We start from the raw sequence: 57,089 nt of genomic DNA, 5'->3' as shown, positions 1-57,089 counted from the left end.
ATCCCGACGTATTCGTTGCGATAGGGCGTGCCATCGCGCGCCGTGGCCGTGCCCTTCCAGCGCACCACGACTTGGTCTTCCCGTGCCCAGATGCCCTGTACCTGGGGCGCGACGGGCGTGGCCAGGCGCTGCGCGAAGGGGCGTACGGCGCGCTCCAGGAAGTCCTCGCGGCCGTGGTAGGTGCCCGCCGCCGGGCCACTGCCCCGGATGGTCCAGACCACGTCTGGCGAGAGCAGGTCGTCGAAGAGACTGCCGCGACCCGCGCTCCAGTTCGCGAAGGCCCGCTCGACCAGGCGTTGGTTGCGTTCAGCGGTGGATTCGGCGGCTGCGACGCCGCTCCAGGGACCACTCAAGAGGGCGAGCGAGAGCAGCGCGCTCTCGGTCAGACGTCTGGCTGGATTCATGGCGGTAGGCTTCTGCAGGACGGAATGAGGTGGGCGGCGGCGCCGGTGAACGACATCCGCCTGGAACCCACCTTAGGCCGCTGGCGGCGTCCGCATGACCGGCCCGTGGCTGGACACTCCGGTTAGCGCGCCTTGACGCCAGGGGTCATCCTTCGATTCCGGCCGCCGGGTGAAGCCTGGCGGCCAGCGTCCTCGCCGTCTCCGCTCAACCCACCAGTGGCGGCGTCCGCGGCGGTATCTGGCGCTTGGAGCCGGTCGCCTCGTAGGCGGCAGCCAGGCGCAGCAGGTTGGCGTCGTCATAGGCGCGACCGGCGAAGGTCAGGCCCACCGGCATGCCGATGTCGGCCATCACGCCCATGGGCACGGTCACGGTCGGCACGCCCAGGTGGCGGATGGCGAGGTTGCCGTTGGCGACCCAGACGCCGTTGCTCCAGGCGATGTCGGCCGAGGCAGGATTGATTTCGGCATCCACCGGGGCCACGTCGGCCACGGTGGGAAAGAGCACGGCATCCAGGCCCTGGGCTTCCAGCCAGTCTTCCAGGTCCAGCTTGCGCGTCCGTTCCAGGCCGTGCAGGCCGTCGGGTAGGGTAGTGATCTGCTCCAGGGTCTTGAGCCCCCGCTCGGCCATGCGCACGTATTCGGCCATGCCGGCGGCCAGGTCGCCCTCGCGATTGGGCAGGGTGCCGGGCTCGTGGGGAAAGATCAGCTGGCCTTCGACGTCTACCAGGCGGTTGAGCCTGGGGTCGTTGTTGTCGCGCAGGAAGGTGTCGAAGCCCCAGGCGGACAGGTCCCAGAGTTCGTCATGGAGAAATTCCGGGGAGACGATCCCGCGGTTGAACACCGTGGGCGCGCCGGGGCGGTCGCCTTCGCAATTGGACACCAGCGGGAAGTCCACCTCGATCACGCTGGCGCCGGCGGCTTCCAGCGCCGCGCGGGCCTGTTCCCAGAGGGCGATCACCGAGTCGCGGGTCTGGATGCGCTGGCCGGTGGGGCCGCCGATGCCGGGATGTTCGCTGGTGCCGGCGTCCGGGTCCCTGTTGATGAACATGCGCGGCACACCCAGGCGCTTGCCGGCCAGGGCATTGGGACCGGTGGCCAGGGCCGGGTAGGACGCCGGGCGCACCGCCGAGGCCAGTGGCAGCGGTACCCAGGGTTGCAGGCGCCAGAGATCGCCGGAGGTATCGGGATCGTCGGCCACCACCACGTCGAGCACTTCCAGCAGATCGGCCATGGTGCGGGCATAGGGCACCACCACGTCCATGGTCGGCGTCAGCGGCCAGTTGCCGCGCACCGAGATGATTCCGCGCGAGGGGGTGTAGGCGCACAGGCCGTTGTTGGACGCCGGGCCGCGCCCGCTGGACCAGGTCTCCTCGGCCAGGCCGAAGGCGGCGAAGCTGGCTGCGGTGGCGGTGCCGGCACCATTGGAGGAGCCGGAGGCGAAGGGCGCGGTCAGGTAGCCGGCGTTGTAGGGGCTTTCGGCGCGGCCATAGACGCCGCGCTGCATGCCGCCGTTGGCCATGGGCGGCATGTTGGTCTTGCCCAGGCAGATGGCGCCGGCGGCGCGCAGCCGCTCGACGGTGAAGGCGTCGCGCTGGGCGACCAGGTCCTTGAAGGCCGGGCTGCCGGAGGCGGCAGTAAGGCCCTTGACCAGGTAGCTGTCCTTGGCGGTGTAGGGGATGCCGTCCAGCGGTCCCAGGGTCTCGCCACGGGCGCGGCGGCGATCGGACGCGGCCGCTTCGGCCAGGGCCTCGGGATTGCGTACCACCACGGCATTGAGCGCCGTGGCGCTGCTGGGCGGGTCGTAGGCATCGATCCGGGCCAGGTAGGCCTCGACCAGCGCTACCGCAGTGGTCTGGCCGGTTTCGAGTGCGCGACGCAACTCGGCGATGGAGCGTTCGGTAACTTCGATCATGGTGGGTCGCCGTTGAGGATTCCGCGGTACGGGAGAGGCTGCTGCCTGAGATCCCAGGAGAAAAAAGCACCGGTGCAGTGTACACCCGAAGCCCATCGGCTTTTGATTGCGTCCACGCATGGAAGCCTTGCCTGACCGCCCATGCAGGTTGGCCTGGCGACCTCTATCCTTGGCCTGAATTGAACCTCTTCGCCATGCCTGGCGGCGATCGGCAACCGGAGTCGAGCATGTTGAAACGCCTGAGCAACGAGCGCACGGTGCTGCGCTTTTCCATTGCCGTCACGGTGCTGCTGGCGGCCGTGGGCATCACTTTTGGGGTGCTGTCCGGTTCCTACGCCATCGTCTTCGACGGCTTCTATTCGCTGACCGATGCCTTCATGAGCGGCGTGGCGCTGCTGGTGGCCATGCTGATCCACCGGCATGCGCAGGAACCGGAGGGCGACCGGCGGCTGGCCGAGCGCTTCAACATGGGCTTCTGGCACCTCGAACCCATGGTCCTGGCCCTCAACGGCAGCGTGCTGTGCATCGTGGCCTGTTATGCGCTGGTCAACTCGATCATCAGTCTGATGAGCGGCGGCAAGGCGTTGGCGTTCGGCATGGCGCTACTCTATGCGCTGGTCGCCGCCCTGAGCTGCTTTGGTTTCGCCGCCCTCGTGCACCGGTTGAACCGCGACATCCAGTCGGACTTCCTCAGGCTCGACATCAAGAGCTGGATCATGTCGGGCAGCATCTCCGCCGCCTTGGTGGTAGCCTTCCTGGTCGGCGCCCTGGCTCAGGGGACGGCCTATGCCTGGATCACGCCCTACATCGATCCCCTGGTGCTGTCGATCATCTGCGTGCTGATCATTCCCATACCGCTGAAACTGGTCTGGCAGGCCTTCGGGGAGATCCTCATGGTGACCCCGCCGCAGCTCAAGCAGCAGGTCGATGAGGTCGCCCGGGGCATGGTGACGCGCTTCGGCTTTATCGACTATCGCGCCTATGTGGCCAAGGTCGGCCGGGCCCGGCAGATCGAGCTGTACTTCATCGTGCCCCTGGGTTGGCCGGCCATGACCCTGGACGAATGGGACGCCATCCGCGACGAGATCGGCGAGGCCATCGGCGGCGAGGGGCCGGATCGCTGGCTGACCATCGCCTTCACCACCGATCCGGCCTGGTCACGCTGACCTCGCCGCAATCAGCGAGCAGCGCAGAGGCGTTCGACGTCCGCGGCGAGTTGCTGGAGGATGGCGCGATCTTCGGCCTGGCCGAGGGTGGCCTCGGCGCGGGACAGCGCCAGACGCGAATGCCGCAGGCACTCGCGCCTGATCCGCGCATCGCCCTGGACCGCCAGGCGCGCCAGGGCTTTCTGCAGCCGCATGCCCACTTCCACCAGCGGCGCCGCGTCGCGACCCACCGGCAGGAAGAAGTCGTCGAACAGGTCATCCAGTGACAGCTCCGGCACCTCGATCCGCGGATAGCGGGGCTCGACCGCTTCCCGCGGCTCGGTGAGCGCCGTCAGCAGCCGTTGCGCGCGGCCGAGGATGGCGATGGCGGTGCCCGAGTCGCTGCGCGAGGGCACCAGCGCCCCGGTAGCGATCTCGCCCAGTACCGTCAGACCGAAGCGCGGATCCTGGTCGTGAACCCGGCGTGCATCCAGGGTGAAGGCGGCGCGCAGGCGCTCGTCCTTGTCCGGCGGCAGGCCCTCGACCCAGAGCAGCGGCTGCGCCGGATCGAGGAAGGCGCCGGGCAGGGCGGCCAGGCGGAGGCGGCCCTGGTCGCCGCAGAGGTCGGCCAGCAGCGGCATGTCCACCCGTTGCAGATAACCGGTGCGGTCGGCCATCACCGGGCGTCCGCTGGCGGGCTCATCGACCGGCGCCGCCACCCCATCCAGGTAGGGGTGGGTCAGCCAGCGCTGCAGACTGTGCCGTGCGGCGTCTTCGATGCTGTCGCTGGTGGCATCCAGCTGGCCCAGTCGCGAGAGATGGTCGATCCAGCGCAGCAGGGTGAAGACGATCAGCAGGATCACCACCAGGGTCACGGCGAAGAGCACCACCCGGCCGTTGTCCCCATAGAGGCCGGTGCTCAGGGCGATGATGCCGACCAGGCTGAACAGGAAGGAGCCGAGAAAGGTGGCCAGGGCGTTCTGGGTGGTGCTGTCTTCCAGGAGCAGCGGATAGGCACGTGGCGTCACGCTGCTGGCAGCGGCGTTGTAGGCCGTCACCATGGTGCTGAGGGAAAAGGTGGTCACCGCCAGCATGCTGCTGGCGATGATGGTGAGGATCTTGTCGACGGCATCGGCGCCGACCTTGGCCGGCAGCGTGGCCGGGATATGGTCACGCAGGAGCAGGGCTAGGAGGGCGGTCGCCACCCCGGCGACCGAGAACAGGGTGGCGCGGAACCACAGACGTCGCTGCAGTCCGCGCAGGACCCAGCCGAGGCGAGCCAGCACCGGGCGTCAGCCCATGGCCGGCGGAACGGGCGTGGCACTCAGCTGGGCGAGACGCTGGTCGGCCTGCTGCTGGAGCTTGTCGCGCATCTGCCGTGCGGCTTCCCGGGCATCGCCGGATTTCAGGCCGTTGCGGTCGGCATCCACGGTGGTGAGCACCGCTGCCAGGGCGCCATGCACCAGGCGACCGCCGGCCAGGGTGTCGCTGCGCAGCGGCTCGACGGTGAGCGGCGTGGCCGTGACGGCAAGGTCCAGGGCTTCCAGGCACAACTGGGCGGTGGCGATGGGGATCTGCACGGCATTGGCCGCGGCCAGGTTGAGCGCCTGCTGGCGACGCTCGCCCTCGGCATTGGCACCGGTGGCCTGGCGATCGGCCTCCAGGTAGTTGGCGAAGGCCTGGACGTCGGCATCGGCACAGGTGCTCAGGGCTTCCTGCAGGCGCTCGCCGACGGTGATCAGGTCGGCGTGACGGGTCACCGGCTGGCGCTGCTGGCTGAGCTTGAGGCCCTTGAGGATCAGGGCGACACCCAGGCAAGCCGCCACGGTAGCCGCCGCGCCACTGCCCGGGGTGGGCAGGGTGGAACCGGTGCCGTCGCGGAACTGGGCGAGGGTCTGCTGCCAGAGAGTAGAGGTTTCGTTCATGCCAACCGCCTGCAAGCAAAGGGTAAGGGATTCGGTCACGACCGAACGCTGTTTGGATCGTGCGAAACGGCCGAGGTTCGCACGCTAAGTGCAATAAGCGACAGGCTTTATTTCGATTTACGTCGTGCCTCGGCCGGCGTTTCGGTCAAGGTGATCCTGCTGCCGGTACTGCTGATGCTGGGCAGCACCCTCGCCAAGGTCGCCCTGGATCCCCACAGCGGCCTGGCCGAAGCGCTGAAGTTTCTCGGTGAACCCCTGATCGCCCTGGGTCTCGCCGTGTTGGCGGCCACCGTGCTGCTCGGCTGGGGCAGCGGCATGCCGCGCGAGCGCGGCGGCGGCGTGCTGCGCAAGAGCCTGGCGCCCATCGCCGCGCTCCTGCTCACCATCGGCGCCGGCGGCGGTCTCAAGCAGACCCTGCTCGACGCCGTCGTCAGCCATACCGTGGCCAAGGTGGCCGAGGGCGCCCATCTGCCCTACATCCTGCTGGCCTGGCTGATCGCCGTGGCGCTGCGCCAGGCGACCGGTTCGGCCACGGTGGCCACCACCACGGCCGGGATCCTGGCGCCGGTGGTGGCCGGGCTGGCCGGTCCCCAGGCCTCGATGATCGCCCTGGCCATCGGCGCCGGCGCGGTGTCTTCTGCCACGTCAACGACGCCGGCTTCTGGATGGTGCGCGAGCACTTCGGCCTGGAGCTCAAGCAGAACCTGTGGGTCTGGTCGGTACTGCAGACGCTGGTTTCCGCCACCGGCCTCGTGGGTACGCTATTGTTGTCCCTCTGGCTCTAGCTGAGAGGTGCCCATGGAGACCGCTCCCACCCTGAACCGCCCGCGGCGCCGCGATCTGTTCCTAGGTTTCTTCGGCCTGGGTATCACGGCCTTCGGCGGGGTGTTGCCGCTGGCGCGGCGCTACCTGGTGGAGAAGCGGCGCTGGCTGTCGGCGGAGGAATTCACCGAATTGCTCGGCCTCTGCCAGTTCCTGCCGGGCGGCAACATCATCAATCTCTCGGTGGCGGTGGGCATGAGATTCGCCGGCTGGAGCGGTGCCCTGGCCGCTGCCGCCGGACTGCTGGTAGGGCCGACCCTGGTGGTGGTTGGGCTGGGCGTGCTCTACGACCGTTACCACGACGATCCGCTAGTGGGGCGCGCCTTCGCCGGGCTCGCCGCTGCGGCGGCGGGGTTGCTGGTGGCCATGGCGGTCAAGCTCGTCCAGCCCCTGCGCGGTCGCTGGCTGGCCCTGGGCATCGCCTGCCTGGCTTTTCTCGCCCTGGCGCTGCTCAAGCTGCCGCTGCTCTGGACCATGCTGGTGCTCACCCCCGTCAGCGTGCTGCTCAGCTATCGGCGGGGCCTATGAGCACGACCCTGCTGGCCCTGGCGCTGATCTTCACCCAGCTGTCGCTGCTGGCCTTCGGTGGTGGCAACTCGGTGCTGCCGGAGATGCAGCGCCAGGTGGTGACGGTGCATGGCTGGATGAGCGCCGCCGACTTCGCCGCCCTGTTCGCCCTGGCCCAGGCGGCGCCCGGTCCCAATCTGATGATCGTGCCACTGATCGGCTGGCACGTGGCCGGCTGGCCCGGGCTGCTGGTGACCTCCCTGGCCAAGTTCGTACCGTCCTCATTGCTGACCCTGGGGGTGCTGCACCTCTGGCAGCGCTTCGCCGATCGCTCCTGGCGTCGGCATCTGCAGGCCGGGCTGGTGCCGGTCACCGTTGGCCTGGTAGCGGCCAGCGCCTGGCTGGTGGGCACGGGCGTGGCCACCGCGCCGCTGTGGGTGCTGATCCTGGCGGCAGGCGCGCTGGGCTCGCTGTTCACCCGCTGGCATCCGCTATGGTTGCTGGCCGGCGGGGCCCTGGTCGGAGTGCTGTTCGGGCCCTGAACCGCCAGAGCTCTCAGGCACTGCCGGACGCGGGCAGCGTCGAAGCCAGAACCTCAATCGAGAGCATCCTTGTGATCACCCGTCCTCAGAATCCCTCGCTGCGCGAACTGCTGTTCACGGTACGCGGCTCCATCGTCCAGGCGATCTGGCCCAAGCTGCTCTATGTGGTGCTGCTGAGCCTGGCGGTGACCCTCAGCCATGGCGTCATCCTGCGCTTCGACTTCGGCCTCACCACCACACCCCTGACGCTCTGGGGGCTGACCCTGGCGATCTTTCTCGGCTTTCGCAACACCACCGCCTACCAGCGCTTCTGGGAGGCGCGCGGTCTGTGGGGCGAATTGCTGATCGCCGGTCGCAATCTGGCGCGTCAGGCCGAGACCCTGCTGCCCGGCCTGACAGCGACCGAGCGCCGCCAGCTGCTGACTCCGCTGCTGGCCTTCGGTTATGCGCTGCGTGATCACCTGCGCCGCGAAGCACCGTCGGTCGATCTGCAGCGCCTGCTGGCAGGGGAGGACGCTTTGCTCGCGGCACCTCACCGACCCAGCGCGCTGATCCGTCGGCTGGGCACCCAACTGGTCGCCCGGGCGCGCGAGGAAGGCCTAGGCGATGCGCTGATCGCCAACCTCGACCACCAGCTGGACCGGCTGACCGCGGTGCTCAGCGGCTGCGAGCGCATCCGCCAGACGCCCATTCCCTATCCCTACATCCTGATGTTGCACCGGGTGGTGCACGTCTATTGCTTCCTGCTGCCGTTCTGCCTGGTGGACAGCCTGGGCTGGTTCACGCCCCTGGCGGTGCTGGTGCTGGCCTACACCTTCTTTGGTCTGGACGCCCTGGGCGACCAGATCGCCGATCCCTTCGGCATCCAGCCCAACCACCTGCCGCTGGACGCCCTCAGCCGCGGCCTGGAGATCGCGGTGCTGGACCTGCTGGGCGAGCCCACCCCGGAGCCGATCCGGGCGCAGGCGGGGTTGCTGAGGTGATGATGCGGGAATTCGAGTTCAGGCAATCGCGGCCATGCCATGAGAGCGGCTATATCGGGACACCGCTCTGGTGGCGATTCAATCCACCGTGTCCTTTCTGGCCCGCCGCGGACGCCTGACCAATTCCCCGCGGCAATTCGGACATTGCTCCTGCAACGGCCCGGCCGCGCACTCCGCGCAAAAGGTGCACTCATAGGAGCAGATCACCGCCTCCTCGCTCTCCATCGGCAGGGCCTTGGCGCAGTGTTCACACGAGGTACGCATTTCCAGCATGGCTGTCTCTCCCGGTTCAGGCGCCGAAGCGCGCCGCGTAGTCCTGGGGGCTGACCGCCAGGTGTTTGTGAAAGGTGCGCCGGAGATTTTCCGGATGGCCGAAGCCACACAGGCGCGAGACCGTGGCGATGGAGGCCTGGCCGTCCTGCAGCAGTACTCGCGCGGTCTCCAGCCGGACCTGCTCGACATAGCGGCCCGGGCCCATGCCCACCTCGCGACTGAACAGCCGCGACAGGGTGCGGGGCGCCATGTGGGCGCGTTCGGCCAGGCGTTCCAGCCCGAGGTCTTCACCCAGGTGCCCAGGAATCCAGTCGAGCAGGGCCGCCAGGCGCGGCGTCCGCCCCGGATCGGGCGCCAGGCAGGCACTGAATTGCGCCTGGCCGCCGGGGCGGCGCAGGAACATCACCAGTCGGCGCGCCACCGCCAGCGCCAGCGGACGTCCGAGGTCGGCTTCCACCAGCGCCAGCGCCAGGTCGATGCCAGCGGTGACACCGGCCGAGGTGAACACATGGGGGTCGCCATCGCGCCCCAGGGGGTCATAGGTATGCAGGCGATCACCCTGCACCGCGATGGCGGGAAAGGTCGCGAGTTCGTCGACGTAGGCCCAGTGGGTGGTCGCGCGACGGCCGTCCAGCAGCCCGGCACTGGCGAGCAGCAGGGCGCCGGAACACACCGAGCCGAGGCGCCGCACCCGGGGTTCCAAGGCACGCAGCCAGGCCAGCAGGTCGGCGTCCTGGCGCAGCGTCTCGATGCCCAGACCGCCGGGGACGAGCAGGGTATCCACCTCGCCCACGTCGAGGTCGTACCAGCCCTGCTCGGCCTGGATGCCGATGCCGGCGGAGGTACGCACCAGCCCTTCGGCAGCGCCCAGCAGGCGCAATCGATAGTGGGCGGGCAGGCCCTGGCGCTCCCGTTCCAGATTGGCCGAGGCGAACACCTGCAGCGGACCGGTGACGTCCAGACTCATGACGTCGGGATAGAGCAGGGCGGCGATCAGCGGCATGGGTGGCTCTCCGTAGCGATCTACCGAGGATGCCCTGGCGTCCAGGCTGGCGACAAGGTCAAAGGCCCCACGGATCTGGCCATCCCTCGGCAGGTTGGATTTGGCGTGACCCACGCCCGGCCTTATCATCGCCGCCCATGAACTACACCGATCCCAAGCAACTGGCGCCCCTGCTGGAAGCCATCCTGCTCGCTGCCGGCCGGCCGCTGACCCTGGAGCGCCTGGCCGAACTCTTCGAAGAGTACGAACGCCCCGAGCCCGCCCACCTGCGTGCCGGCCTCGCCGTGCTCGGTGGCTCCTGCCGCAAGCGCGGCTTCGAACTCAAGGAGGTGGCCTCCGGCTATCGCCTGCAGGTGCGCGAGAAGTATGCGCCCTGGGTCGGGCGACTCTGGGAAGAGCGCCCGCCGCGCTATTCCCGCGCCATGCTGGAGACCCTGGCGCTGATCGCCTATCGCCAGCCCATCACCCGCGGCGAGATCGAGGAAGTCCGCGGCGTGGCGGTCAACAGCCAGATCGTCAAGACCCTGCTCGAACGCGACTGGATCCGCGTGGTCGGCTATCGCGACGTACCCGGGCGCCCGGCCATGTTCGCCACCACCAAGGCCTTTCTCGACTATTTCGACCTGCGCAGCCTCGACCAGCTGCCGCCCCTGGCCGAGGTCCGCCAGCTGGAACCCGAACCGGCCTCGGTCCTGGAAGACCCCGAGCTGAGCCTGGCGGCGCTGGGGGTAGGGGAGCCGGAGGAAGAAGAGGACACCTTGGTGATTCCCGAACGCACCAGCTTCCGCACCCTGCTCACCGAGCTGGACGCCATGGAAACCGGCCTCAAGACCGATTTCGAGGACCTGCGCCAGGCGGTGGACGAGGAAGACGAGGGCTGAGTCGTGCCCGTTGGACTTCGCGCTGCTCAGCCCAGCCTACACGCTGAACCGCCCTTTTTCCGCCGAAAGCAGCCCCCTCGCTCGAACAACCCCCTCTCCCTCGGAGAGAGGGCCGGGGTGAAGGCACGCTTCACGATGAAGGCCCAAGCGGAAAAGGCTGCGCCGTTTTCCACGCTACGATGCTTTCCTGGCCGCGGAAGACCAACCCCTCGCTCGAACAACCCCCTCTCCCTCGGGGAGAGGGCCGGGGTGAGGGCGGGTTCAAGGTGTATGCACGGCCGGAACGGGCTGCGCCGTTTTCCACGCTACGATTTTCTGAGTATCTGATGCGTATCGCGGCTATCCCGATGCGCCGTAGCGACCGCTCTGACTTGGACTATCGCGGCCATGGGCCGCTCCTGCAGGGGGTGATGCTTTTGTAGGAGCGGCCCATGGCCGCGATCAGCGTTCTACGGCCGACACAGGAGCGGCCGCATCTGTGGACCGGCCCTGCCGCGACTGAAAACGAAAAAAGCGCCCGGAGGCGCTTTTCTGTACGACCTACAGACCTCAGGCCGGCGCGTTGACCAGTGCCTTGCAGGTATCGAGCATACGGTTGGAGAAGCCCCACTCGTTGTCGTACCAGGCCATGATCTTCACCAGCTTGCCGCTTACCTTGGTGTGGTTGGCGTCGAAGATCGACGACAGGCGGTTATGGTTGAAGTCGATGGAGACCAGCGGCTTGTCGTTGTAGCCCAGTACCGGCGAGGCTTCGGCCGCAGCCTTCATGAAGGCGTTGATGGTCTTGGCGTCGGTTTCCTTGGCGGTCAGGATGGTCAGATCGACCAGTGACACGTTGATGGTCGGCACCCGTACGGCCATGCCGCTAAACTTGCCTTGCAGCTCCGGCAATACCAGGCCCACGGCCTCGGCGGCACCGGTCTTGGTCGGGATCATCGACTGGGTGGCCGAACGCGCCCGGAAGGGGTCGGAGTGATAGACGTCCGACAGGTTCTGGTCGTTGGTGTAGGCATGGATGGTGGTCATCAGACCGTTCTCGATGCCCAGTTCGCGCTGCAGCACCTGGGCGACGGGCGCCAGGCAGTTGGTGGTGCAGGAGGCGTTGGAGATGATCTGGTGCGACTGGCGCAGGATGTTGTCGTTGACGCCATAGACGATGGTGGCGTCCACGTCCTTGCCCGGGGCCGAGATGATCACCTTGGAGGCGCCGGCTTCCAGGTGGGCAGCGGCCTTGTCGCGGCTGGTGAAGAGGCCGGTGCACTCGAACACCACGTCGACCTTCATGTCCTTCCACGGCAGCTCGGCCGGGTTGCGGATGGCCGTCACGGCGATGCGATCGCCATTGACCACCAGCTTGTCGCCCTCGACGGACACCTCGGCAGGGAAGCGGTCATGAACGCTGTCATACTGTAGGAGATGCGCATTGATGGCGGCGTCGCCCAGGTCGTTGATCGCGACGACCTCCAGGTCCTGGCGATAGCCCTCGGTATACAGCGCCCGCAGCACGTTGCGGCCGATGCGTCCAAAACCATTGATGGCAATACGAATACTCATTGAGAGAAACCTCGCGATAGCTGGGTTTTGTTGTAAAAAACATTACACATGACGCGTGCTAAGCGGAATAATAGCGCCAATTTGGCTGTGAATGTTTTAAATAACAACAAATTTAGCCCGGTGGAGAATCGAAACCATGCATCCTCGCGTCCTCGAAGTCACACAGCGGTTGGTGGAACGCAGTCGTCCGACCCGTGAGCGTTACCTCGCCATGATCCGGGCCGCCGCCAGCGACGGTCCGCAGCGCGGCAAGCTGCAATGCGCCAATTTCGCCCATGGCGTCGCCGGGTGTGGATCCTCGACGGATAAGCAGCGCCTCCGTTTGATGGACCAGGCCAACGTCGCCATCGTTTCCAGCTACAACGACATGTTGTCGGCTCACCAGCCCTACGAGCACTATCCGGAGCTGATCAAGCAGGCCCTGCGCGAGATCGGCTCCGTCGGTCAGTTCGCCGGTGGCGTGCCGGCCATGTGCGACGGCGTGACCCAGGGCGAGCCCGGCATGGAGCTGAGCCTGGCGAGTCGCGAAGTCATCGCCATGTCCACCGCAGTGGCCCTGTCGCACAACATGTTCGACGCGGCGCTGCTGCTCGGCATCTGCGACAAGATCATTCCCGGCCTGATGATCGGCGCGCTGCGCTTCGGCCATCTGCCGATGATCTTCGTCCCGGGCGGCCCCATGCCGTCGGGCATCTCCAACAAGGAGAAGGCGCGCGTGCGCCAGGCCTTCGCCGAGGGCAAGGCGACCCGCGAAGAGCTGCTGGAATCGGAGATGAAGTCCTACCACAGCCCCGGCACCTGCACCTTCTATGGCACCGCCAACACCAACCAGGTGGTGATGGAGGTCATGGGCCTGCACCTGCCGGGTTCTTCCTTCGTCAATCCCTACACCCCGCTGCGCGACGAACTCACCCGCGAGGCGGCGCGTCAGGTGACCCGCATCACCCACCAGGGCGGCAACTTCATGCCGCTGGGCGAGATCGTCGACGAGAAGTCCATCGTCAACTCGGTGGTGGCCCTGAGCGCCACCGGCGGCTCGACCAACCACACCCTGCACATCCCGGCCATCGCCCAGGCCGCCGGCATCCAGCTGACCTGGGACGACATGGCCGAGATCTCGGCGGTGACACCGACCCTGGCGCAGGTCTATCCCAACGGCAAGGCCGACGTGAACCACTTCCACGCCGCCGGTGGCGTCAACTTCATGGTGCACACCCTGCTCGAGGCCGGGCTGCTGCACGAAGACGTCAACACCATCATGGGGCGCGGCCTGTCGCGCTATCTGCAGGAGCCCTTCCTGGTGGACGGCAGGCTGGAATGGCGCGCCGGACGGGCCGAGAGCCTGGACGAAGACATCCTGCGTCCGGCCAGCCGGCCGTTCAACGAGGAGGGCGGTCTGCGCGTCATGCAGGGCAACCTTGGCCGTGGCGTGATGAAGGTGTCCGCCGTGGCGCTCAAGCACCAGCTGGTGGAAGCCCCGGCGCGGGTCTTCCACGACCAGACCGAACTGGCGGCCGCCTTCAAGGCCGGCGAGCTGGAGCGCGACTTCGTCGCGGTGGTACGCTTCCAGGGACCCAAGGCCCTGGGCATGCCCGAGCTGCACAAGCTCACCCCCTACCTCGGCGTGCTCCAGGATCGCGGGTTCAAGGTGGCGTTGGTCACCGACGGCCGCATGTCCGGCGCCTCGGGCAAGGTTCCGGCGGCGATTCACGTCTGTCCGGAAGCCATCGATGGCGGCCCGCTGGCCAAGGTCTGTGATGGCGATCTCATCCGCGTCGATGGCCGTACCGGAGAACTGAAGATTCTGGTCCCGGCGGACGAATGGATGGCCCGCCAGGCGGTCGAAGCGCCCCAGGGCACCGGGGTAGGCTGTGGTCGTGAGTTGTTCGCCTTCATGCGCGGCGCCATGAGCACGGCCGAATCGGGTGCCAGTGCATTTACTTCCAGCCTGGAGGCGCTGAAATGAGTTTGGCTTTGGTTGGCGACATCGGGGGCACCAACGCCCGCTTCGCCCTGTGGCGCGACGGTCGCCTGGAGGCGATCGAGGTCTTCGCCTGTGCGGATTACGCCTGTCCGGAAGACGCCGTGCGCAAGTACCTGGCGCAGACCGGCGTGGCGCTGGACGACATCACTGCCGTGTGTCTCGCCTGTGCTGGCCCGGTGGGCGAGGGTGACTTCCGCTTCACCAACAACCACTGGGTGATCAAGCGCGAGCAGTTCTGCCGCGAGCTGGGCCTGACCCATCTGCTGCTGATCAACGACTTCACCTCCATGGCCTGGGCGATCGCCCGCCTGGATCCGGCGGATTCCGTCCAGGTGCGCGACGGCATCGCCTTGCCGACCCGTCCGCGCCTGGTGATCGGGCCGGGCACCGGCCTGGGTCTCGCCAGCCTGGTGCCGAGCGGCAAGGATCGCTGGATCGTGCTGCCGAGCGAGGGCGGTCACGTCGACCTGCCGATCAATACCCAGCGCGAATTCGATATCTGGAAGATCCTCAAGCGCCAGTTCGGCAACCACGTCTCCGCGGAGCGCGTGGTGTCCGGCAGCGGCCTGGTCAACCTCTATCACGCGAGTTGCGAACTGGACGGCCGGACCGCCGCCCTGCACAGCGCGGCTGACATCTGCGAGCTGGCGCTCAAGGGTGATCCCTATGCCGACGCCGTGCTGGAGCAGTTCTTCATCTGGCTGGCGCGGGTCGCTGGCAACGCGGCCCTGACCCTGGGTGCCCTGGGGGGCGTCTACATCGCCGGCGGCATCCTGCCGCGCTTCGTCGAGCGCTTCCAGAGCGGAGCCTTCGCCCATGCCTTCGCCGACAAGGGCAAGACCAGCAGCGCCTACCTCAAGGACATCCCGGCCTGGCTGGTGACCGCCGAGTATCCGGGGCTGTTCGGTGCCGGCGTAGCCCTGGATCAAACCATCGCCGAGGCGCGACAGGTCTAAGAGCCTGTTCAAAATCTGCTACGCGTCGGCCAAACTGCGTTGAAGATGGCCTGGAGGGCCAGCCCCGTCGGAATGCTCATGTACCACTCGTAAATCCGAGCGCGGGCCCGATCCGCTTCCTCAGCCATTTTTGCCTTGTCTGGCTCCAGCTCGCGAGCCTTTGAACAGGCTCCGATCCACCCCGGGGTCGGGCGACTACTCAAGGTCGCCCGACCCCGGTATGCTGCCGGCACTACCGGTAGCTGGCCCCTGGCCAGAACAACAAGAGCGAACATCGCCATGTCCACCCTGGGCAAATCCCTCCTGGTCGTCGACGACGATGGGGAAATCCGTGAGCTTCTCGACGCCTATCTCACCCGTGCCGGGTATCGGGTGCGCGCCGTCGGTGACGGCCGCGAACTGCGCCGGGCGCTGGGCGACTTCGTCCCCGATCTGCTCATTTTGGACGTCATGCTTCCTGGCGAAGACGGCTTCGCCCTTTGCCGCTGGATGCGTGAGCAGTCGAGCTGCCGCCAGGTGCCCATCATCATGCTCACCGCCAGTTCCGACGAAGCCGATCGGGTGATCGGCCTGGAACTGGGCGCCGACGACTACCTGGGCAAGCCCTTCAGTCCCCGTGAACTGCTGGCCCGCATCAAGGCGTTGCTGCGTCGTGCCGGCTTCGGCGAGACGCGCCCGGCGGCCACCGGTCTGCTGACCTTCGACGACTGGCGCCTGGATCCGGTCAGTCATCGGCTGTTCCACCGTGACGGCGAGGAGGTCATCCTTTCCGGCGCCGATTTCACCCTGCTCAAGCTGTTTCTCGACCATCCCCAGCAGATCCTCGATCGCGACACCATCGCCAATGCCACCCGCGGTCGCGAGGTGTTGCCGCTGGAGCGCATCGTCGACATGGCGGTGAGTCGCCTGCGTCAGCGGCTGAGAGACACCGGCAAGTCGCCGCGGCTGATCCGCACCGTACGGGGTTCCGGCTACCTGCTCGCCGCCGAGGTCAGCGGACTGGTCGCCGATGCGGTGTAGCGGTCTGCTCGCGCGGCTGGTGCCGCGCTCGCTGTTGGCGCGGATGCTGCTCCTGACGCTGCTGGCGGTGCTCCTGGCGCAGGGCGCTTCAGCGCTGTTCTGGTCCGCCTCCCTGCGCAGCGATCGCAACCAGGGCCTGCAGACGGCTGCCCGCAGCCTGGGCTATTCCATCGCCGCCAGCGTGCGCTACTTCAGCCTGCTGCCACCGGCCTATCGGCCGCTGGTACTGGAGCAGTTGCGCAACATGGGCGGCACGCGCTTCTTCGTCTCACTCAACGAAAAGCCGCTGACCATGCAGGCGTTGCCGGATACGCCCGGCCGCCGGGCGGTGCTCCAGGGGGTCGAGGCGGTGCTGCGCGAACGGCTGGGCGCGGCCATGCCCATGTACGTGGAGTTCATCGGCCCGCAGCAGCTGCGGCTGTTCAACGGCGCCGTGGCGCTCGACGAACTGCCGCGCTCCTGGGCGCACTACGCCCTGAGTCTGGAGCCGCTGGAGCCGCCGGTGCTGGTGACCCAGATCCGCATTGGCGAAGGGGAGTGGGTATATCTGGCGACCCTGATGCCCGCGCCCTACTACAGCCTGGACGAATCCTGGTTGCCGCTGCAGCAGTTGCTGTTCATGGTCTTCAGCAGTGCCTTCCTGCTGCTGTTCATCGGTCTGCTGATCCGCTGGCAGAGTCGACCGCTCAAGCGGCTGTCGCGGGCCGCGCGAGAGCTGTCGCTGGAGGTCCATACCCCACCGGTGCGGGAGGAGGGTGCCCAGGAGATCCGCGAGGTCACCCGCGCCTTCAACGCCATGCGTGAACGCATCGCCCGCTATCTGGACGAGCGCGCGCAGCTGTTCAGCGCCATCTCCCACGACCTGCGCACGCCCATCACCCGGCTGCGCCTGCGCGCCGAGCTGGTGGATGACGAGGTGATGCAGGCCAAGCTGGTGCGTGATCTGGACGAACTGGATCTACTGGTCAAGGGGGCCCTGCAGTGCGTCAAGGACACCGACATCCACGAGAATCTGGAACCGGTCGACCTGCAGGCACTGCTGGTGCAACTGGTGGAGCCCTTCACCCAGGAACAGCCACCGCGGGTGCGCCTCACCGGTGAGGCCCGGGGCACCCTGCTGGGCAAGCCGCTGGCGCTCAAGCGCTGCATCGGCAACCTGCTGGACAACGCCCTCAAGTATGGCTATCGCGCCCACCTGCAGGTGGAAGACGACGGCCATGCCTTCGTCCTGCATGTCGACGACGAAGGCCCGGGAGTGCCGGAGCAGGAGCTGGAACAGGTGTTCCAGCCCCATGTCCGCCTGGCTACCGACCGCCAGGGTTACGGTCTGGGCCTGGGCATCGCTCGAAACCTGGCCCACGCCCATGGTGGCGAGGTGGAGTTGCGCAACCGCCGCGAGGGCGGTCTGCGGGTCACCCTTACTCTCCCGCGCACCTGAGTATTGGTGTGACGTTATGTCACCAAGCCGTGACAAAACTCCTTCCCTTCGTTACCCACGGCGGCAGTCGTCTGACTAGACTCGGCCCAGCTCCAATAAAAAAACAACAAGGAACGACCCCCTCATGAATGCGTTGAATCGTCTCGCTCTCGCCGTTTCCCTTTCCTGCGCCGCGCTCGCTGCCCCCCTGACCGCCCATGCCGGTGAGGTCGAGGTGCTGCACTGGTGGACCTCCGGTGGCGAGGCTCGCGCCGTCGATGTGCTCAAGCAACTGATGCAGAAACAGGGCGATACCTGGAAGGACTTCGCCGTGGCCGGTGGCGCCGGTGAGGCCGCCATGACCGTGCTCAAGACCCGCGCCGTCTCCGGCAACCCGCCGTCCGCCGCCCAGCTCAAAGGCCCCGACATCCAGGAATGGGCCAGCATGGGCTTCCTGGCCAACATCAGCGACATCGCCATGCAGGGCAACTGGGACACCATCCTGCCCAAGCGCGTGGCCCAGACCATGCAGCACGACGGCGAGTACGTTGCGGTGCCGGCCGGCATCCATCGCATCAACTGGCTGTGGATCAACCCCGCCGTCTTCAAGAAGGCCGGCGCCAAGGTCCCCACCACCCTCGACGAATTCTTCGAGGCCGCCGACAAGCTCAAGGCCGCCGGCGTCGTGCCCCTGGCCCATGGCGGCCAGAATTGGCAGGACGGCACCATCTTCGAATCCCTGGTCATGGCCATCATGGGCCCGGAAGGCTACGACAAGGTCTTCGTGCAGACCGATGCCGACACCATCCGCAGCGACAAGATGGTCGAGGTGTTCAAGACCTTCAAGCGCATCAAGGGCTATGTCGATCCCAACGCCGCCGGCCGCGACTGGAACCTGGCCACCGCCATGGTCATCGAGGGCAAGGCGGGCATGCAGATCATGGGCGACTGGGCCAAGGCCGAATTCGCCGCCGCCGGCAAGAAACCGGGCGTCGACTACGAATGCGTGGTGATGCCTGGCACCCAGGGCGACTTCATCTACAACATCGACTCCCTGGCCATGTTCAAGATCAAGAACAAGGACAACCAGAAGGCCCAGGACGACCTGGTGCGCACCGTCATCGACAAGCCCTTCCAGGAGGTGTTCAACCTCAACAAGGGCTCCATCCCGGTGCGCAACGACATCGACCTGTCCAAGTTCGACAGCTGCGCCCAGCAGTCTGCCAAGGACTTCCAGGCGGCCAACGCCGATGGCAAGGCCGAACCGAGCATGGCGCACAGCATGGCCAATACCAGCTATGTGCAGGGCGCGATCTTCGACGTGGTGACCAACTTCTTCAACGACGCCAACGCCGATCCGAAGAAGGCCACCGAGCAGCTGGTCGCCGCCATCCAGGCCGCGAAGTAAGGCCGATCGCGGCCATGGCGGTCCGCCGCTGCGGCCGCTCCTACAGCTAGGGTCGACCTGTAGGAGCGGCCCATGGCCGCGATTATCCAGCTAGCTGACATCAAAATAATACCACCCCTGGGGTCGCCTCATGGCTCTTACCGAAACCCTTCCCGTCGTGTCCGTCAGTCGACGCCCCGACCGGTTGCAGCGCCTGCTGCCCAAGCTGGTGCTGGCGCCAACGGCCATCGCCATGGTCGTCTGCCTCTATGGCTACATGCTGTGGACGGCCGTCATCTCCTTCACCAACTCGCGCTTCCTGCCCAGCTACAACTTCGCCGGCTTCGCCCAGTACGCCCGGCTGCTGGAAAACGATCGCTGGCTGGTGGCCTGCAAGAACCTGGCGATCTTCGGTGGCCTGTTCATCCTGCTGAGCCTGGCCATCGGCGTCTTCTTCGCCATCCTGCTGGACCAGCGCATCCGCCGCGAAGGCTTCATCCGCACCATCTATCTCTATCCCATGGCGCTGTCGATGATCGTCACCGGCACCGCCTGGAAGTGGCTGCTCAACCCCGGCATGGGGCTGGACAAGCTGCTGCGCGATTGGGGCTGGGAAGGCTTTCGCTTCGACTGGCTGGTGGATCCCGACCGGGTCATCTACTGCCTGCTGATCGCCGCCCTCTGGCAGGCCTCGGGCTTCGTCATGGCCATGTTTCTCGCCGGGCTGCGGGGCGTGGATTCCTCCATCCTCAGAGCCGCCCAGGTCGACGGGGCAGGGCTGCCGACCATCTACCTGCGCATCGTCCTGCCCAGCCTGCGGCCGGTGTTCTTCAGCGCGGTGATGATCCTGGCCCACATTGCCATCAAGAGCTTCGACCTAGTGATGGCCATGACTGCGGGCGGTCCCGGCTACGCCTCGGACCTGCCGGCGGTGTTCATGTACCAGCACACCTTCACCCGCGGCCAGATGGGCCTGGGTTCGGCCAGTGCGGTGCTGATGCTCGGCGCGGTGCTGGCGGTGCTGGTGCCCTACCTCTACTCGGAATTGCGGAGCAAGCGAAATGGCTAAGGCTCTGAACGTCAATCGCGTGGCCATCCACGCCACCCTGATCATCGCCTGCGCCGTCTATCTGGTGCCGCTGGTGGTGATGCTGCTGACCAGCTTCAAGACCCCGGACGACGTCCGCACCGGCAACCTGCTGAGCCTTCCCCTGGACTGGACGATCATCGGCTGGATCAAGGCCTGGGACGTGGTGCACAGCTACTTCTGGAACTCCTTCATGATCACCGTGCCGGCGGTGCTCATCTCCACCTTCATCGGCGCGCTCAACGGCTACGCCCTGTCGAAGTGGCAGTTCCGCGGCTCCAATCTGCTGTTCAGCCTGCTGCTGTTCGGCTGCTTCATTCCCTTCCAGGTGATCCTGCTGCCGATGTCCTTCACCCTCGGCCAGCTGGGCCTGGCCAACACCACCGCCGGCCTGGTGCTGGTGCACGTGATCTATGGCCTGGCCTTCACCACGTTGTTCTTCCGCAACTACTACGTGGGCATCCCCGATGCCCTGATCAAGGCGGCGCGGCTGGACGGGGCCGGCTTCTTCACCATCTTCTTCAAGATCCTGCTGCCGCTGTCCACGCCCATCGTGATGGTCAGCCTGATCTGGCAATTCACCCAGGTATGGAACGACTTCCTGTTCGGCGTGGTGTTCGCCAGCGGCTCGTCGCAGCCCATCACCGTCGCCCTCAACAACCTGGTCAACACCAGCACCGGCGCCAAGGAATACAACGTCGACATGGCCGCCGCCATGATCGCCGCGCTGCCGACGCTGCTGGTCTACATCTTCGCTGGCAAGTATTTCGTCCGGGGCCTGACCTCGGGCGTGGTCAAAGGATAAGGAAGGCCACCATGGCAGCTCTCGAACTCAAAAGCGTACGCAAGACCTACGGCAACGCCGCCCAGGAAGCCCTCAAGGGCATCGACATCCGCATCGACGCCGGCCAGTTCCTCATCCTGGTGGGGCCCTCCGGCTGCGGCAAATCCACCCTGATGAACGCCATCGCCGGTCTGGAAGACATTAGCAGCGGCGCCATCTGCCTGGACGGCGAGGACGTCACCCAGGTCGAGCCCAAGGACCGGGACATCGCCATGGTGTTCCAGTCCTACGCCCTGTATCCGACCATGACCGTGCGCGAGAACATCGCCTTCGGCCTGAAGATCCGCAAGACGCCCAGGGAGCAGATCGACGCCGAGGTGGCGCGTGTCGCCAAGCTGCTGCAGATCGAGCACCTGCTCGAGCGCAAGCCGGCGCAGCTCTCCGGTGGCCAGCAGCAGCGGGTGGCCATGGGCCGCGCCCTGGCGCGCCGGCCCAAGCTCTATCTGTTCGACGAGCCGCTGTCCAACCTGGACGCCAAGCTGCGGGTGGAGATGCGCACCGAGATCAAGCTGATGCACCAGCGCTTGCAGACCACCACCGTCTACGTCACCCACGACCAGATCGAAGCCATGACCCTGGGCGATCGCGTCGCGGTGATGAAGGACGGCGAGGTGCAGCAATTCGGCACCCCGGAGGAGATCTACAACGATCCCGCCAATCTCTTCGTCGCCAGCTTCATCGGTTCGCCGCCCATGAACTTCGTGCCGGTGCGCCTCGAAGCGCGCGAGGGCAGGGTGGTCGCCCGCGTCACTGGCGATACCGGCGACAGCCAGGTCGACTTGCCCGATCTGGATCCGGCGCTCGCTGGACGAGAGGCTATCCTTGGAGTGCGTCCGGAGCAGATCCAGTCGGCGCACCCGGCGGACAACGCGGTGCCAGGCATCCTGACGCGGATCCAGGTGGTTGAGCCGACCGGTCCCGACACCCTGCTGTACGCCGAGTGGAACGGCACCAAGGTCTGCTGCCGGGTCGCCCCGGGCGAAGCGCCGCGAGCCGGCGATCAGGTGCTGTGGCGGATCGATTCGCGACGGGCGGTGCTGTTCGATCCTGCGAGCGGTCGCCGACTTTCTTGAACGGAGCTCATGGCTGAAACGTTACAGCAATGGTAAGGTCCGCCCGCCGCCGCGCCTGACGTCGGGTCGCGGCCCTACCAGAGGCCTGGGGTCGCACCCCGGGCCGCCGTGACAGACAGGAGAACAACAATGGCACTACCCCGCGTCGTGGTCTTTGGCGAAGCCCTCACCGACATCGTCCAGGGTAATCCTGGCGAATGGCGGGGTTATCCGGGCGGTGCCCCCTGGAACGTGGCGCGTGGCCTGGCCCGGCTGGGCGTGGAAAGCGCCTTCGGCGGCGCCATCAGTCAGGATGGCCTGGGTGACGAGATCGCCTGGCAGTCGGAAACCGCCGGCCTCGATACGCGCTTCCTGCAGCGCGTCGCCGCCGATCCGCTGGTGGCCATCGTGCCGTCGAGCCGTCCGCCGCGCTATTTCTTCGCCGGCGAAGCCGATCTCCAGTTCGACCCGACGCAGCTGCCCGAAGGCTGGCTGGACGCCGCCGAGGTCTGCCATTTCAGCTGCATCAGCCTGGCTCGCTATCCGCTGGCCGACACCCTGCTGGACCTGGCCCGCCAGGCGAAGGCCGCCGGCAAGCGCCTGAGCTACGATCCCAACTGGCGCAACCTGATGGACGATCGCTATCGCCAGCAGACCTTTCCCGAACTGGTACGCCTGGCCGACGACATCAAGCTGTCCGACGAGGACATCCGCCAGATCTATCCGGGCCTGGACGAGCGCGCCGCGCTGGACGAATTGCGCGCCCTCAATCCCCATGCCCGTATCCTCTTCACCCGCGGCGAACACGGCCTGGTGCTCTATACGCCGGAAGGCGAGTGGCAGCAGGCCGCCATCGCCGTGGACGTGGCCGACACCGTGGGTGCCGGCGACGCCTGCATGGCCGGCTGGCTGGCTTCCGGCCTGCTGGGCCTGACCGATCTGCAGCAGCGCCTGAGATTCGCCGCGGTCAGTGCCTCGGTGTCCTGCCGTCATGCCGGCGCCTATGCGCCGACCCGTGCCGACGTCGAAGCCCTGCTGCAGGTGAGCCCCCACTAGAACGCGTTCCCACAACAACAATAGCTGCCAAGGAAACCCGATGGACTTCCCCGATTTTCGTCGCCGCGACACCCTGCTGGAGCACGTCCGCCACACCCTGGCGTTCTACCATCCCCGCTGTGTCGATCCGCAAGGCGGCTTCTATCACTTCTTCAAGGACGACGGCACGGTCTACGACAGCCGGACCCGCCATCTGGTCTCCAGCACCCGCTTCGTCTTCGATTTCGCCATGGCCTACCGGCACTATGGCGATCCCGCCTTTCTGGAAGCGACCCGCCACGGCCTGAGATACCTGCGCGAGCGGCATCGCCAGGCCAATGGCGGCTATGCCTGGCTGCTGGACGGCGACACCGTGGTGGATGGCACCAACCATTGCTACGGCCTGGCCTTCGTGGTGCTGGCCTATGCCCACGGCCTGCAGGCGGGCATCCAGGAAGCCCGTGGCTGGCTGAGCGAAGCCTGGGAATCCCTGGAGACTCATTTCTGGCGCGAGGCCGATGGCCTCTATGTCGACGAGATCAGCGCCGACTGGCAGACCGTGGCGCCGTATCGCGGCCAGAACGCCAACATGCACGCCTGCGAAGCCCTGCTGGCCGCCTTCGAAGCCAGCGGCGAGGTGCGCTACCTGGATCGCGCCGAGACCCTGGCGCGCAACATGACCCAACGCCAGGCCGCGCTGACCCTGGGGCAGGGCGGGGTGGCCGACGAGGTCCCCGGTGGCCTGGTCTGGGAGCACTACCACAGCGACTGGTCCATCGACTGGGACTACAACCGCGACGATCCGGCCAACCTGTTCCGACCCTGGGGTTTCCAGCCGGGACACCAGATCGAATGGGCCAAGCTGCTGCTGATCCTCGAGCGCCATCGCCCCCAGCCCTGGCTGTTGCCGCGCGCCCAGGCGCTGTTTGATGTCTCCTGGCGCCTGAGCTGGGATGGCGAGCACGGCGGTCTGTACTACGGCTTCGCCCCGGACGGCTCGCCCTGTGATCCGGACAAGTACTTCTGGGTCCAGGCAGAGGCCCTGGCCGCCGCGGCGCTGCTCGCGGAGCGCAGTGGCGAGGCCCGCTATTGGGAACACTATGAGGCGCTCTGGCGCTACAGCTGGACGCATTTCATCGATCACGAGCACGGTGCGTGGTGGCGCCTGCTCGACCGTCGGAACCATAAGTACTCCGACGACAAGAGTCCGGCCGGCAAGGTCGACTACCACACCATGGGTGCCTGTTACGAAGTCCTCAACGTCCTGCCGTAAGTATTAGAGACGCGGGTTTCGGGCCCTGGGTGTCATCACTTCAATAAAAAGGGATCTCAGTAATGAACAAGCAAAACCACAAGAATCGTCCTGGGCGCGCACTGCCCCTGGTGTCGCTGCTGGCCCTGGCGGTTGCCGCGGGTGCCCAGGCGGCGCCCCAGGCCAATCCGGGTGGCAACTTCAGTGGCGTCAACAACACCGAGGCCGCCTTCGAGCCGCTGGGCAACACCATGACCGGCGACTGGGGTGGCGTGCGCAAGGACTTGCGCGACAAGGGCTGGGACATCAAGCTCGAATACGTCGGCGAGGGCGCGACCAACCTGCGTGGCGGCTACGACGACGACCGCACCGGGCGCTGGAGCTCCCAGTACATGTTCGGCCTCTGGGGCGACATGAACAAGATCGCCGGCTGGGAGAACTCGGTGTTCAAGCTGGCCATCACCTCCCGTGACGGCCGCAACCTGACCGACGACCGCATCACCGATCCGCGTGTCGGCGGCTACTCCTCGGTGCAGGAAGTCTACGGCCGTGGCCAGACCTGGCGTCTGACCCAGTTGTGGCTGTCCAAGGGTTTCTTCGATGGCCGTCTGGACATCAAGGCCGGTCGCTTCGGTGAGGGCGAGGACTTCAACTCCTTCGAGTGCGACTTCCAGAACCTGGCGTTCTGCGGCTCTCAGGTCGGCAACTGGGAAGGCGTCTGGTACAACTGGCCGGTCAGCCAGTGGGCCCTGCGCGTCAAGTACAGCCTGACCCCCGAGCTGTTCGTCCAGGTCGGTGCCTACGAGCAGAATCCGTCGCTGCTGGAAACCGGCAACGGCTTCAAGCTCAACGGCAGCGGCACCAAGGGTGCGGTCCTGCCGGTGGAAATGGTCTGGTCGCCCAAGGTCAACGGCCTGCCGGGCGAATACCGCGTCGGCTACTACTACAGCACCGCCGATGCCAACGATGTCTACGAAGACGTCAACGGCAACTCCGCCGCCCTCACCGGGCTGGATTACAAGGAGCACTCCAGCAAGCACGGCTACTGGGTCGTGGCGCGTCAGCAGATCACCGCGCACAACGATGACCCGAGTCGCGGCCTGTCGGTCTTCGCCAACTTCACCGCCCATGCCAAGGACGTCAACAAGGTCAGCAACTACGTCCAGGCGGGCCTGGTGTACAAGGGGCCCTTCGACGGTCGTCCCAAGGATGACATCGGCTTCGGCGTCGCGCGCATCAGCACCAACAGCGACTTCCGCGACAACCAGCGCGCCCTCAACCAGGCCGCCGGTGCCACCGACTACGATGATCCGGCCTACACGCCCCTGCAGCACAACGAGTACGACGCCGAGCTCTACTATGGCGTGCACGTGACCAACTGGCTGACCGTGCGCCCCAACATCCAGTACATCAAGAGCCCGGGTGGCGTGCGTGAGGTCGACAATGCCGTGGTCGGTGGCCTGAAGGTTCAAGCGGTTTTCTAAGGCTCGCCCGAAACTGCCTGCGCGGCGGCGATGCGGCGTTGAAAACCGGTTCGGAATGCTCATTTACGCTTTGTAAACTGTGCTTCCTCACCGGTTTTCGCCTGGCCTCACCCTCGCTCGGCGAGTTTCAGTCGGTCTTATCAATCGCCCCCATAGCCCGCCATCCTGCCGGATGGCGCTGGACAGGGCCCTGCAGTGGTTATACTGCAGGGCCTTTTTCATTTCCGAGGTTGCCGTGGGTAAGGTCGAAAGTCCCTGCATCAGCCAGTGCAAGATCAAGGACGAAGTCTGCCAGGGATGTGGCCGCAAGCGCTCAGAGATCAAGGGATGGAAGGAGTTGAAGGACAAGGAGCGCAAGGAAGTCATCGACAAGTCCAGGAAGCGTCTGAAGAAGCTCAAGAAGGGCTGATGCCTTCCTGTCGGCCCCTTAGGTTGGGTTGAGCGCAACGAAGCCCAACGTTGCCGCCCTATGTTGGGCTTCTCTATCGCAGCCATGGGCCGCTCCTACGGCGCAGGCGAAACTCTAGGAGCGGCCCATGGCCGCGATTGCCAATGCCTGAGACGCATGACCAGGCAACAGCCATGCCCCGAACCCGCTAAGCCCGTTCCACCTCGTCCAGCAACCCCATGAACGCCTGCGCCGCGTTCGAATGGGTGCGCTCGGTATGCAGGATGTACCCCAGCCGGCGTGCCAGCTGAATCTCCGGCAACGGCAGGCGGCGCACCTGGTCGTCCAGCAGGGTGCGTGGCAACACGCTCCAGGCCAGTCCGATGGACACCAGCATCTTGATGGTCTCCAGGTAGTTGGTGCTCATGGCGATATTGGGTGTCAGCCCCTGGGCGTCGAACAGCCCATGCACGATCAGCCGGGTAAAGGTATTGCCACCGGGAAACACCGCCGGATGTCGTGCCACGTCGGCCAGGCTGACCTCTGCCTGGTTCGCCAGCGGATGTTCGGGTGCCGCGACGAAATCCAGCGGATCGCTCCATACCGGTACCGCCTTGATCGGCGCCGCGGTCTGGGGTGCCAGGGTGATGATCGCCAGCTCCACCCGCCCATGCAGGATCTCGTCGTAGGCCGCTTCCGAATCGAGAAAGCGGATATCCAGGGCGACGTCGGGATAGTCCCGGGTGAAGCGCCTGAGGATCGGGGGCAGTCGGTGCAGGCCGATGTGGTGACTGGTCGCCAGCGTCAGTCGGCCGCCGATGGCACCATTGAGATTGGTCAGGGCACGCCGGGTGTCATCGATCACGCCTAGAATCTGATAGGCGCGGGGGAGCAGGGCGCGTCCCGCCTCGGTCAGGCTGACCTCGCGCCCGATGCGATCGAACAGCCGCAGCTCCAGCTGCAGCTCCAGGGCGGCGATGCGCTTGCTCACCGCCGGCTGGGTCAGGTGCAGCCGCTCGCCCGCATCGGAAAAGCCGCCGGTTTCGGCCACCGCGACGAAGGCATTCAGATTGGCGAGGTCCAAGACGTCGAATTCCTGCTGGTTATGCGCTTCATGAAAAAGATGAATTTGTTTCATGCGAGCCTAGCGCGGTATCTTTGACCCCACAAGCACCAAGGGCATGCAAAGGCCCGTGCCGTTCCACGCCTGATGAGGAATCCACCCATGGCTGGCAAGACGCTCTACGACAAACTCTGGGATATGCACCTGGTCAAGCAGCGCGACGACGGCTCCGCGCTGCTCTACATCGACCGCCACATCATCCACGAAGTGACCTCGCCCCAGGCTTTCGAAGGTCTGCGTCTGGCCGGCCGCAAGCCCTGGCGCCTGGACGCCAACCTGGCGACCCCCGACCACAACGTGCCAACCACGCCCGATCGCAAGGACGGCCTCGACTCCATCAAGGACGAGATCTCGCGCATCCAGGTCCGCACCCTGGACGAGAACTGCGACGACTTCGGCGTCACCCAATTCAAGATGAACGACGTCCGCCAGGGCATCGTCCACGTGATCGGCCCGGAACAGGGCGCCGTGCTGCCCGGCATGACCGTGGTCTGCGGTGACTCCCACACCTCCACCAACGGCGCCTTCGGTGCCCTGGCCCATGGCATCGGCACCTCCGAGGTCGAGCACGTGCTCGCCACCCAGTGCCTGGTGGCCAAGAAGATGAAGAACATGTTGGTGAAGGTGGAGGGTGAATTGCCCTTCGGCGTCACCGCCAAGGACATCGTCCTCGCGGTCATCGGCAAGATCGGCACCGCCGGCGGTAACGGCCATGCCATCGAGTTCGCCGGCAGCGCCATCCGCGCCCTGTCCATGGAAGGCCGCATGACCATCTGCAACATGTCCATCGAGGCCGGTGCCCGGGTCGGCATGGTCGCGGTGGACCAGACCACCATCGACTACGTCGAGGGCCGTCCCTTCGCGCCGACCGGCGCCGTCTGGGAAGCCGCCGTCGCCCAGTGGCGCGGCCTGGTGTCCGATGCCGATGCCCACTTCGACACCGTGGTCGAACTCGACGCCGCCCAGCTCAAGCCGCAGGTCAGCTGGGGCACCTCGCCGGAGATGGTCCTGGCCGTCGACCAGCAGGTACCGGACCCGGCTCGCGAAGCCGATCCGGTCAAGCGCGGCTCCATCGAGCGCGCCCTGAAGTACATGGGCCTTAAGGCCAACCAGCCGATCACCGACATCGTGCTGGACCGCGTCTTCATCGGCTCCTGCACCAACTCCCGCATCGAGGACCTGCGCGCCGCCGCCGCCGTGGCCAAGGGCCGCAAGGTCGCCGCCACCCTCAAGCAGGCGCTGGTGGTGCCGGGCTCCGGCCTGGTCAAGGCCCAGGCCGAGCGTGAGGGCCTGGACAAGGTGTTCATCGAAGCCGGTTTCGAGTGGCGCGAGCCGGGCTGCTCCATGTGCCTGGCGATGAACGCCGACCGCCTGGAGAGTGGCGAGCATTGCGCCTCAACCTCCAACCGCAACTTCGAAGGCCGCCAGGGCGCCGGTGGCCGTACCCACCTGGTGAGCCCGGCGATGGCCGCCGCTGCCGCCATCGCCGGCCGTTTCGTCGACGTCCGCGACTTCGCCAACGCCTGAGGAGCCTGACCATGCAAGCCTTTACCCAGCACACCGGTTTGGTCGCACCCCTGGATCGCGCCAACGTCGACACCGACCAGATCATTCCCAAGCAATTCCTCAAGTCGATCAAGCGCACCGGCTTCGGCCCCAACCTGTTCGACGAGTGGCGCTACCTGGACGTGGGCCAGCCCGGCCAGGACCACAGCAAGCGTCCGCTGAATCCCGAGTTCGTGCTCAACCAACCGCGCTACCAGGGCGCCAGCATCCTCCTGGCCCGCGAGAACTTCGGCTGCGGTTCCAGCCGCGAGCACGCCCCCTGGGCGCTGGACGGCTACGGCTTCCGCTCGGTGATCGCGCCGAGCTTCGCCGACATCTTCTTCAACAACAGCTTCAAGAACGGCCTCTTGCCGATCATCCTCGGCGATGCCGACGTCGACGAGCTGTTCCGCCAGGTCGAAGCCAGCGAGGGCTACCAGCTGGTGGTCGATCTCGAGAGCCAGACCGTGCGCCGTCCCGATGGCGTGGCGCTGTCCTTCGAGATCGATGCCTTCCGCAAGCACTGCCTGCTCAACGGCCTGGACGACATCGGCCTGACCCTGCAGGATGCGGACGCCATCGCGAGTTTCGAAGACCGCTATCGCCAGAGCAGTCCCTGGATGTTCCCCAGCGCCTGAACCCAGTCGCCGGCCCGCGAGGTCGGCGCTCTTTCCGGAGGCTCCATGAGCGGTGACCACGAGCAACACGTACAGCAGCAATTCGGCGCCACCGCCGAGGCCTATCTGACCAGTGCCGTCCATGCCCAGGGCGCCGAGCTCCTCGAACTGCGCGACGCCGTGGCCCAGCGCGAAGGCGCCAAGGTGCTGGATCTCGGGTGCGGTGGCGGTCACGTCAGCTACAACGTGGCGCCCGTGGCCGGGCAGGTGGTCGCCCTGGACCTGGCCGAGGAAATGCTCTCGGTGGTCAAGCGCAGCGCGGCCGAGCAGGGTCTGGACAACATCGGCGTCCAGCCCGGCATGGCCGAGCACCTGCCGTTTGGCGATGCCAGCTTCGACTTCGTCTTCAGCCGCTATTCGGCGCACCACTGGCGCGATATCGGCGCCGCCCTGCGCGAAGTGCGCCGGGTGCTGCGCCATGGCGGCGAGATGGCCATCATCGACGTGATCTCGCCGGCCAACCCGCGCCTGGATACCTACCTGCAGACGGTGGAGATCCTGCGCGACATCAGCCACGTGCGTAACTATTCCTTCGCCGAATGGCACCGCCTGCTGGACATGGCCCGGCTGGGCGTGACCCGCTGCCGTCGCCAGCGCCTGCGCCTGGACTTCGCCAGCTGGACCGAGCGCATGCGCACCCCCGAGCCGCAGTGCCAGGCCATCCGCAGCCTGCAGAGCAAGATTGGCCAGGAAGTGCGCCAGTATTTCGAAATCGACCGCGACGGCTCCTTTACCGTCGACGTCATGGTTCTCTGGGCTCAGCCCATCTGATTTGAGACAGGAAAAGACAATGAGCAAGCAGATCCTCATCCTGCCGGGCGACGGCATCGGTCCGGAAATCATGGCCGAGGCGGTCAAGGTGCTGGAGGCGGTCAACCGCGACCACGACCTCGGCATCGAACTGGTCCACGACGACCTGGGCGGCGCCGCCATCGACCGTTACGGCGTGCCCCTGGCCGATGAGACCCTGGAGCGTGCCCGCGCCGCCGACGCCGTGCTGCTGGGCGCCGTGGGTGGCCCCAAGTGGGACAAGCTCGAGCGTGACATCCGTCCCGAGCGCGGTCTGCTGAAGATTCGTTCCGCCCTGGGCCTGTTCGGCAACCTGCGTCCGGCCATCCTCTATCCGCAACTGGCCGAGGCCTCGACCCTCAAGCCGGAAGTGGTCTCCGGCCTGGACATCCTCATCGTCCGCGAGCTGACGGGTGGCATCTACTTCGGCTCGCCACGCGAGACCCGGGTACTGGAGAGCGGCGAACGCCAGGCCTTCGATACCCTGCCGTACAGCGAAGGCGAGATCCGTCGCATCGCTCGCGTCGGCTTCGACATGGCGCGCCTGCGTGGCAAGAAGCTGTGCTCGGTGGACAAGGCCAACGTCCTCGAATCCAGCCGTCTGTGGCGTGAAGTGGTGGAGGAGGTGGCCAGGGACTATCCGGACGTCGAGCTCAGCCACATGTACGTCGACAACGCCGCCATGCAGCTGGTCCGGGCGCCCAAGCAGTTCGATGTCATCGTCACCGACAACATGTTCGGCGATATCCTCTCCGACGAAGCCTCGATGCTGACCGGTTCCATCGGCATGTTGCCCTCGGCATCCCTGGATGCCCACAACAAGGGCATGTACGAACCCTGCCACGGCTCGGCGCCCGACATCGCCGGCCAGGGCGTCGCCAACCCGCTGGCCACCATCCTCTCGGTGGCCATGATGCTCAGATACACCTTTGGCGCCGCGGCAGCGGCCGAGGCCATCGAGGCGGCAGTGGGTCAGGTGCTGGACCAGGGCCTGCGGACCGGCGACATCTGGTCGGAAGGCAAGCAGCGGGTCGGTACCCGCGAGATGGGCGAAGCAGTAGTGGCGGCGCTCGTTAGGCGTTAATCTGATCGGCCGCCAGGGGAGGCGGCCATCCTCAAGACAACAAAGGTGCAGTAGCGATGAAACGTGTAGGTCTGATCGGTTGGCGTGGCATGGTGGGCTCCGTGCTCATGCAGCGCATGCTCGAAGAGCGGGATTTCGACTTGATCGAGCCCGTGTTCTTCACCACCTCCAACGTCGGCGGCGAAGGCCCGGCCATTGGCAAGGGCGTGGCGCCGCTCAAGGATGCCTACAGCATTGACGAGCTCAAGACCCTCGACGTCATCCTCACCTGCCAGGGCGGCGACTACACCAGCGAGGTGTTCCCCAAGCTGCGCCAGGCCGGCTGGAAAGGCTACTGGATCGACGCGGCCTCCAGCCTGCGCATGCAGGATGACGCCGTCATCGTGCTGGACCCGGTCAACCGTCGCGTCATCGACCAGGCCCTAGCCGATGGCCGCAAGGACTTCATCGGCGGCAACTGCACCGTCAGCCTGATGCTGATGGCCCTGGGGGGTCTGTTCGAAGCCGGTCTGGTGGACTGGATGAGCGCCATGACCTACCAGGCCGCCTCCGGCGCCGGTGCCCAGAACATGCGCGAGCTGATCCGCCAGATGGGTGCGACCCACGCGGCCGTCGCCGACAGCCTGGCCGATCCGGCCAGCGCCATCCTCGACATCGATCGCCAGGTCGCCGAGACCCTGCGCAGCGAAGCCTTCCCCACCGAGCAGTTCGGCGTCCCCCTGGCCGGCAGCCTGATCCCCTGGATCGACAAGGAACTGCCCAACGGCCAGAGCCGCGAGGAATGGAAGGCCCAGGCCGAGACCAACAAGATCCTCGGTCGCTTCAAGAACCCCATTCCGGTGGATGGCATCTGCGTGCGCATCGGCGCCATGCGCTGCCACAGCCAGGCGCTGACCATCAAGCTCAACAAGGACGTGCCGCTGTCCGACATCCACGGTCTGATCAGCCAGCACAACCCCTGGGTCAAGCTGGTGCCGAACAACCGTGACGTCAGCATGCGCGACCTGACCCCGGCTGCCGTCACCGGCACCCTGAGCGTGCCGGTCGGCCGCCTGCGCAAGCTGAACATGGGCTCCCAGTACCTGGGCGCCTTCACCGTGGGCGACCAGCTGCTGTGGGGCGCCGCGGAGCCGCTGCGGCGCATGCTGCGGATCCTGCTCGAACAATAGGGCGACGGCTAAACGTTTGCCTAGGGAGGAGGGCCGCCAGTAAAGTGCGGCCCTCTTTCGTTGCGGACGTCCCATCATGACTGCCAGAGATATCGCCCTCGTCGGCGCCACCAGCGCCTACGGCGAAGCCATTCGCGAACTCCTCGACGAACGCGACGTGCCCCTTGGGCGACTGCACCTGCTCGCCAGCGGTGAGTCGGCGGGGCAGAATCTGCCCTTCCGAGGCAGCAACCTGCGCGTCACCGGGCTCGAAGGCTTCGATTTCGCCCAGGTCGGCATCGCCATCCTCGCCGTGCCCGCCGCCGTGGTGGAAAGCCTGAGGCCGCAACTGGCCGCCGCCGGTTGCGCCGTGCTGGATCTCAGCGGCGCCTCCGCCGCGCTTTCCGTACTGCCGCGCATCAATGGCGAACGCCTGGACAGCCTTGCGGCGAACGCCTGGCTCGGCGTTCCCCTGGCGGCCGCCCAGGCAGCCGCCAGCGTGGCCGCCGTGCTCGCTCGCTTGAATGCACTCCATGATGCGTCCCTGACCGCCTGCCTGGCAGCCTCCGGCGCCGGCCGCGGCGGTGTCGAGGAATTGGCGCGGCAGGCCACCGAATTGCTCAATGGTCGCCCGGTGGAAGCCCGACTGTTCGAAGGTCAGCTGGCCTTCAATCTGCTCGGTCGCACCGGTGCGCCGGCCGCGGATGGCTATACTGCCCAGGAACATCGCCTGCTGGACGAATGTCAGCAGGTGCTGGGAGCGACCCTGCCGGTGCTGGATGTGACGGCCCTGCAGGCCCCGGTCTTCTTCGGCGACAGCCTGGCGCTGAGTCTGCGGGGGCAGGCGCCCTGGCAGCTGGAACAGGTGCTCGAGGCCCTGGGCGACGAGCCGGGTCTGGCGCTCGACGAAGACGTCGATTGTCCGTCGGCGGTCGGCGATGCCCTGGGGCGGGAAGAGGTGCTGGTGGGGCGGGTACGGCGGCATCCGCGGGATGCTCGACGGCTGGAATGCTGGCTGGTGGCGGACAATGTCAGATTGTCGGCACTGACGGCCGTTCAGCTGGCCGAATTGTTGCTTAAACAGTCGGCCTAAAAGATACTTCGTGAAATGCTTCGCCCTTTTGGCTTGAGTAAAAGGGCAGTGGACGTGGCACGCAGCGATGGACACAGGCGCCCGCACGGTGGCGCGATCGACAGCTTCTAAAAAGGGACGGTCATGGTTCGAGTTCAGAAACTGGTGCGGGCAATTGCAGCGGCGAGCGCCTTGATGTCTGGCGCGGCCCAGGCCCTCAGCCTGGGGGAGATCCACCTCAATTCCGCCCTCAATCAGCCCTTCGATGCCACCATCGATCTGTCGGACCTGCGTGACCTCGGCACCGCCGACTTGCGCCCCAATCTGGCGTCCGTCGAGGAGTTCGGCAAGGCCGGCGTCGACCGCGCCTTCTTTCTCAACGATCTCAAGTTCACCCCGGAGGTGCGCAACGGGCGGACCGTCATCCGCGTGACCTCGGCGCGTCCGGTGCGCGAGCCCTATCTCAACTTCCTGCTGGAAGTGAACTGGCCGAGCGGCCGTATCTTGCGCGAGTACACCGTGCTGCTGGATCCACCGCTCTATACCCCGCAGGCCGCGGCGGCGCCGTTCGCACCCCAGGTTCCGGCCACGCCACGGGCGCGCACGACCACGCCGAGCGCACCGCGTCCGGCCACGCCGCCTGCCGCGCCGCCTGCCGCGCCAGCGCCGAGCGCGACCCAGACACCTGGCACCTACACCACCGAGCCACGCGACACCCTCTGGGAAGTGGCGGCGCGCAATCGCCCGGCCTCCAGCGTCACCGTCGACCAGACCATGCTGGCGATCCAGGATCTTAATCCCGACGCCTTCATCGATCGCAACATCAACCTGATGAAGAGTGGCCAGGTGCTGCGCCTGCCCGATCAGGCCCAGGCCGGAACGCGTCCCCAGCGCGAGGCGGTGGCCGAGATCGCCCGCCAGACCCGGGCCTGGAAGCAGGGTGCCACGGGCGCGCCAGCCGGGACACCGCGTCGTCAGGTGGATGCCTCCGCTCAGCCGAGCGGCAACGAGGCGCCGGCCGCCGCCGCATCCAGGGACAATCTCAAGCTGCTCTCCGGTCAGCCGTCCGGGCGCGCGGGCGAATCCGCCGGTGGCAAGGGTGGTGATCAGTCCCTCGCCGATCGCCTGGCGGTGACCCAGGAAAGCCTGGACACCACCCGCCGCGAGAACGAAGAACTCAAGAGTCGCCTGGGCGATCTGCAGTCGCAGCTCGACAAGCTGCAGAAGATCATGCAGCTCAAGGACGCCCAGCTGGCGCGGATGCAGGCCAACATGGCCAATCCGCAGGCCGCGGGCCAGCCGGCCCAGCCGCCGGCGACCCCGGAAGCCGCGGCGCCGGTCGCGCCTGCGCCGACCGAGAACACCACTACGCCGGCGCCCCAGGAGCCGGCGGCAGCGACCCCGGCCACGCCGGTCGAGGCTACGCCCGCACCCGCCACCACGCCGCCGGCCAGCGAGGCGGGTACCGGCTCGGCACCGCCCGCGGCCAGCGCGCCCAAGGTCATTCCGGTCACCCCGAGCACCCCGGCAACCGAGCCGACCGAGGCCACCAACAGTTTCCTCGACGAGATCCTCAGCAATCCGCTGTGGCTGGGCATCATCGGCGGCAGCGCACTGCTGGCGCTGCTGGTGCTGCTGATGATCAATTCGCGCCGCAATGCCGTGAAGGAGGCCGAGCGTGAGCGCGACGCCGAAGCCGCGCGCAGCGATACGGTGTTCGACGCCGATCCCGAGCTCGGTGATCACCACGCGCTCGCTGGCCTGGAGTTGAATCAGGGCGCGCAGGACGCCGCGCGGGACGCCGATGCCCAGGACGATGCCCTGGGTCAGGCCGACATCTACATGGCCTATGGTCGCTTCAGCCAGGCGGCCGAGGTGCTCAAGAAGGCCAGCGACCAGGAGCCACATCGCGCCGATCTGCGCCTCAAGCTCATGGAAGTCTATGCCGAGATGGGCGACAAGGACGGCTTCCAGCGCGAAGAGCGCGAACTCAAGGAGATCGGCGGCGCCCAGCCGGCGGTCGAGCACCTGAAGTCGCGCTATCCCGCGATGGCCATCGTCGCCGTGGCCTCGGCCGCGGTCGGCGCCGCTGCCCTGGCCGCCGCCCATGAACTGAGTGAGGAGCAATCCCGCGATCAGGGCTTCTCGGCCACCGAGGACAGCCAGGACTTCGATCTGTCCCTGGATGACTTCGGCACTGAAGATGGTCATTCAAATCAGCCCGCCGGTCCGGCCGAGGAGCCGCTGTTCGGCGAGGCCTTTGCCGACGCCCAGGCCAAGGCGGCCGATCCGCGCGACGATTTCGACTTCGATCTCAATTTCGATGCCGAACCCGCAGCCACCCCGGCGGCGACTCCGGCGGCCAAGGACGACGATTTCGCCCTAGACTTCAGCGAATTCGAGCGGCAGGGCGACCTGGCGCACGAGGAGCCCCCTGCAGGTGCCAATGCCGGCTCGGCCTTCGACGAGCCGCTGGAGCCGCCGGCGGCTTCGACGGCCGACGCCGAATTGCCCGCGAGTTTCGATCTGTCCGATTTCGACGACGAACAGCCGGCGCCCAAGCGTGAAAGCGACGAGGAATTCGCCGCCCGCCTGCAGGAGGCCTCCCGTCAGTTCGATGCGGAGACCACCAGCGGCACTACCAGTGGCGACGGTCTGGACGACTTCGACTTCCTGTCCGGCGAAGACGAGACCGCCACCAAGCTGGACCTGGCGCGTGCCTACATCGACATGGGCGATCCGGAAGGTGCCCGGGACATCCTCGACGAGGTGCTGGCCGAGGGCAACGCCGGGCAACAGCAGGAAGCGCGCGAGATCATCGCCCAGCTCAGCTGAGACTGGCCGGACTTGGCAGAGGAGGGGAGGCGCTATAAGCTGCCTCCCCTTTTTTTTGCCTGGCCGTCGCCTTGGATTTCCTAGACCCCACCATCATCGTCCCGCCGCAGCGTATCGCGCTCGGCGTCGAGTACAAGGGCGCCCGCTATCGCGGCTGGCAGCGCCAGCAGCCGGGCGTGCGCTCCGTTCAGGAGACCCTGGAAGACGCCCTGTCCGAGGTCGCCGCGGCGCCCATCGCGCTGCATTGCGCCGGGCGTACCGACTGTGGCGTGCATGCCACCGGCCAGGTGGTGCATTTCGAGTCCCCGGTCGCGCGGCCGCTCAAGGCCTGGGTAATGGGCACCAACGCCAATCTGCCATCCGACATCAGCGTCACCTGGGTCAAGCCGGTCAGCGACGAATTCCATGCCCGTTTCAGCGCCATGGCGCGGCGCTACCGCTATGTGATCTACAACGATCCGATCCGGCCTGCGCACCTGGCGGAGGAGGTCACCTGGAATCACCGTCCGCTGCGCATCGAGCCCATGCGCGAGGCAGCCCAGGTGCTGCTCGGTACCCATGACTTCACCTCCTTCCGGGCCAAGGCCTGCCAGGCCAAGTCGGCGATCAAGACCATCCACCACCTGCGCCTCTGGCAGAGCGGGCGGTTGATCGTCCTGGACATCCGCGCCAATGCCTTCCTGCATCACATGGTGCGCAACATCGCCGGGGTGCTGATGGCGGTGGGCTGTGGCGAGCGCCCGGTGGAGTGGGTCGCCGAGGTCCTGGCCGCGCGGGAGCGACGGCTGGGTGGCGTCACCGCCCATCCCTATGGCCTCTACCTGGTGGACGCCGAGTATCCCGAGAGCACGCCCGTGCCGAAGCGGCCGCTGGGTCCGCTGTTCCTGGGGCATATCCCCGAGCTGGATGACCCCCAAGGCTGACGCTGCGCGGGTGGTCTGCTAACATCCATCGATTTGGAACGAGGTCATTCCGGTTTGGCTAACGTTCGAGTGAAGATCTGCGGGATCACCCGGGTCGAGGATGCACTGGCCGCGGCTGCTGCTGGCGCCGATGCCATCGGCCTGGTGTTCTATGCGCGCAGCCCGCGGGCGGTCAGCGCTGCCCAGGCGCGCCAGATCGTCGCGGCGCTGCCGCCCTTCGTCACCAGTGTCGGGCTCTTCGTCGATGCCTCGCCCTGCGAGATCGAGGAGACGCTGGATGCCGTGCCCCTGGATCTCCTGCAATTCCACGGCGACGAGTCCCCGGCGCAGTGCGCCCGTTATCGCCGTCCCTATATCAAGGCCCTGCGCATGCGCGAGGACATCGACCTCGCCGCCATCGCTCGGGACTATGCCGGCGCCGGCGCCCGCGGGCTGCTGCTCGACACCTATGTCGCCGGCGTACCCGGTGGGACCGGCCAGGCCTTCGACTGGACGCGGGTACCTCGGGATCTGTCGCTGCCGCTGATCGTGGCCGGTGGACTGGACGCTGCTAACGTCGCCACCGCCATCGCCGCGTCCCGCGCCTATGGCGTGGACGTGAGCGGCGGCGTAGAGCAGGCCAAGGGCATCAAGGATGCCGCCGAGATCGCGCGTTTCGTGGCGGCTGTGCGAGGTGCGCCGGTCGCCTGATGTGACCCTCGTCGGGTGGTTGCCGTCCACACCTGCGACATATTCAAGCAGATCCGCCCTGGCGGGCCTGCCGTCCGACTCCCGGGGAGCCGGCATGAGAGAACAGGGTAGCGGCCCGGGCAACAGCGGGCGCTGCCGAACCTATTACAGATGCTCAAGGAAGGCGTGGCCCAGGCCGCGCTGGGAGCCCATGCAAGTGGAGAGAGATGCATGAGCAATTGGCTGGTCGACAAACTGATTCCTTCCATCATGCGGTCCGAGGTGAAGCGCAGTTCGGTGCCGGAAGGTCTTTGGCACAAGTGTCCGGCCTGCGAAGCGGTCCTCTACCGTCCGGAGCTGGAAAAGAACCTGGACGTGTGCCTCAAGTGCGGTCACCACATGCGCATCAACGCGCGGCGCCGCCTGGACATCTTCCTCGACGCCGAGGGTCGTGAAGAGCTGGGCACCGAGCTGGAGCCGGTGGACCGCCTGAAATTCCGCGACAGCAAGAAGTACAAGGACCGTTTCACCGCAGCGCAAAAGGAAACCGGCGAAAAAGACGCCCTGATCTCCATGCGTGGTACCCTCAAGGGCATGCCGGTGGCGGTCTGCGCCTTCGAATTCTCCTTCATGGGCGGCTCCATGGGCGCCGTGGTCGGCGAGCGCTTCGTGCGCGCAGCCAATGTGGCCCTGGAAGAGCGCTGCCCGCTGATCTGCTTCTCCGCCTCGGGCGGTGCGCGGATGCAGGAAGCCCTGATCTCGCTGATGCAGATGGCCAAGACCTCCGCGGTGCTGGCGCGTCTGCGCGAAGAGGGCATCCCCTTCATCTCGGTGCTGACCGATCCGGTCTATGGTGGCGTCTCCGCCAGTCTGGCGATGCTGGGCGACGTCATCGTCGCCGAGCCCAAGGCGCTGATCGGCTTCGCCGGTCCGCGCGTGATCGAGCAGACCGTGCGGGAGAAGCTGCCGGAAGGCTTCCAGCGCAGCGAATTCCTGCTGGAGCACGGCGCCGTCGACATCATTGTCTCGCGCAAGGAATTGCGTGATCGCCTGGCGCGTTTGCTGGCGACCTTCCAGCACCAGCCGGTACCGGCGGCCTGATGGCTTCGCGCAGCCTCGCGCAGTGGCTGGCCTATCTCGAGCAGCTGCATCCGTCGGCGATCGACATGGGCCTGGACCGGGTGCGCGAGGTCGCGCAGCGGCTGGGTCTGACCCGGCCGGCCCCGCGGGTGGTGACCGTGACCGGCACCAACGGCAAGGGCTCCACCTGCGCCTTTCTCGCCAGTCTGTTGCGCGCCAGCGGGCAGCGGGTCGGCGTCTATGCCTCGCCGCATCTGGTGCGCTACAACGAGCGCGTCGATGTGGATGGCACCCTCGCCAGCGATAGCGAGCTCTGCATGGCCTTCGCGGCGGTGGAGGCCGCCCGGGGCGAGATCAGCCTGACCTATTTCGAAGTGGGTACCCTGGCGGCCTTCTGGCTGTTCGAGCGTGCCCAGCTGGACGTCGCCGTCCTCGAAGTCGGTCTGGGCGGACGCCTGGACGCGGTCAATCTGATCGACGCCGATCTGGCGCTGGTCACCAGCATCGGCCTGGATCACGCCGAATGGCTGGGCGACACCCGCGAGAGCGTCGCCGTGGAAAAGGCCGGTATCTTCCGCGCCGGCAAGCCGGCCCTCTGCGGCGATCTGGAGCCACCCGCGCCGCTTACCGAAGCCGCCGAACGCCTGGGGGCGCCCTTGTTGCTGCGCGGCGAAGCCTTCGATCTGCAGATCGAGAGCGCCGGCTGGTTCTGGCGCGGGCGCGATGCCCAGGGCGAAGCCCTGGCGCTGCCAGGGCTGCCATTGCTCGACCTGCCCATGGAAAATGCCGCCCTGGCCCTGCAGGCCTACGCCTCGCTCGGGCAGCCCTGGCTGCCCGAGCAGATCGCGGCGGCCCTCCAGGCGACGCGCATGACCGGACGCCTCGATCGCCGCCAGGTCGAACGGGCAGGGGAGACCCGCAGCGTCCTGCTGGACGTGGCCCACAATCCCCATGCCGCCGAGTACCTGGCCCGGCGCCTGGCGATGAAGCCGATCGCCGGCGTGCGTCGCGCGGTGTTCGGCGTCCTGGCCGACAAGGACCTGGACGGTATCCTGGCGCCCCTGGAGGGCCTGTTCGCCAGCTGGGCGGTGGCGACCCCGCCGACCCCGCGCAGTCGCGACGGTGGCGAGGTGGCCGCGCTCCTGGCCGCGCGCGGTGCCCAGGTCGAGGCCCATGCCTCCCTGCTGGACGCCTTCGAGGCGCAACTGGCCGCCAGTGCGGCTGACGACGAGGTGGTTGTGTTCGGCTCCTTCTACAGCGTCGCCGAGGTCCTCGCGCAGCTCTCTTCCCCATCCGAATCCGCGGAGGCATAACCCATGCTCAAGCAAAGAGTCATCGGAGCGCTGGTGCTGCTGGCGCTGATCATCATCTTCGTGCCCATGCTCTTCAATCGCCAGGACGACGCCCGCAAGGTGGCGGTCGAGGCGCCGCCCCAGCCGGCCGCACCCACCGTGCCCAGCACCGAGGTACAGCCGGTGCAGACGCCCGAGGCGCCGCCCGTGGTGGTGGTGCCGGACGAGCCGGCCAAGCCGCTCGGCAAGCCGCAGACGCCCATCGCCGGCACCGCCGGCCAGGCGCCGACGCAGAATGCGCCGGTGAGCACCGCACCGTCCCAGCCGCAACCTGCGGCGCCGGTCGCCAAGGCGCCCGCCGCTTCCGCGCCCGTTGCCAGCACCCCCGCGGCCCCGGCGGCCACCCCGGCGCCTGCGGCCAAGCCGGACTCGCGTCTGGGTGCGGCCAATCTGCCCAACAGCTGGTCCGTCCAGCTCGCCAGCCTGTCGTCCCGGCCCAGCGCCGACGCCCTGCAGGCCAAGCTGCGCAGTCAGGGTTATAACGCCTATGTGCGTACCGCCGACGGCATGAACCGCGTCTTCGTCGGGCCGGTGATAGAGCGCAGCGAGGCCGATCGGCTGCGCGATCAGCTCAATAAGCAGAATGGCGTCAAGGGTTTCGTCGTACGCTTTCAGCCGGAGCGCGGTTAACCCGGTCACAAGGCTCTGCTAGAATGCAGGGCCTTTTTGTAAGTGGACCTTGCCGTGGGCTTCACCTGGGTGGACTGGGCGATCGTCGCCGTTGTCATCGTTTCCAGCCTGATCAGTCTCAGGCGCGGCTTCGTCAAGGAAGCGTTGTCACTGGCCACCTGGATCGTTGCCGGTGGTGTGGCCTGGGTCTTCGGTGGGGCACTGTCCACCTATCTGGTCGACTATATTCAGGTGCCGTCCGGGCGAGTGATCGCCGCCTGTGTCATTCTTTTCGTACTGACGCTGCTCGTGGGTGCCCTGGTGAGCTTCTTGCTTGGCGAACTGATCCGCGTCACCGGATTGTCGGGCACCGATCGCTTTCTCGGCATGGCCTTTGGCGCCGCCCGCGGTGCCTTGCTGATCACCGTGGCCGTGGGGCTGTTGAGCCTGGGGCCGGTCCAGCAGGATGGCTGGTGGCAGCAGTCGGTGCTGGTTCCACATTTTCTGCTGGTGGCCGATTGGTCGAAGAATCTGCTGTTGGGCTTTGCCGGCCAGTGGCTGGGCGCGACGCCCATGCCCAGTCTGCAACTGCTGCCGCAGCTGGGGCCCAAGGCTCCTTGAACGCTTTTCCAGGCCTCGCATTGCCGGGGTCATCCTGCGATGGTCCGCCGTCGCATCACTTGAAACAGTGGGGTCGCGTCACATGTGTGGCATCGTAGGTATCGTGGGCAAGACGAACGTCAACCAGTCTTTGTACGACGCGCTCACCGTCCTTCAACATCGCGGTCAGGATGCCGCCGGTATCGTCACCAGCCTGGACGGTAAACTCTTCCTGCGCAAAGACAACGGCCTGGTCCGTGACGTCTTCCAGCAGCGGCACATGCAGCACCTGGTCGGCCACATGGGCATCGGTCATGTGCGCTATCCCACCGCCGGCAGCTCCAGCTCCGCCGAGGCGCAGCCGTTCTACGTCAACTCGCCCTATGGCATCACCCTGGCGCACAACGGCAACCTGACCAACGTCGAGCAGCTGTCCCGCGAGATCTACGAATCCGACCTGCGCCACGTCAACACCACCTCCGATTCCGAGGTGCTGCTCAACGTCTTCGCCCACGAGCTGGCGGTGCGCAACAAGCTCCAGCCGACCGAGGACGACGTCTTCGCTGCGGTCTCCGAGGTCCATGAGCGCTGCCGTGGCGGTTACGCCGTGGTGGCCATGGTCACCGGCTACGGCATCGTCGGCTTCCGCGATCCCAACGCCATCCGTCCCATCGTCTTCGGCCAGCGCCACACCGAATACGGCGTGGAGTACATGATCGCCTCCGAGAGCGTCGCCCTCGACGTGCTCGGCTTCACCCTGATCCGCGACCTGGAGCCGGGCGAAGCGGTGTACATCACTGAAGACGGGCGTCTCTACACTCGTCAGTGCGCGCAGAATCCGCACTACGCACCCTGCATCTTCGAGCACGTCTACCTGGCGCGTCCGGATTCCATCATCGACGGCATCTCGGTCTACAAGGCGCGCCTGCGCATGGGCGAGAAGCTCGCCGAGAAGATCCAGCGCGAGCGGCCCGAGCACGACATCGACGTGGTCATCCCGATTCCGGATACCAGCCGCACCGCGGCGCTGGAGCTGGCCAATCACCTGGGCGTCAAGTTCCGCGAGGGCTTCGTCAAGAACCGCTACATCGGCCGGACCTTCATCATGCCCGGCCAGGCCGCGCGCAAGAAGTCGGTGCGCCAGAAGCTCAACGCCATCGAGCTGGAATTCCGCGGCAAGAACGTGATGCTGGTGGACGACTCCATCGTCCGTGGTACCACCTGCAAGCAGATCATCCAGATGGCCCGCGAAGCCGGCGCCAAGAAGGTCTACTTCTGCTCGGCGGCCCCGGCGGTGCGTTTTCCCAACGTCTACGGCATCGACATGCCCAGCGTGCACGAGCTGATCGCCCACGGCCGCACCACCGAGGAAGTCGGCGAGCTGATCGGCGCCGACTGGCTGATCTACCAGGACCTGCAGGACCTGCAGGAAGCCGTGCGCACCCGCAAGGCACCCAAGGTCGAGCAGTTCGACTGCGCGGTGTTCGATGGCGAGTACATCACCGGCGACGTCGATGCCGCCTATCTGAATCGGATCGAGCAGGCACGTAACGACGCCGCCAAGGGCAAGCACAAGGCGGTCAGCGCCATCATCGATCTCTACAACGACTAAGGAGCCGCACATGAGCCAAGACTGGGATGCCGGACGCCTGGACAGTGATCTCGAGGGCGCGGCCTTCGAGACCTTGGCGGTGCGGGCAGGGCAGCAGCGCTCGCCGGAAGGCGAGCATGGCGAAGCCCTGTTCCTGACCAGCAGCTACGTGTTCCGCACCGCCGCGGATGCCGCGGCGCGCTTCGCCGGCGAGGTGCCGGGCAACGTCTATTCGCGCTATACCAACCCCACGGTTCGTACCTTCGAGACCCGCATCGCGGCTCTCGAAGGCGCCGAGCAGGCGGTGGCCACCGCCTCGGGCATGTCGGCCATCCTGGCCATGGTCATGAGCCTGTGCAGCGCCGGCGACCATGTGCTGGTCTCGCGCAGCGTGTTCGGCTCGACCATCAGCCTGTTCGAGAAGTACTTCAAGCGCTTCGGCATCGAGGTGGACTATCCGCCGCTGGCCGATCTGGACGCCTGGCAGGCGGCTTGCAAGCCCAATACCCGGCTGTTCTTCGTCGAGTCGCCGTCCAATCCCCTGGCCGAACTGGTGGACATCGCCGTTCTGGCCGAGATCGCCCATGCCCAGGGCGCGCTGCTGGCGGTCGACAACTGCTTCTGCACTCCGGCGCTGCAGAAACCGCTGGCGCTGGGTGCCGACATCGTCATCCATTCGGCGACCAAGTACATCGACGGTCAGGGCCGTGGCATGGGCGGCGTGGTCGCCGGTCGTGCCGAGCAGATGAAGGAGGTGGTGGGTTTCCTGCGTACCGCCGGCCCGACCCTGAGCCCTTTCAACGCCTGGCTGTTCCTCAAGGGCCTGGAGACGCTGAAGATCCGCATGCAGGCGCACAGCCAGACGGCCCTGGAACTGGCGCGCTGGCTAGAGCGCCAGCCCGGAATCGAGCGGGTCCACTACGCCGGTCTGGAAAGCCATCCGCAACATGGCCTGGCCTGCCGCCAGCAGTCAGCCTTTGGTGCCGTGGTGAGCTTCGAGGTGGCCGGTGGACGCGACGCCGCCTGGCGCTTCATCGACGCCACCCGGATGATCTCCATCACCACCAACCTGGGCGATACCAAGACCACCATCGCCCACCCGGCGACGACCTCGCACGGGCGGCTGTCGCCGGCCGAGCGCGCCAATGCCGGGATCAGCGACAGCCTGATCCGTATCGCCGTGGGTCTCGAAGACCTGGGTGATCTGCGACAGGACCTGGCCCGCGGACTGGCGGCCCTATGAGTCTGACGTTCGCACCGGTAGAGCTGCGCGTCGCCCTGGTTACCGGCGCGGCGCGTGGGATCGGGTTGGGTATCGCCGCCTGGCTGGTAGCCGAAGGCTGGCGGGTGGTGGTGGCTGACATCGAGCAAGAGCGCGGCGCCAAGGTAGCCGCCGCCCTGGGTGAGCGGGCCTGGTTCGTGGCCCTGGACGTGGCCGACGAGACCCAGGTGGAAGCCGCCGTGGCCCAGGTGATCGGCCAGTTCGGTCGGCTGGACGCCCTGGTCAACAACGCCGGTCTCGCCACCGCCCAGGGGCAGCCGCTGGAGAGCCTGGCGCTGGCCGAGTGGCGCAAGGTGCTCGGCGTGAACCTGGACGGTCCCATGCTGATGGCCAAGCACTGCGCGCCCTATCTGCGCGAAAAGCAGGGCGTCATCGTCAATATCGCCTCGACCCGCGCCCAGCAGTCCGAGCCCCACAGCGAGGCCTATGCCGCGAGCAAGGGCGGATTGCTGGCCCTGACCCATGCCCTGGCCATCAGCCTGGGCCCGGACGTGCGGGTGAACGCCCTCTGCCCGGGCTGGATCGACGCGCGCGATGCCCATGTCCGCGAGGCCGAACCGCTGTCCGCCGCCGACCACGAGCAGCATCCGGTCGGACGGGTAGGGACGGTGGAGGACGTGGCGGCTTGCGTGGCCTGGCTGCTCGGCGGCAACGCCGGTTTCATCACCGGCGAGGCCATCACCCTGGACGGCGGCATGACCCGCAAGATGATCTACCTGGAATAGCGCCCGTAGAAAATAAAATTGGAAAAATCCTTGACGGATCAAGGGGCTACGAGGAGAATGCGCGTCACCCGAAGGGGATGGCTGATTAGCTCAGCTGGGAGAGCACCTGCATCACACGCAGGGGGTCGGCGGTTCGATCCCGTCATCAGCCACCAAACTCTTCGGGAAGTGTTCCGCAAGGTGCACGCAATGCGCGGCGGTAGTTCAGTCGGTTAGAATACCGGCCTGTCACGCCGGGGGTCGCGGGTTCGAGTCCCGTCCGCCGCGCCATATGAGTCGTTACGGGTCCTCTGAACTGCCCGAACGACGCAAGAGAAGCTGCCCTAGGGCAGCTTTTTTTGTGCCTGGAGAAAAGGCCTGCCGACTGTCTGCGGGCAGGCGTCGCTCCGGTAGCCCGCTCAGGGCCAACCGACGGCCCGTTCAGATCACGAATTCCGCCACCACCTGCCTGAGTCCGGCCGCCAGGCGCGACACCTCGTTGCTGGCGCTGGAGGTCTGGCTGGCGCCCGCGGCGGTCTGGTCGGACAGGTCCTTGATGCTGATCAGGCCTCGATCGATGTCCTTGGCCACCAGGGCCTGTTCTTCGGCAGCCGTGGCGATCAGCGCCGTACGCTCGTCGATGCCGCCCATGGCGCCGGCGATGGCCAGCAGGGCACCATTGGCTTCCCGGGCGACGGATAGGGATTGCTCGGCGGTCTGGCTGCTCCGCTGCATGGCCTTCACCGCGTCCGTCGAATCGTGCTGGATGGTGCCGATCATGGCTTCGATTTCGCGCGTCGACTGCTGGGTGCGATGGGCCAGGGCCCGAACTTCATCCGCGACCACGGCGAACCCGCGACCCTGATCTCCGGCGCGTGCGGCTTCGATGGCGGCATTGAGCGCCAGCAGATTGGTCTGCTCGGCGATGGCGCGGATGACGTCGACGACGTTGCTGATCTCCTGAGCGCGGCCCGACAGCGTGTGAATCTGGCCGCTGCTCTGGTCGACCTGGGCGGCGAGCTGTTCGATGGCCGCGAGGGTTGCGGCCACGTGTTCCAGACCCGCCTGAGTGAGGGCGTTGCCCTGTTGCGAGGCGCCGGCACTTTCCTCCGCATGGCGCGCCACCTCGTCCACCGCCGCGCTCATTTCCGTCACAGCCGTAGCCACCTGGCCGATTTCGTCGTTTTGCCTGAGCAGGCCGCGATTGCCGTCGTCGATCACCGCGGTCATCTCCTCGGCGGCGGCGGCGAGCTGACTGGAGCTGTCCGCCAGGTGGGCCACGGTGCCGCGCAGATTGGCCTGCATACCGGCGAGAGCGATGAGCAGGCCGGCGGCCTCGTCGCTGCCCGTGACCTGGATGTCCTCGGCGAGATCCTTGTTGGCGATCCGCTGGGCGATGCGCAGGGCTTCGCCGATGGGCACGGTGATGCTACGCGTCAGCAGGAAGGCCAGGGCGATGGTGGCCAGCAGGGTGGCGATGATCAGCCCCGAGACCCAGGCCAGGCCGTGGTCGTAGATCCGTCCCGCTTCGATGCCCGAAGCGACCGCGCCCCGGTCATTCAGCGCGGCCAGGCTTTCGATCTGCACCTGCACTTGGTCGGCGGCCGTCCGCATGTTCCCATTGGCCAGGGCCGCGGCGGCTGGCAGATCCCCCTCGCGGTAGAGGGTCTCGAAGCTGTCCAGCAGGCCCAGGTAAGCCGTGGCACCGTTCTGCACGGACTGGTAGAGCTGCTGCTCCGCGTCGCTGGACACCAGGGGGGCATAGTCCTTTGTCACGCCAGCGAAGCGGCTGCGCAGATCGATCAAGGCCGTGGCCATTTCTGGCTGGCGCGCCGGATCCTGGGTGCCCAGGGCTCTCAGACTTTCGAGGCGCAACCGGAGCAGTGCCGCGGTCATCTGACCGGCCTGGCGGACGCTGGGCATCCAGTCGGTTTCCACCTCGATTTCCGACTGCCTGAGCTGCCGCATCTGAATCAGGGCGATGGCCCCGAGCGCAATGACAATTGCGACGATAACCGAGAAGGCCAAGGTCGACCGGCGACCCACCTTGAGTGTACGCATCATCATGACAGTCACCATGAGGCTAGCCCCCGGCAGGGCACCGGGGTTAATTTGTGATGTGCGTCACACGCTATCGAGGGTGGCTTAGCGGCGGCTTAAGGCGGGAGCGCCCATCCGGCCATTCGTCCGACCATGGCCTTCCGTGTCTGCTCTGGGTCCTGTGGCGGCGCGACGAGCCGCGACCCCAGGCGGCGCTAGTCGGCCGGGGCTCCCATCTGCGCCGAAATGCGCGCCGTGGTGGCGAGCATCTGCTCGACGTACTCGGCCTTGAGGTCTTCACGAAAGCGGAAGCAGGGAAAGGACACGCTCAGCCCGGCGATGACCTGGCCGAAGCGATCGCGGATCGGCGCTGCGAGGCATCTCATGTTGTCCTCGAATTCCTCGTGATCCTCGGCGAAGCCCAGGTCCCGGACACGCGCCAGTTCTGCCAGGTAGGCGGCCAGGCTGTCGAGGGTATTGGGCGTGCGGCGAACAAAGGTCTCCTGGGCGAGGATCTGCCGTACCTCGGCTTCCGGTCGCCAGGCCATCAGTACCTTGCCGATCCCGGTGCAATACAGCGGCGCCCGTCGACCGATGCGCGAATACATGCGCAGGGTGTAGCGCGAGTCGAGCTTGTGCACATAGACGATGGCGCCCTCATCGAAGATGCCGAGGTGGACGGTCTCGCCAGTGAGGTCGTTGAGATGGCGCATGCCGGGTTCGGCTTCGCGAACCAACTCCAGCTGGGGCAGGGCGCGGGCGCCGAGCTCGAACAGCTTGACGCTGAGGCGGTAGCGGTCTTCGGCGTCCTGGACCACATACCCCAGGGCCTTGAGCGTCTGCAGGAAGCGATGGACAGTGCTTTTCGACAGTTCGAGCTGCTGCGCCAGCTCCGAGACGCCGCAGTCGTCCTCGCGCTCGCCGAGTGCTTCCAGTACCGCCAGGGTACGCCCGACCGCGCTGACCATGTCATTGCCGAGATTCTGATTCTTTTCCATGGAACCGCCGGTCGCCTGGTTGTCGGAACACTGTTCCATTCTGATTGACGGATGCAGGAAAGGCCAGCAACACTGTCGTCCAGCGAATGGAACAACGTTCCAAAGAATTTCGCGCGTAAGGGTCTCTTTCCACCGCTGACGGTCGTCAGGGGTGCGAACAAAAACAACAACGGAACCTGCGACGATGAAATCCATGACCAAGGTCCCGGGCGCGCTGGCGCCTGCCGCTCGTACTCCCGGCTGGCTGCCCCGTGCCCATCCGGTGTCCTGGCAGATGCTGGGCATCACCACCCTGGCGATGCTGATGATCTCGGTGGACCGCCAGCTGCTGCCGACCGTGTTGCCGGCGATCATGCAGGAATTCGGACTGGACGCCGCCCAGGGCGGCTGGCTCAGTTCGCTGAGTTTCGTCGGGACCCTGATCGGCGCCCTGGTGGTGGGGGTGCTGGCCGACAGCGTCGGTACCGGCCATCGCCGTGCCTGGAGCTGGGTGGGGGCCTGCGCCCTGACCATAGGCTCGGCCTTCGCCACCGTGTATGCGCGTTCGCTGGGCGCCCTGCAGGTGCTGAGATTCACCATGGGCCTGGGCACCGGCGCCATGGAACCGGTCAACATCGCCGTGCCAGCGAATTCTGGCAAAAGGAAAATCGCGGCTTCGCCCTTGGCGTCCACCACACCGGCATGCCCCTGGGGCAATTCGTCGGGCCGGTGCTGATGGGGCTGATCCTGGCCAATGGCGACTGGCGCGCTACCTTTCTCTGGATCCCGCTGATCGGCCTGCCGATCATCCTGCTGCAGCTCTACCTGGGCCGCCGCCGCAACGAGGAACAGGTCTATGCCTGGATCCGCGAGGAGGGGCTGACCGTTCCGGTCGACACTGCCGCGCCGATCTCGCGCAATCCGCTGAGCAACCTGCGCCAGGCCTTCGCCGAGCGCAATGTGCGCCTCTGCCTGGTGATGAACTTCCTGTTCCTCTGGACCGAGATGGGTGTGGCCACCTTTCTGACCTACCAGCTCACCAGCCAGCTGGGGCTGAGCCTGGCCGAGGCCGCGGTGATCTCCGGCGCCTCGGGGCTGGTGGGCTGGGCGGGACAGATCTTCTGGGGCACCCTGAGCGATCACCGCGGCCGCAAGTTCGCCCTGGGGATCCTGACCGTCGGTTTCTCGATCTGCGTCGCGCTGTGCATGTTCATCGACAGTCGCGCCATGGCCTGGACCCTGCTGCTGGCCTGGGGCCTGTTCCGTAACTCACCCTATGTGGTGCTCTATTCGCTGGCGGTGGATTCCTCGCCCCGCGCGGCCGGCAGCGGCCTGGGTCTGCTCATTGGCGTCGGCCTGGGCCTGGCGGGCTTTCTGGTGGGGCCAGTGGCTGGTTACGTGATCGAGCATTTCGGCTGGCACTGGAGCTACGCCATGCTCGCCCTGAGCTGCCTGCTGGTGCTGATACCGCTGCGCTTCGTGGAGGAGACCCGCCATGGCGCCGCCTGAGTGCCTGTTCGACCATCGCGATGAACTGGGCGAAGGCCCGGTCTGGGATGCCCGGCAGCAGAGGCTGCTGTGGGTGGATATCCTCGCAGGTCGGCTGTTGCGCGCCGCGCCGCAGCCGGCGGCCCCGGTCGAGGTGCTGGATTTTGGCCGACCGCTGGGTTGCGCCGTGCCCCATGTCGACGGTTCCACCTGGCTGGCGCTGAGCGACGGCGTCTGGCGCCTGGTCGCCGGTGCGTCCCAACCGGCGCCGATCGCGCGGCCGTCCCGGGCGGTCCACGGGCCTCAGCACCGTTTCAACGATGGCAAGTGCGATGCGCTCGGTCGCTTCTGGCTGGGCACCACGCTGCTCGACGAGGCGCCCGGCGGCGGCCGGCTGTATTGCCTGGACCTGGATGGCCAGCTGCATCAACGCCTCGACGGCATCACCGTGTCCAACGGCCTGGGCTGGAGCCCGGACAACCGGACCTTCTACTACATAGATTCGCCCACCCGCCGGGTGCAGGCCTTCGACTTCGATCTCGCCAGCGGCCAGCTCGGTCGCGCGCGCACCCTCATCGACTTCGGCGAGCAGCCCGGCGTACCGGATGGGCTGGCCGTGGACAGCGAGGGCGCACTGTGGATCGCCCACTGGGATGGCTATCGCCTGAGTCGCTGGAGCGCCGAAGGCGTATTGCTCGCCTGGGTGGAGCTGCCGGTGGCGCGGGTCACCTCCTGCGCCTTCTATGGCGAGCGCCTGGAGCAGCTGCTGATCACCACCGCCCATGTGGGTCTCGATGATTCCGCCCGCCAGGCGCAACCCCTGGCCGGGCGTACCTTCTGCCTCGATCCCGGCGTGACCGGTCTGGCGGTGTCCGCCTGCCGCGTCCGGGTTCCGGACCATCCTCAGGAGTCTGCATGACGCTACCCCTCGTTTCGTCCCCCCTGGCCCGCATTGGCCTCATCGGCGAATGCATGGTCGAGTTGCGCAGTCAGGAGGATGGCCAGCTGGGCCAGGCCTTTGGCGGCGATACCCTCAATGCGGCGGTCTATTTGCGGCGGCTGCTCGGGGATGATCCGGTGCAGCTGGATTACCTCACCGCAGTGGGCGATGACAGCCTGAGCCAGGCCATGCGCGCATGCTGGCGCGAGGAGGGGGTAGGTGACGAGCGGGCGCGGGTGCTGCCCGGGCGCCTGCCGGGGCTCTATCTGATCCAGACCGATGCCGACGGCGAGCGGCGCTTTCTCTATTGGCGGGGCGAGGCGGCGGCACGGGAATGTTTCGACGGCGCCGAGGCCCAGCCGCTGCTGGCGGCCCTGGCCGAGTACCAGGTGCTCTATCTCAGCGGCATCAGCCTGGCGGTGCTGACCGATACCGGCCGCGAGCGGCTGCTGGAGGCCCTGCGCCAGGCGCGCGCCGCTGGCACCCGCATCGTGTTCGACAACAACTACCGGCCGCGGCTGTGGCCGCATCTGCAGGCGGCGCGCACGGCCTATCACCGCTTGCTGCAGCTCGCCGACCTGGCGCTGGTGACCTGGGAAGACGATGCCGCGCTGTTCGGCTTCGCCGACGAGGCGGCGCTGTTCGCCCAGTACGCCGAGTGGGGCGTGGCCGAGGTGGCGCTCAAGCGCGGGGCGCGCAGCTGCCTGCTGCAGCATCGCCAGGGACGCCAGGAAGTGGCCGGAGAAGCCGTGGCGCGGGTGGTCGATACCACCGCCGCCGGGGATTCCTTCAGCGCCGCCTACCTGGCCTGCCGCCTCCAGGGCGGGGCTCCCGAGGTGGCTGCCTGCTGGGGTCATCGCCTGGCGGCCACGGTCATCCAGCATCCCGGCGCGCTCATTCCGCGCGCGGTCATGCCGGCAATGCCACCGCTGATTCCCTTTCTCACTGCCCAGGCCTGAAGTCATGAAGATCACCGAAGCCCGCGTCATCGTCACCTGTCCCGGTCGCAACCTGGTCACCCTCAAGATCGTCACCGACGAAGGCCTCTATGGCCTCGGCGACGCCACCCTCAATGGCCGCGAGCTGGCGGTGGTGGCCTACCTGGAAGAGCATGTGCTGCCGGCGCTGATCGGTCGCGACGCCCACCGCATCGAAGACATCTGGCAGTACCTCTATCGCGGCGCCTACTGGCGGCGCGGACCGGTCACCATGACCGCCATCGCCGCGGTGGACGTGGCGCTCTGGGACCTCAAGGCCAAGGCTGCCGGTATGCCGCTGTACCAGCTGCTCGGCGGCAAGAGCCGCGAGCGGGTGATGGTCTATGGCCATGCCACCGGCAAGGACATCGAGAGCTGCCTGGACGAGGTGGCCCGCCATGTGGAGCAGGGCTATCGCGCGGTGCGGGTGCAGTGCGGGGTGCCGGGCATTCTCACCACCTACGGCGTGGCCAAGCGCGAGGGCGAACGCTACGAACCGGCCGACAGCGACCTGCCGGCCGAGCACGTCTGGGACACCGCCAAGTACCTCAACCATGCGCCCAAGCTGTTCGCCGCGGTGCGCGAGCGCTTTGGCGACGACCTGCACCTGCTGCACGACGTGCACCATCGGCTGACGCCCATCGAGGCCGGTCGGCTGGGCAAGAGGGTCGAGGAATACAACCTGTTCTGGCTGGAGGACTGCACCCCGGCGGAAAACCAGGAAGCCTTCCGCCTGATCCGCCAGCACACCACCACGCCGCTGGCGGTGGGCGAGGTGTTCAACTCCATCCACGACTGCCGCGAGCTGATCCAGGAACAACTGATCGACTATATCCGCGCCACCCTGGTGCATGCCGGCGGCATCACCCACATGAGGCGTATCGCCGATCTGGCAGCTCTCTACCGGGTACGTACCGGCTTCCATGGCGCCACCGACCTGTCGCCGGTGTGCATGGGCGCGGCGCTGCACTTCGACACCTGGGTGCCCAACTTCGGCATCCAGGAGCACATGCCCCACGAGGCGCGCATCGAGGAGGTCTTTCCCCACGCCTATCGCTTCGAAGACGGCCATTTCACCCCAGGCGAGGTGCCTGGCCACGGCGTGGACATCGACGAGGACCTCGCCGCCCGTTATCCCTACAAACGCGCCAGCCTGCCGGTGAACCGGCTGGTGGACGGCACCCTATGGCACTGGTGAGCGAGGAATCCAGGATGAAAGCCTTTCAGGTCAGAGCACCCCATGAATTCAGCATCGAAGAGGTCGCGGTACCCGCGCTGGCGCCCGGCGAGGTCCGCGTCGGGGTGGCCTATGCCGGCATCTGCGGCTCGGACATGCACATCATCCATGGGCAGAACGCCTTCGTGCGCTTTCCCCGCGTCACCGGTCACGAATTCGCCGGCGTGGTGCGCGAGGTGGGCGAGGGCGTGAGCGGCCTGGCGGTGGGCGATCCGGTCTGCGTCGATCCGGTGATCGCCTGCGGCAGCTGCTATCCCTGCCGCATCGGTCGGCCCAATGTCTGCAGTCGCCTGCAGGTGCTGGGGGTGCACCGCGATGGCGGCTTCAGCGAAGAGGTCTGCGTACCCGCCGCCAACGCCCACCGGCTGCCGCCCGGTCTGCCGCTGGCCCAGGCCGCCCTGGTCGAGCCCTACAGCATCGCCCTCAATGTGCTGGAGCGGATGCAGTACCTTCCCGGTGATGCCCTGCTGATCTACGGCGCCGGCGTGATCGGCCTGACCCTGGTGCAGATGGCCAGGGCGCTGGGCATCGCCGACATCACCGTGACCGATGTGCTGGACGATCGCCTGGCCACCGCTCGGGCCCTGGGCGCGACCCGCACCCTCAATGGCCGCGAGACCAGCGTCGAAGCGGCCATGCGCGAAGCCACCGGCGGCGAGGGCGTGCCGCTGATCGTCGACGCCGCCTGCCATCCGGCGCTGCTGCCAGAGATCGTCCGGCTGGCGTCGCCGGCCGGGCGTATCGGCCTGCTGGGCTTCAGCGGCACGCCCAGCGAGCTGGTGCAACTGGAGATCATCAAGAAGGAACTGACGCTGGTGGGTTCGCGGCTCAACAACGGCCGCTTTCCGCGGGTCATCGAGCTGCTGGCGGCGGGCCAGCTGGATGCCGCGGCGCTGATCAGCCACCAGGTGGCCAGCCAGGAGATGCCGGGCGCCATCGAGCTGATCGAAAGGCACCCCGAGCAGACCCGCAAGGTGCTGGTGCAATGGGGTGGCAACGCCTGACGACGCGCGTTCCTCCGGGAACGCTTCTCTGATGCCTTACCGAATAAAGACAATGAGCGGGAGGTAACAAATGGCTGGACAAGGTCGTGGATTGGTACTCGTCATGCTGTTCCTGGCGGGGGTCGTCAACTATCTGGATCGCTCGGCGCTGTCGGTGGCGGCGCCGCTGATCCAGAAGGACTTCGCGCTCAGCGCCGGCGAGATGGGGCTGCTGTTCAGCGCCTTCTTCGTCGGCTATGCGGCGTTCAACTTCATCGGTGGCTGGGCCGCCGACCGCTATGGCGCCAAGACCACGCTGCTGCTGGCCATGGTGCTCTGGTCGGCGTTCAGCGGCCTGACGGTGCTGGCCTCGGGCTTCGCCGCGCTGATCGTGATCCGGGTGCTGTTCGGCATGGCCGAGGGGCCCCTGAGTGTCTCCACCAGCAAGATGGTCAACAACTGGTACGCACCCCATAACCGCGGTCGCACCCTGGGTCTGTCGATGTCGGGCACGCCCTTGGGCGGCGCCATTTCCGGCCCCATCGTCGGGGTGATCGCGGTGGCCTACGGCTGGAAGGTGTCCTTCGTCGTCATCATGCTGATCGGCTTCGTCTGGGCGGTGGTCTGGTACCTCTGGATCAAGGACAAGCCCACCGGCCAGCTGGCCGCCGACATCGCCGCCGAGGAGCGCGCCGTGGCCGTGGTGGATACCGAGGTCAGGCCGCTCAAGTACTACCTGCGCCAGCCCACGGTGCTGTTCACCGCCCTGGCGTTCTTCGCCTACAACTACACCCTGTTCTTCTTCCTCACCTGGTTCCCCAGCTACCTGATCCAGGCCTACGGCCTCAACGTGAAGGACATGAGCATCGCCACGGTGATCCCCTGGGTGCTGGGCTTCATCGGTCTGGCGGTGGGCGGCTATCTGTCCGACTGGGTGTTCCGCAAGACCGGCCGGCTGATGTTCTCGCGCAAGGTGGTGCTGGTGACCTGCCTGCTGGCCTGCGCCCTGTGCATCGCCGTCGCCGGCCTGGTCAGCACCCTCTATGCCGCGGTGGCCCTGGTGGCGCTCTCGGTGTTCTTCCTCTATCTGACCGGGGCGATCTACTGGGCGATCATCCAGGACACGGTGCCGGCGGCGCGGGTGGGCGGGGTGAGCGGCTTCATGCACTTCCTGGCCAACACCTCGGGCATCATCGGCCCGGCGGTGACCGGCTACCTGGTGCAATTCACCGGGGCCTTCACCAGCGCCTTCCTGCTGGCCGGCGCCCTGACCGTGATCGGTTCGCTGTGCGTGGCGCGCTTCGTCAAGCCGCTGGCCGAGCGGCCGGCGGACGCACCCGCCGCGCTCGCCACCGGAGGCGCCCGATGAGCGATTTCGAACGCCTTCCCTCGCGCTATCCGGCGCCGGCCATCGGTATCGTCCACCTGGGGCTGGGCGCCTTCCACCGAGCTCACCAGGCGGTCTATCTGGAGCGTAATTTGGCCCGCCACGGCGGCGGCGCCTGGGGCCTGTGCAGCGCCAACCTGAGATCGGGACGGGCGCTGGTGGAAACCCTGGAGGCCAGCGGTGGCCGTTATCACGTGGCCGAGTACCGTAACCGGCGGGAAGGGGTGCTGCGCGAGATCGGCGCCCTGCGCGAGGTGCTCTATGCCGGCGACGGCGGGGCCGGGCGCGAGGCCCTGCTGGCGCGGCTGGCCGATCCCGGGGTGCGCATCGTCACCCTGACGGTGACGGAAAAGGGCTATTGCCTGAGTCCCGCCAGCGGCGCGCTGCGCCGCGACGATCCCGGCATCGTCCACGACCTGGGCGAACCACGGGCGCCGCGCACCGCGCCGGGGCTGCTGGTGGAAGGCCTGCGCCGGCGCCGGGCGGCCGGCATCGCGCCCTTCACCGTGCTCTGCTGCGACAACATGCCGGACAACGGTCAGCGGACCCGCCAGGCGGTGGTGTCCCTTGCCGAGGCCCAGGACGCCGGCCTGGCGGCCTGGATCGCCAGTGAGGTGGCCTTTCCCTGCAGCATGGTGGATCGCATCGTCCCGGCCATGGACGAAGCCGCCTTCGCGCGCCTGCGCGATCTCGGCTGCGACGATCCGGCCGCCGTGGTGGGCGAGGCCTTCAGCCAGTGGGTGGTGGAGGACCGCTTTCCGCAAGGGCGCCCGGACTGGGAACACGAAGGGGTGCAGATGGTGGCGGACGTCCGCCCCTTCGAGACCATGAAGCTGCGCCTGCTCAATGGCAGCCATTCGCTGCTGGCCTATGTCGGCAGCCTGGCCGGCCACGGCACCGTGGCCGAAGCCATGGCCGACGAACGCCTGGCCGCCCTGGTGCACCGCTATATGAACCACGAGGCGGCGCCGACCCTGGACATGCCGGAAGGCGTGGATCTGCAGGCCTATGCCCAGGCGCTGGTCGCGCGCTTCCGTAACGATGCCCTGCAGCACCGGCTGCGGCAGATCGCCATGGACGGGTCGCAGAAGCTGCCCCAGCGCTGGTTGCTGGGCGCCAGGCGACTGCTGGAGCAGGGCGGCGATCCGGCCTGCACCGCTCTCGGCGTGGCGGCCTGGATTCACTATGGTGAAGGCGAGGGCGAGGCGCTGGACGATCCCCTGCGTGCCACCCTGGCCGCCTTGCCTACGGGTGCGGCGCGGGTGGACGCCGTCCTGGCGCTGACCGAGGTCTTTCCCTCCGATCTGGCCACGCACCCCGCCTTCCGCGCCGCGGTGCAAGGGGCCCACGTGCGCATTGCCACGGCGGGCATCGAAGCTGCCATCGCCGATCTGACTGAGCAAGGAGTCTGACATGGAACACACCTGGCGCTGGTTCGGTCCGCGCGATCCCATCTCCCTCGCCGACATCCGCCAGACCGGGGCCACCGGCATCGTCACGGCGCTGCACGAGATCCCCAATGGCGAGGTCTGGCCGGTGGCCGCCATCGCCGAGCGCAAGGCGCTGATCGAGGCGGCGGGACTCTCCTGGTCGGTGGTGGAAAGCATCCCGGTCCACGAAGACATCAAGCGCGGCCTGCCGGGTCGTGAGCGCTATCTGGAGAACTATCGGCAAAGTCTGCGCAATCTGGCCCAGTGCGGCATCGACGTGGTCTGCTACAACTTCATGCCGGTGCTGGACTGGACCCGCACCCAGCTGGCGCACCGGCTGCCCGACGGCGCCTGGGCGCTGAGATTCGATCAGGATGCCTTCGTCGCCTTCGATCTCTGCATCCTCCAGCGCGACGGTGCCGAGGCCGAGTACACCGCCGAGGAGATCGAGCGCGCGCGCGGCTATCACGCCGGGCTCGACGAAGCCGGGCGCGAGGAACTGGTGCGCACCCTTATCGCCGGCCTGCCGGGCGCCGAGGAGGGCTACTCAGTGGCCGACCTGCGGGCCCTGCTGGCCACCTATGCCGGTATCGACGCCGGGCGGCTGCGCGAGCACCTGGCGGTCTTTCTCCAGGCCGTGGTGCCGGTGGCGGAGGAGGTGGGCATTCGCCTCGGGGTGCATCCGGACGA

Annotated in this window: 49 protein-coding genes, 2 tRNA genes and 3 pseudogenes (2 of these 54 cut by a window edge); 44 read left to right on the top strand and 10 right to left on the bottom strand. The window is 66.9% G+C overall.

Annotation, left to right across the window (positions count from 1 at the left end; genetic code table 11):
• Both EC839_RS04740 and EC839_RS04735 read right to left on the bottom strand, forming a co-directional pair.
• On the bottom strand, positions 1-404 hold the 5' portion of the coding sequence (locus EC839_RS04740; protein ID WP_132832295.1) for a nuclear transport factor 2 family protein. 136 nt of this gene lie to the left of the window's left edge; the window shows 404 of its 540 coding nt (coding positions 1-404); its start codon is at positions 402-404; its stop codon lies off the left edge, out of view.
• A gap of 205 nt (positions 405-609) precedes the next feature.
• On the bottom strand, positions 610-2,316 hold the full coding sequence (locus EC839_RS04735) for an amidase (protein WP_132832294.1): 1,707 nt from the start codon (positions 2,314-2,316) through the stop codon (positions 610-612).
• Positions 2,317-2,543: 227 nt separating this feature from the next.
• On the opposite strand from EC839_RS04735, the gene EC839_RS04730 reads away from it, so the two are divergent.
• Positions 2,544-3,482 (top strand): cation diffusion facilitator family transporter, encoded by a 939-nt coding sequence (locus EC839_RS04730; protein WP_132832293.1) that lies wholly within the window; start codon positions 2,544-2,546, stop codon positions 3,480-3,482.
• A gap of 11 nt (positions 3,483-3,493) precedes the next feature.
• Here EC839_RS04730 and EC839_RS04725 read toward each other — a convergent pair whose 3' ends face one another.
• Positions 3,494-4,747: a DUF2254 domain-containing protein gene (locus EC839_RS04725; RefSeq protein ID WP_132832292.1), complete on the bottom strand. Its 1,254-nt coding sequence runs from the start codon at positions 4,745-4,747 to the stop codon at positions 3,494-3,496.
• A 6-nt stretch (positions 4,748-4,753) separates the two neighbouring features.
• The gene (locus EC839_RS04720) at positions 4,754-5,386 is read right to left on the bottom strand and encodes a cyclodeaminase/cyclohydrolase family protein (RefSeq protein ID WP_132832291.1); all 633 of its coding nucleotides are present in this window, start codon (positions 5,384-5,386) and stop codon (positions 4,754-4,756) included.
• A 120-nt stretch (positions 5,387-5,506) separates the two neighbouring features.
• On the opposite strand from EC839_RS04720, the pseudogene EC839_RS04715 reads away from it, so the two are divergent.
• The 4 genes and pseudogenes from EC839_RS04715 to EC839_RS04700 form a co-directional block, all read left to right on the top strand.
• Positions 5,507-6,171 (top strand): annotated as a pseudogene (locus EC839_RS04715) (gluconate transporter); the annotation flags it as partial.
• A 13-nt stretch (positions 6,172-6,184) separates the two neighbouring features.
• On the top strand, positions 6,185-6,736 hold the full coding sequence (locus tag EC839_RS04710) for a chromate transporter (RefSeq protein ID WP_132832290.1): 552 nt from the start codon (positions 6,185-6,187) through the stop codon (positions 6,734-6,736).
• Positions 6,733-7,257 (top strand): chromate transporter, encoded by a 525-nt coding sequence (locus tag EC839_RS04705; protein ID WP_132832289.1) that lies wholly within the window; start codon positions 6,733-6,735, stop codon positions 7,255-7,257. The genes EC839_RS04710 and EC839_RS04705 overlap by 4 nt, the downstream gene beginning before the upstream one ends.
• Positions 7,258-7,328: 71 nt before the next feature.
• Entirely contained in the window at positions 7,329-8,240 is a 912-nt protein-coding gene (locus EC839_RS04700) for a bestrophin family protein (protein ID WP_132832288.1), read from the top strand.
• A gap of 78 nt (positions 8,241-8,318) precedes the next feature.
• Here the strand turns inward: EC839_RS04700 and EC839_RS04695 are convergent, their stop codons facing one another.
• Positions 8,319-8,504, bottom strand: coding sequence for a DUF1272 domain-containing protein (locus tag EC839_RS04695; protein ID WP_256680956.1), 186 nt, complete (start codon positions 8,502-8,504; stop codon positions 8,319-8,321).
• A gap of 25 nt (positions 8,505-8,529) precedes the next feature.
• Complete coding sequence (locus EC839_RS04690) at positions 8,530-9,516, bottom strand: GlxA family transcriptional regulator (protein WP_132832286.1); 987 nt, start codon at positions 9,514-9,516, stop codon at positions 8,530-8,532.
• Between the two features lie 137 nt (positions 9,517-9,653).
• Here EC839_RS04690 and scpB point away from each other — a divergent pair.
• Positions 9,654-10,394: pseudogene (gene scpB, locus EC839_RS04685) on the top strand (SMC-Scp complex subunit ScpB); the annotation flags it as partial.
• Between the two features lie 552 nt (positions 10,395-10,946).
• Here the strand turns inward: scpB and gap are convergent.
• A complete protein-coding gene (gap, locus tag EC839_RS04680; protein ID WP_132832284.1) occupies positions 10,947-11,951 on the bottom strand; it encodes a type I glyceraldehyde-3-phosphate dehydrogenase in 1,005 nt (334 codons plus the stop codon).
• 136 nt (positions 11,952-12,087) lie between these two features.
• Here gap and edd point away from each other — a divergent pair, with 136 nt between their 5' ends.
• The 12 genes from edd (at position 12,088) to EC839_RS04620 (ending at position 25,878) form a co-directional block, all read left to right on the top strand.
• Positions 12,088-13,917, top strand: coding sequence for a phosphogluconate dehydratase (gene edd / locus EC839_RS04675; RefSeq protein WP_132832283.1), 1,830 nt, complete (start codon positions 12,088-12,090; stop codon positions 13,915-13,917).
• Positions 13,914-14,891, top strand: coding sequence for a glucokinase (locus EC839_RS04670; RefSeq protein ID WP_064309577.1), 978 nt, complete (start codon positions 13,914-13,916; stop codon positions 14,889-14,891). Before edd ends, EC839_RS04670 begins: the two co-directional genes overlap by 4 nt.
• A gap of 279 nt (positions 14,892-15,170) precedes the next feature.
• Positions 15,171-15,911, top strand: a complete 741-nt coding sequence (locus EC839_RS04665) for a response regulator (protein ID WP_027599669.1) — start codon at positions 15,171-15,173, stop codon at positions 15,909-15,911.
• A complete protein-coding gene (locus EC839_RS04660) occupies positions 15,901-17,349 on the top strand; it encodes an ATP-binding protein (RefSeq protein ID WP_132832282.1) in 1,449 nt (482 codons plus the stop codon). Before EC839_RS04665 ends, EC839_RS04660 begins: the two co-directional genes overlap by 11 nt.
• 124 nt (positions 17,350-17,473) lie before the next feature.
• Complete coding sequence (locus EC839_RS04655) at positions 17,474-18,736, top strand: ABC transporter substrate-binding protein (protein ID WP_132832281.1); 1,263 nt, start codon at positions 17,474-17,476, stop codon at positions 18,734-18,736.
• 130 nt (positions 18,737-18,866) lie between these two features.
• Complete coding sequence (locus EC839_RS04650; protein WP_132832280.1) at positions 18,867-19,784, top strand: carbohydrate ABC transporter permease; 918 nt, start codon at positions 18,867-18,869, stop codon at positions 19,782-19,784.
• On the top strand, positions 19,777-20,607 hold the full coding sequence (locus tag EC839_RS04645; RefSeq protein WP_132832279.1) for a carbohydrate ABC transporter permease: 831 nt from the start codon (positions 19,777-19,779) through the stop codon (positions 20,605-20,607). Before EC839_RS04650 ends, EC839_RS04645 begins: the two co-directional genes overlap by 8 nt.
• Before the next feature lie 11 nt (positions 20,608-20,618).
• A complete protein-coding gene (locus tag EC839_RS04640; RefSeq protein WP_132832278.1) occupies positions 20,619-21,719 on the top strand; it encodes an ABC transporter ATP-binding protein in 1,101 nt (366 codons plus the stop codon).
• 129 nt (positions 21,720-21,848) lie between these two features.
• Positions 21,849-22,754 (top strand): carbohydrate kinase, encoded by a 906-nt coding sequence (locus EC839_RS04635; protein WP_132832277.1) that lies wholly within the window; start codon positions 21,849-21,851, stop codon positions 22,752-22,754.
• A gap of 40 nt (positions 22,755-22,794) precedes the next feature.
• Positions 22,795-24,006 (top strand): AGE family epimerase/isomerase, encoded by a 1,212-nt coding sequence (locus EC839_RS04630; protein ID WP_132832276.1) that lies wholly within the window; start codon positions 22,795-22,797, stop codon positions 24,004-24,006.
• Between the two features lie 62 nt (positions 24,007-24,068).
• Positions 24,069-25,469, top strand: coding sequence for a carbohydrate porin (locus tag EC839_RS04625; protein ID WP_007158670.1), 1,401 nt, complete (start codon positions 24,069-24,071; stop codon positions 25,467-25,469).
• A gap of 235 nt (positions 25,470-25,704) precedes the next feature.
• Complete coding sequence (locus tag EC839_RS04620) at positions 25,705-25,878, top strand: DUF1289 domain-containing protein (RefSeq protein WP_007158669.1); 174 nt, start codon at positions 25,705-25,707, stop codon at positions 25,876-25,878.
• 187 nt (positions 25,879-26,065) lie between these two features.
• On the opposite strand, the gene EC839_RS04615 is transcribed toward EC839_RS04620, so the two are convergent.
• Positions 26,066-26,941, bottom strand: a complete 876-nt coding sequence (locus tag EC839_RS04615; protein ID WP_132832275.1) for a LysR family transcriptional regulator — start codon at positions 26,939-26,941, stop codon at positions 26,066-26,068.
• Between the two features lie 141 nt (positions 26,942-27,082).
• On the opposite strand from EC839_RS04615, the gene leuC reads away from it, so the two are divergent.
• The 18 genes from leuC to EC839_RS04525 all read left to right on the top strand — a co-directional run bounded on the left by leuC (position 27,083) and on the right by EC839_RS04525 (position 45,231).
• Positions 27,083-28,507 carry a 3-isopropylmalate dehydratase large subunit gene (gene leuC / locus EC839_RS04610; protein ID WP_132832274.1) on the top strand — a complete coding sequence of 475 codons (1,425 nt, stop codon included), beginning with the start codon at positions 27,083-27,085 and terminating at the stop codon, positions 28,505-28,507.
• A gap of 11 nt (positions 28,508-28,518) precedes the next feature.
• The gene (gene leuD / locus EC839_RS04605; protein WP_132832273.1) at positions 28,519-29,163 is read left to right on the top strand and encodes a 3-isopropylmalate dehydratase small subunit; all 645 of its coding nucleotides are present in this window, start codon (positions 28,519-28,521) and stop codon (positions 29,161-29,163) included.
• A gap of 45 nt (positions 29,164-29,208) precedes the next feature.
• Positions 29,209-29,973: a class I SAM-dependent methyltransferase gene (locus EC839_RS04600; protein ID WP_132832272.1), complete on the top strand. Its 765-nt coding sequence runs from the start codon at positions 29,209-29,211 to the stop codon at positions 29,971-29,973.
• A gap of 19 nt (positions 29,974-29,992) precedes the next feature.
• On the top strand, positions 29,993-31,075 hold the full coding sequence (leuB, locus tag EC839_RS04595) for a 3-isopropylmalate dehydrogenase (RefSeq protein WP_132832271.1): 1,083 nt from the start codon (positions 29,993-29,995) through the stop codon (positions 31,073-31,075).
• 56 nt (positions 31,076-31,131) lie between these two features.
• Positions 31,132-32,244: an aspartate-semialdehyde dehydrogenase gene (asd, locus tag EC839_RS04590; RefSeq protein WP_007158663.1), complete on the top strand. Its 1,113-nt coding sequence runs from the start codon at positions 31,132-31,134 to the stop codon at positions 32,242-32,244.
• 76 nt (positions 32,245-32,320) lie between these two features.
• The gene (locus EC839_RS04585; protein WP_132832270.1) at positions 32,321-33,316 is read left to right on the top strand and encodes an aspartate-semialdehyde dehydrogenase; all 996 of its coding nucleotides are present in this window, start codon (positions 32,321-32,323) and stop codon (positions 33,314-33,316) included.
• 123 nt (positions 33,317-33,439) lie between these two features.
• Positions 33,440-36,130, top strand: coding sequence for a FimV/HubP family polar landmark protein (locus tag EC839_RS04580; RefSeq protein WP_177416676.1), 2,691 nt, complete (start codon positions 33,440-33,442; stop codon positions 36,128-36,130).
• Positions 36,131-36,201: 71 nt separating this feature from the next.
• Complete coding sequence (truA, locus tag EC839_RS04575) at positions 36,202-37,053, top strand: tRNA pseudouridine(38-40) synthase TruA (RefSeq protein WP_132832268.1); 852 nt, start codon at positions 36,202-36,204, stop codon at positions 37,051-37,053.
• 54 nt (positions 37,054-37,107) lie between these two features.
• Positions 37,108-37,743 carry a phosphoribosylanthranilate isomerase gene (locus EC839_RS04570; RefSeq protein WP_132832267.1) on the top strand — a complete coding sequence of 212 codons (636 nt, stop codon included), beginning with the start codon at positions 37,108-37,110 and terminating at the stop codon, positions 37,741-37,743.
• 210 nt (positions 37,744-37,953) lie between these two features.
• On the top strand, positions 37,954-38,823 hold the full coding sequence (gene accD / locus EC839_RS04565) for an acetyl-CoA carboxylase, carboxyltransferase subunit beta (protein ID WP_007158658.1): 870 nt from the start codon (positions 37,954-37,956) through the stop codon (positions 38,821-38,823).
• On the top strand, positions 38,823-40,115 hold the full coding sequence (gene folC, locus EC839_RS04560; RefSeq protein WP_132832266.1) for a bifunctional tetrahydrofolate synthase/dihydrofolate synthase: 1,293 nt from the start codon (positions 38,823-38,825) through the stop codon (positions 40,113-40,115). Before accD ends, folC begins: the two co-directional genes overlap by 1 nt.
• A gap of 3 nt (positions 40,116-40,118) precedes the next feature.
• Complete coding sequence (locus tag EC839_RS04555) at positions 40,119-40,784, top strand: SPOR domain-containing protein (protein WP_132832265.1); 666 nt, start codon at positions 40,119-40,121, stop codon at positions 40,782-40,784.
• 54 nt (positions 40,785-40,838) lie between these two features.
• Complete coding sequence (locus EC839_RS04550) at positions 40,839-41,384, top strand: CvpA family protein (protein WP_007158655.1); 546 nt, start codon at positions 40,839-40,841, stop codon at positions 41,382-41,384.
• An 82-nt stretch (positions 41,385-41,466) separates the two neighbouring features.
• Positions 41,467-42,975, top strand: a complete 1,509-nt coding sequence (gene purF, locus EC839_RS04545; protein ID WP_132832264.1) for an amidophosphoribosyltransferase — start codon at positions 41,467-41,469, stop codon at positions 42,973-42,975.
• Between the two features lie 10 nt (positions 42,976-42,985).
• Entirely contained in the window at positions 42,986-44,197 is a 1,212-nt protein-coding gene (locus EC839_RS04540) for an O-succinylhomoserine sulfhydrylase (RefSeq protein WP_132832263.1), read from the top strand.
• A complete protein-coding gene (locus EC839_RS04535; protein WP_132832262.1) occupies positions 44,194-44,961 on the top strand; it encodes an SDR family oxidoreductase in 768 nt (255 codons plus the stop codon). The genes EC839_RS04540 and EC839_RS04535 overlap by 4 nt, the downstream gene beginning before the upstream one ends.
• Positions 44,962-45,040: 79 nt before the next feature.
• Positions 45,041-45,116 (top strand) — tRNA-Val (locus EC839_RS04530).
• Positions 45,117-45,154: 38 nt separating this feature from the next.
• Positions 45,155-45,231: transfer RNA gene (locus EC839_RS04525), tRNA-Asp, on the top strand.
• Positions 45,232-45,381: 150 nt separating this feature from the next.
• On the opposite strand, the gene EC839_RS04520 is transcribed toward EC839_RS04525, so the two are convergent.
• Positions 45,382-47,007 carry a methyl-accepting chemotaxis protein gene (locus EC839_RS04520; RefSeq protein WP_132832261.1) on the bottom strand — a complete coding sequence of 542 codons (1,626 nt, stop codon included), beginning with the start codon at positions 47,005-47,007 and terminating at the stop codon, positions 45,382-45,384.
• Between the two features lie 188 nt (positions 47,008-47,195).
• Positions 47,196-47,978 carry a DNA-binding transcriptional regulator KdgR gene (kdgR, locus tag EC839_RS04515; protein ID WP_132832260.1) on the bottom strand — a complete coding sequence of 261 codons (783 nt, stop codon included), beginning with the start codon at positions 47,976-47,978 and terminating at the stop codon, positions 47,196-47,198.
• 184 nt (positions 47,979-48,162) lie between these two features.
• Between kdgR and EC839_RS24850 the strand changes: the two are divergent.
• From EC839_RS24850 to uxuA, 8 genes and pseudogenes are all read left to right on the top strand, one after another.
• Positions 48,163-49,466: pseudogene (locus EC839_RS24850) on the top strand (MFS transporter).
• A complete protein-coding gene (locus EC839_RS04505; RefSeq protein ID WP_132832258.1) occupies positions 49,453-50,364 on the top strand; it encodes an SMP-30/gluconolactonase/LRE family protein in 912 nt (303 codons plus the stop codon). Before EC839_RS24850 ends, EC839_RS04505 begins: the two are co-directional and overlap by 14 nt.
• Positions 50,361-51,344, top strand: coding sequence for a sugar kinase (locus EC839_RS04500; protein WP_132832257.1), 984 nt, complete (start codon positions 50,361-50,363; stop codon positions 51,342-51,344). The genes EC839_RS04505 and EC839_RS04500 overlap by 4 nt, the downstream gene beginning before the upstream one ends.
• A 4-nt stretch (positions 51,345-51,348) precedes the next feature.
• Positions 51,349-52,560, top strand: a complete 1,212-nt coding sequence (gene manD, locus EC839_RS04495) for a D-mannonate dehydratase ManD (RefSeq protein WP_132832256.1) — start codon at positions 51,349-51,351, stop codon at positions 52,558-52,560.
• A gap of 14 nt (positions 52,561-52,574) precedes the next feature.
• Positions 52,575-53,603: a Zn-dependent oxidoreductase gene (locus tag EC839_RS04490; RefSeq protein WP_132832255.1), complete on the top strand. Its 1,029-nt coding sequence runs from the start codon at positions 52,575-52,577 to the stop codon at positions 53,601-53,603.
• 70 nt (positions 53,604-53,673) lie between these two features.
• The gene (locus EC839_RS04485) at positions 53,674-54,951 is read left to right on the top strand and encodes an MFS transporter (protein WP_132832254.1); all 1,278 of its coding nucleotides are present in this window, start codon (positions 53,674-53,676) and stop codon (positions 54,949-54,951) included.
• Positions 54,948-56,381, top strand: coding sequence for a mannitol dehydrogenase family protein (locus EC839_RS04480; RefSeq protein ID WP_132832253.1), 1,434 nt, complete (start codon positions 54,948-54,950; stop codon positions 56,379-56,381). The genes EC839_RS04485 and EC839_RS04480 overlap by 4 nt, the downstream gene beginning before the upstream one ends.
• 1 nt (position 56,382) lies before the next feature.
• Positions 56,383-57,089 carry the 5' portion of a mannonate dehydratase gene (uxuA, locus tag EC839_RS04475; protein WP_132832252.1) on the top strand. It continues 478 nt past the right edge of the window, so the window shows 707 of its 1,185 coding nt (coding positions 1-707); the start codon lies at positions 56,383-56,385; its stop codon lies off the right edge, out of view.

The sequence above is a fragment of the Pseudomonas sp. JUb52 genome, from assembly GCF_004341115.1.
Lineage (GTDB): Bacteria > Pseudomonadota > Gammaproteobacteria > Pseudomonadales > Pseudomonadaceae > Chryseomonas > Chryseomonas oryzihabitans.
This window is presented reverse-complemented; position numbering and strand designations above follow the sequence as displayed.

What these genes read in the sequence shown, in the direction of transcription:
- EC839_RS04735 (WP_132832294.1), bottom strand. Translation starts at nt 2,316, where the DNA reads ATGATCGAAGTTACCGAACGCTCCATCGCCGAGTTGCGTCGCGCACTC.
- EC839_RS04730 (WP_132832293.1), top strand. Translation starts at nt 2,544, where the DNA reads ATGTTGAAACGCCTGAGCAACGAGCGCACGGTGCTGCGCTTTTCCATT.
- EC839_RS04720 (WP_132832291.1), bottom strand. Translation starts at nt 5,386, where the DNA reads ATGAACGAAACCTCTACTCTCTGGCAGCAGACCCTCGCCCAGTTCCGC.
- EC839_RS04710 (WP_132832290.1), top strand. Translation starts at nt 6,185, where the DNA reads ATGGAGACCGCTCCCACCCTGAACCGCCCGCGGCGCCGCGATCTGTTC.
- EC839_RS04705 (WP_132832289.1), top strand. Translation starts at nt 6,733, where the DNA reads ATGAGCACGACCCTGCTGGCCCTGGCGCTGATCTTCACCCAGCTGTCG.
- EC839_RS04695 (WP_256680956.1), bottom strand. Translation starts at nt 8,504, where the DNA reads ATGCGTACCTCGTGTGAACACTGCGCCAAGGCCCTGCCGATGGAGAGC.
- EC839_RS04690 (WP_132832286.1), bottom strand. Translation starts at nt 9,516, where the DNA reads ATGCCGCTGATCGCCGCCCTGCTCTATCCCGACGTCATGAGTCTGGAC.
- gap (WP_132832284.1), bottom strand. Translation starts at nt 11,951, where the DNA reads ATGAGTATTCGTATTGCCATCAATGGTTTTGGACGCATCGGCCGCAAC.
- edd (WP_132832283.1), top strand. Translation starts at nt 12,088, where the DNA reads ATGCATCCTCGCGTCCTCGAAGTCACACAGCGGTTGGTGGAACGCAGT.
- EC839_RS04670 (WP_064309577.1), top strand. Translation starts at nt 13,914, where the DNA reads ATGAGTTTGGCTTTGGTTGGCGACATCGGGGGCACCAACGCCCGCTTC.
- EC839_RS04665 (WP_027599669.1), top strand. Translation starts at nt 15,171, where the DNA reads ATGTCCACCCTGGGCAAATCCCTCCTGGTCGTCGACGACGATGGGGAA.
- EC839_RS04660 (WP_132832282.1), top strand. Translation starts at nt 15,901, where the DNA reads ATGCGGTGTAGCGGTCTGCTCGCGCGGCTGGTGCCGCGCTCGCTGTTG.
- EC839_RS04655 (WP_132832281.1), top strand. Translation starts at nt 17,474, where the DNA reads ATGAATGCGTTGAATCGTCTCGCTCTCGCCGTTTCCCTTTCCTGCGCC.
- EC839_RS04650 (WP_132832280.1), top strand. Translation starts at nt 18,867, where the DNA reads ATGGCTCTTACCGAAACCCTTCCCGTCGTGTCCGTCAGTCGACGCCCC.
- EC839_RS04645 (WP_132832279.1), top strand. Translation starts at nt 19,777, where the DNA reads ATGGCTAAGGCTCTGAACGTCAATCGCGTGGCCATCCACGCCACCCTG.
- EC839_RS04640 (WP_132832278.1), top strand. Translation starts at nt 20,619, where the DNA reads ATGGCAGCTCTCGAACTCAAAAGCGTACGCAAGACCTACGGCAACGCC.
- EC839_RS04635 (WP_132832277.1), top strand. Translation starts at nt 21,849, where the DNA reads ATGGCACTACCCCGCGTCGTGGTCTTTGGCGAAGCCCTCACCGACATC.
- EC839_RS04630 (WP_132832276.1), top strand. Translation starts at nt 22,795, where the DNA reads ATGGACTTCCCCGATTTTCGTCGCCGCGACACCCTGCTGGAGCACGTC.
- EC839_RS04625 (WP_007158670.1), top strand. Translation starts at nt 24,069, where the DNA reads ATGAACAAGCAAAACCACAAGAATCGTCCTGGGCGCGCACTGCCCCTG.
- leuC (WP_132832274.1), top strand. Translation starts at nt 27,083, where the DNA reads ATGGCTGGCAAGACGCTCTACGACAAACTCTGGGATATGCACCTGGTC.
- leuD (WP_132832273.1), top strand. Translation starts at nt 28,519, where the DNA reads ATGCAAGCCTTTACCCAGCACACCGGTTTGGTCGCACCCCTGGATCGC.
- EC839_RS04600 (WP_132832272.1), top strand. Translation starts at nt 29,209, where the DNA reads ATGAGCGGTGACCACGAGCAACACGTACAGCAGCAATTCGGCGCCACC.
- leuB (WP_132832271.1), top strand. Translation starts at nt 29,993, where the DNA reads ATGAGCAAGCAGATCCTCATCCTGCCGGGCGACGGCATCGGTCCGGAA.
- asd (WP_007158663.1), top strand. Translation starts at nt 31,132, where the DNA reads ATGAAACGTGTAGGTCTGATCGGTTGGCGTGGCATGGTGGGCTCCGTG.
- EC839_RS04585 (WP_132832270.1), top strand. Translation starts at nt 32,321, where the DNA reads ATGACTGCCAGAGATATCGCCCTCGTCGGCGCCACCAGCGCCTACGGC.
- EC839_RS04580 (WP_177416676.1), top strand. Translation starts at nt 33,440, where the DNA reads ATGGTTCGAGTTCAGAAACTGGTGCGGGCAATTGCAGCGGCGAGCGCC.
- accD (WP_007158658.1), top strand. Translation starts at nt 37,954, where the DNA reads ATGAGCAATTGGCTGGTCGACAAACTGATTCCTTCCATCATGCGGTCC.
- folC (WP_132832266.1), top strand. Translation starts at nt 38,823, where the DNA reads ATGGCTTCGCGCAGCCTCGCGCAGTGGCTGGCCTATCTCGAGCAGCTG.
- EC839_RS04555 (WP_132832265.1), top strand. Translation starts at nt 40,119, where the DNA reads ATGCTCAAGCAAAGAGTCATCGGAGCGCTGGTGCTGCTGGCGCTGATC.
- purF (WP_132832264.1), top strand. Translation starts at nt 41,467, where the DNA reads ATGTGTGGCATCGTAGGTATCGTGGGCAAGACGAACGTCAACCAGTCT.
- EC839_RS04540 (WP_132832263.1), top strand. Translation starts at nt 42,986, where the DNA reads ATGAGCCAAGACTGGGATGCCGGACGCCTGGACAGTGATCTCGAGGGC.
- EC839_RS04535 (WP_132832262.1), top strand. Translation starts at nt 44,194, where the DNA reads ATGAGTCTGACGTTCGCACCGGTAGAGCTGCGCGTCGCCCTGGTTACC.
- EC839_RS04520 (WP_132832261.1), bottom strand. Translation starts at nt 47,007, where the DNA reads ATGATGATGCGTACACTCAAGGTGGGTCGCCGGTCGACCTTGGCCTTC.
- kdgR (WP_132832260.1), bottom strand. Translation starts at nt 47,978, where the DNA reads ATGGAAAAGAATCAGAATCTCGGCAATGACATGGTCAGCGCGGTCGGG.
- EC839_RS04505 (WP_132832258.1), top strand. Translation starts at nt 49,453, where the DNA reads ATGGCGCCGCCTGAGTGCCTGTTCGACCATCGCGATGAACTGGGCGAA.
- EC839_RS04500 (WP_132832257.1), top strand. Translation starts at nt 50,361, where the DNA reads ATGACGCTACCCCTCGTTTCGTCCCCCCTGGCCCGCATTGGCCTCATC.
- manD (WP_132832256.1), top strand. Translation starts at nt 51,349, where the DNA reads ATGAAGATCACCGAAGCCCGCGTCATCGTCACCTGTCCCGGTCGCAAC.
- EC839_RS04490 (WP_132832255.1), top strand. Translation starts at nt 52,575, where the DNA reads ATGAAAGCCTTTCAGGTCAGAGCACCCCATGAATTCAGCATCGAAGAG.
- EC839_RS04485 (WP_132832254.1), top strand. Translation starts at nt 53,674, where the DNA reads ATGGCTGGACAAGGTCGTGGATTGGTACTCGTCATGCTGTTCCTGGCG.
- EC839_RS04480 (WP_132832253.1), top strand. Translation starts at nt 54,948, where the DNA reads ATGAGCGATTTCGAACGCCTTCCCTCGCGCTATCCGGCGCCGGCCATC.